This is a genomic window from Pseudomonas sp. JV414 (genome assembly GCF_032424305.1).
GTDB lineage: Bacteria > Pseudomonadota > Gammaproteobacteria > Pseudomonadales > Pseudomonadaceae > Aquipseudomonas > Aquipseudomonas lini.
Window position 1 is genome coordinate 230,687 of record NZ_VYKC01000007.1, and the last position, 57,671, is coordinate 288,357.

General features: G+C 57.8%; 44 protein-coding genes, 1 other RNA gene and 2 pseudogenes (2 of these 47 running past the window's edge). 25 read left to right on the plus strand and 22 right to left on the minus strand.

The window, feature by feature from the left end; all coding sequences use genetic code 11:
• On the minus strand, positions 1-351 hold the 5' portion of the coding sequence (locus F6R97_RS10740; RefSeq protein ID WP_038978894.1) for a sodium-dependent transporter. Its footprint begins 1,053 nt before the window's first position; the window shows 351 of its 1,404 coding nt (coding positions 1-351); its start codon is at positions 349-351; its stop codon lies off the left edge, out of view.
• A gap of 118 nt (positions 352-469) precedes the next feature.
• Here F6R97_RS10740 and smpB point away from each other — a divergent pair, with 118 nt between their 5' ends.
• On the plus strand, positions 470-952 hold the full coding sequence (gene smpB / locus F6R97_RS10745; RefSeq protein ID WP_007900551.1) for an SsrA-binding protein SmpB: 483 nt from the start codon (positions 470-472) through the stop codon (positions 950-952).
• A gap of 127 nt (positions 953-1,079) precedes the next feature.
• On the opposite strand, the gene F6R97_RS10750 is transcribed toward smpB, so the two are convergent.
• Positions 1,080-1,847, minus strand: a complete 768-nt coding sequence (locus F6R97_RS10750; RefSeq protein WP_030128095.1) for a GntR family transcriptional regulator — start codon at positions 1,845-1,847, stop codon at positions 1,080-1,082.
• Positions 1,848-2,109: 262 nt separating this feature from the next.
• Between F6R97_RS10750 and F6R97_RS10755 the strand changes: the two genes are divergently transcribed.
• The 9 genes and pseudogenes from F6R97_RS10755 to F6R97_RS10795 all read left to right on the plus strand — a co-directional run bounded on the left by F6R97_RS10755 (position 2,110) and on the right by F6R97_RS10795 (position 11,725).
• Entirely contained in the window at positions 2,110-3,801 is a 1,692-nt protein-coding gene (locus tag F6R97_RS10755) for a lactate permease LctP family transporter (protein WP_038978892.1), read from the plus strand.
• A 151-nt stretch (positions 3,802-3,952) separates the two neighbouring features.
• Positions 3,953-4,777 carry a (Fe-S)-binding protein gene (locus F6R97_RS10760; protein WP_038978891.1) on the plus strand — a complete coding sequence of 275 codons (825 nt, stop codon included), beginning with the start codon at positions 3,953-3,955 and terminating at the stop codon, positions 4,775-4,777.
• The gene (locus tag F6R97_RS10765) at positions 4,774-6,228 is read left to right on the plus strand and encodes a LutB/LldF family L-lactate oxidation iron-sulfur protein (protein WP_038978890.1); all 1,455 of its coding nucleotides are present in this window, start codon (positions 4,774-4,776) and stop codon (positions 6,226-6,228) included. The genes F6R97_RS10760 and F6R97_RS10765 overlap by 4 nt, the downstream gene beginning before the upstream one ends.
• Positions 6,228-6,899: a lactate utilization protein gene (locus tag F6R97_RS10770; protein ID WP_315866503.1), complete on the plus strand. Its 672-nt coding sequence runs from the start codon at positions 6,228-6,230 to the stop codon at positions 6,897-6,899. Before F6R97_RS10765 ends, F6R97_RS10770 begins: the two co-directional genes overlap by 1 nt.
• Positions 6,896-9,706, plus strand: coding sequence for an FAD-binding and (Fe-S)-binding domain-containing protein (locus F6R97_RS10775; RefSeq protein WP_315866504.1), 2,811 nt, complete (start codon positions 6,896-6,898; stop codon positions 9,704-9,706). Before F6R97_RS10770 ends, F6R97_RS10775 begins: the two co-directional genes overlap by 4 nt.
• A gap of 129 nt (positions 9,707-9,835) precedes the next feature.
• Positions 9,836-10,108 (plus strand): hypothetical protein, encoded by a 273-nt coding sequence (locus F6R97_RS10780; protein WP_038978887.1) that lies wholly within the window; start codon positions 9,836-9,838, stop codon positions 10,106-10,108.
• A 306-nt stretch (positions 10,109-10,414) separates the two neighbouring features.
• Positions 10,415-10,690 (plus strand): hypothetical protein, encoded by a 276-nt coding sequence (locus F6R97_RS10785; RefSeq protein WP_048396647.1) that lies wholly within the window; start codon positions 10,415-10,417, stop codon positions 10,688-10,690.
• A 97-nt stretch (positions 10,691-10,787) separates the two neighbouring features.
• Positions 10,788-11,181, plus strand: a transfer-messenger RNA (tmRNA) gene (gene ssrA, locus F6R97_RS10790).
• 227 nt (positions 11,182-11,408) lie between these two features.
• Positions 11,409-11,725: pseudogene (locus F6R97_RS10795) on the plus strand (hypothetical protein).
• Between the two features lie 163 nt (positions 11,726-11,888).
• Here F6R97_RS10795 and F6R97_RS10800 read toward each other — a convergent pair.
• Together F6R97_RS10800 and F6R97_RS10805 are read right to left on the minus strand one after the other, a co-directional pair.
• Positions 11,889-12,080, minus strand: a complete 192-nt coding sequence (locus tag F6R97_RS10800; RefSeq protein WP_315866505.1) for a hypothetical protein — start codon at positions 12,078-12,080, stop codon at positions 11,889-11,891.
• An 11-nt stretch (positions 12,081-12,091) separates the two neighbouring features.
• On the minus strand, positions 12,092-13,375 hold the full coding sequence (locus tag F6R97_RS10805; RefSeq protein WP_315866506.1) for a hypothetical protein: 1,284 nt from the start codon (positions 13,373-13,375) through the stop codon (positions 12,092-12,094).
• Positions 13,376-13,981: 606 nt separating this feature from the next.
• Between F6R97_RS10805 and F6R97_RS10810 the strand changes: the two genes are divergently transcribed.
• The 3 genes from F6R97_RS10810 to F6R97_RS10820 all read left to right on the plus strand — a co-directional run bounded on the left by F6R97_RS10810 (position 13,982) and on the right by F6R97_RS10820 (position 15,388).
• Entirely contained in the window at positions 13,982-14,356 is a 375-nt protein-coding gene (locus F6R97_RS10810; protein ID WP_315866507.1) for a DUF6124 family protein, read from the plus strand.
• A 36-nt stretch (positions 14,357-14,392) separates the two neighbouring features.
• Positions 14,393-14,650, plus strand: coding sequence for a hypothetical protein (locus F6R97_RS10815; protein WP_038978867.1), 258 nt, complete (start codon positions 14,393-14,395; stop codon positions 14,648-14,650).
• Between the two features lie 369 nt (positions 14,651-15,019).
• The gene (locus F6R97_RS10820) at positions 15,020-15,388 is read left to right on the plus strand and encodes a DUF6124 family protein (RefSeq protein WP_038978866.1); all 369 of its coding nucleotides are present in this window, start codon (positions 15,020-15,022) and stop codon (positions 15,386-15,388) included.
• Positions 15,389-15,892: 504 nt separating this feature from the next.
• Here the strand turns inward: F6R97_RS10820 and F6R97_RS10830 are convergent.
• From F6R97_RS10830 to F6R97_RS10840, 3 genes are all read right to left on the minus strand, one after another.
• Positions 15,893-16,276 (minus strand): nucleotidyl transferase AbiEii/AbiGii toxin family protein, encoded by a 384-nt coding sequence (locus tag F6R97_RS10830; RefSeq protein WP_315866508.1) that lies wholly within the window; start codon positions 16,274-16,276, stop codon positions 15,893-15,895.
• Between the two features lie 160 nt (positions 16,277-16,436).
• Positions 16,437-16,967, minus strand: a complete 531-nt coding sequence (locus F6R97_RS10835) for a GNAT family N-acetyltransferase (protein ID WP_038978865.1) — start codon at positions 16,965-16,967, stop codon at positions 16,437-16,439.
• Positions 16,968-17,103: 136 nt separating this feature from the next.
• A complete protein-coding gene (locus tag F6R97_RS10840) occupies positions 17,104-17,775 on the minus strand; it encodes a histidine phosphatase family protein (protein WP_038980203.1) in 672 nt (223 codons plus the stop codon).
• A gap of 390 nt (positions 17,776-18,165) precedes the next feature.
• On the opposite strand from F6R97_RS10840, the pseudogene F6R97_RS29570 reads away from it, so the two are divergent.
• The 6 genes and pseudogenes from F6R97_RS29570 to F6R97_RS10865 all read left to right on the plus strand — a co-directional run.
• Positions 18,166-19,044: pseudogene (locus F6R97_RS29570) on the plus strand (methyl-accepting chemotaxis protein); the annotation flags it as partial.
• 201 nt (positions 19,045-19,245) lie between these two features.
• Entirely contained in the window at positions 19,246-19,950 is a 705-nt protein-coding gene (locus tag F6R97_RS29575; RefSeq protein WP_408003886.1) for a methyl-accepting chemotaxis protein, read from the plus strand.
• A gap of 216 nt (positions 19,951-20,166) precedes the next feature.
• Positions 20,167-23,553: a Tc toxin subunit A gene (locus F6R97_RS10850; RefSeq protein ID WP_315866509.1), complete on the plus strand. Its 3,387-nt coding sequence runs from the start codon at positions 20,167-20,169 to the stop codon at positions 23,551-23,553.
• A gap of 26 nt (positions 23,554-23,579) precedes the next feature.
• Positions 23,580-27,422, plus strand: a complete 3,843-nt coding sequence (locus F6R97_RS10855; RefSeq protein WP_048396658.1) for a neuraminidase-like domain-containing protein — start codon at positions 23,580-23,582, stop codon at positions 27,420-27,422.
• Positions 27,419-31,843: a SpvB/TcaC N-terminal domain-containing protein gene (locus tag F6R97_RS10860; protein WP_048396660.1), complete on the plus strand. Its 4,425-nt coding sequence runs from the start codon at positions 27,419-27,421 to the stop codon at positions 31,841-31,843. Before F6R97_RS10855 ends, F6R97_RS10860 begins: the two co-directional genes overlap by 4 nt.
• A complete protein-coding gene (locus F6R97_RS10865) occupies positions 31,840-34,641 on the plus strand; it encodes an RHS repeat-associated core domain-containing protein (protein WP_315866510.1) in 2,802 nt (933 codons plus the stop codon). Before F6R97_RS10860 ends, F6R97_RS10865 begins: the two co-directional genes overlap by 4 nt.
• A gap of 44 nt (positions 34,642-34,685) precedes the next feature.
• Here the strand turns inward: F6R97_RS10865 and F6R97_RS10870 are convergent, their stop codons facing one another.
• From F6R97_RS10870 to F6R97_RS10900, 7 genes are all read right to left on the minus strand, one after another.
• Positions 34,686-35,054, minus strand: a complete 369-nt coding sequence (locus tag F6R97_RS10870; RefSeq protein ID WP_315866511.1) for a glyoxalase superfamily protein — start codon at positions 35,052-35,054, stop codon at positions 34,686-34,688.
• A gap of 168 nt (positions 35,055-35,222) precedes the next feature.
• The gene (locus F6R97_RS10875) at positions 35,223-36,680 is read right to left on the minus strand and encodes a D-aminoacylase (protein ID WP_315866512.1); all 1,458 of its coding nucleotides are present in this window, start codon (positions 36,678-36,680) and stop codon (positions 35,223-35,225) included.
• A gap of 1 nt (position 36,681) precedes the next feature.
• The gene (locus tag F6R97_RS10880) at positions 36,682-37,542 is read right to left on the minus strand and encodes a MurR/RpiR family transcriptional regulator (protein ID WP_315866513.1); all 861 of its coding nucleotides are present in this window, start codon (positions 37,540-37,542) and stop codon (positions 36,682-36,684) included.
• Between the two features lie 15 nt (positions 37,543-37,557).
• Positions 37,558-38,907 carry a gluconate:H+ symporter gene (locus F6R97_RS10885; RefSeq protein WP_315866514.1) on the minus strand — a complete coding sequence of 450 codons (1,350 nt, stop codon included), beginning with the start codon at positions 38,905-38,907 and terminating at the stop codon, positions 37,558-37,560.
• Positions 38,908-39,203: 296 nt separating this feature from the next.
• On the minus strand, positions 39,204-40,649 hold the full coding sequence (locus F6R97_RS10890; protein ID WP_038978855.1) for a SulP family inorganic anion transporter: 1,446 nt from the start codon (positions 40,647-40,649) through the stop codon (positions 39,204-39,206).
• 204 nt (positions 40,650-40,853) lie between these two features.
• A complete protein-coding gene (locus tag F6R97_RS10895) occupies positions 40,854-41,765 on the minus strand; it encodes a LysR family transcriptional regulator (RefSeq protein WP_315866515.1) in 912 nt (303 codons plus the stop codon).
• 166 nt (positions 41,766-41,931) lie between these two features.
• The gene (locus F6R97_RS10900) at positions 41,932-42,522 is read right to left on the minus strand and encodes an NAD(P)H-dependent oxidoreductase (RefSeq protein ID WP_038978853.1); all 591 of its coding nucleotides are present in this window, start codon (positions 42,520-42,522) and stop codon (positions 41,932-41,934) included.
• A gap of 160 nt (positions 42,523-42,682) precedes the next feature.
• On the opposite strand from F6R97_RS10900, the gene F6R97_RS10905 reads away from it, so the two are divergent.
• Complete coding sequence (locus F6R97_RS10905; protein WP_038978852.1) at positions 42,683-42,997, plus strand: putative quinol monooxygenase; 315 nt, start codon at positions 42,683-42,685, stop codon at positions 42,995-42,997.
• On the opposite strand, the gene F6R97_RS10910 is transcribed toward F6R97_RS10905, so the two are convergent.
• Positions 42,987-43,751: a sulfite exporter TauE/SafE family protein gene (locus F6R97_RS10910; RefSeq protein WP_315866516.1), complete on the minus strand. Its 765-nt coding sequence runs from the start codon at positions 43,749-43,751 to the stop codon at positions 42,987-42,989. The genes F6R97_RS10905 and F6R97_RS10910 overlap by 11 nt on opposite strands.
• 225 nt (positions 43,752-43,976) lie before the next feature.
• Here F6R97_RS10910 and F6R97_RS10915 point away from each other — a divergent pair, with 225 nt between their 5' ends.
• The 4 genes from F6R97_RS10915 to F6R97_RS10930 all read left to right on the plus strand — a co-directional run bounded on the left by F6R97_RS10915 (position 43,977) and on the right by F6R97_RS10930 (position 46,354).
• A complete protein-coding gene (locus F6R97_RS10915) occupies positions 43,977-44,861 on the plus strand; it encodes a LysR substrate-binding domain-containing protein (protein WP_315866517.1) in 885 nt (294 codons plus the stop codon).
• A 45-nt stretch (positions 44,862-44,906) separates the two neighbouring features.
• Positions 44,907-45,482 carry an NAD(P)H-dependent oxidoreductase gene (locus F6R97_RS10920; protein WP_315866518.1) on the plus strand — a complete coding sequence of 192 codons (576 nt, stop codon included), beginning with the start codon at positions 44,907-44,909 and terminating at the stop codon, positions 45,480-45,482.
• A 48-nt stretch (positions 45,483-45,530) separates the two neighbouring features.
• On the plus strand, positions 45,531-45,902 hold the full coding sequence (locus F6R97_RS10925) for a MerR family transcriptional regulator (RefSeq protein WP_048396681.1): 372 nt from the start codon (positions 45,531-45,533) through the stop codon (positions 45,900-45,902).
• A gap of 107 nt (positions 45,903-46,009) precedes the next feature.
• Positions 46,010-46,354, plus strand: coding sequence for a cupin domain-containing protein (locus F6R97_RS10930; RefSeq protein ID WP_007900627.1), 345 nt, complete (start codon positions 46,010-46,012; stop codon positions 46,352-46,354).
• A 137-nt stretch (positions 46,355-46,491) separates the two neighbouring features.
• Here the strand turns inward: F6R97_RS10930 and mmsB are convergent, their stop codons facing one another.
• Positions 46,492-47,379 carry a 3-hydroxyisobutyrate dehydrogenase gene (mmsB, locus tag F6R97_RS10935; protein WP_038978847.1) on the minus strand — a complete coding sequence of 296 codons (888 nt, stop codon included), beginning with the start codon at positions 47,377-47,379 and terminating at the stop codon, positions 46,492-46,494.
• A gap of 10 nt (positions 47,380-47,389) precedes the next feature.
• On the minus strand, positions 47,390-48,907 hold the full coding sequence (locus tag F6R97_RS10940; protein ID WP_038978846.1) for a CoA-acylating methylmalonate-semialdehyde dehydrogenase: 1,518 nt from the start codon (positions 48,905-48,907) through the stop codon (positions 47,390-47,392).
• Between the two features lie 161 nt (positions 48,908-49,068).
• Between F6R97_RS10940 and F6R97_RS10945 the strand changes: the two genes are divergently transcribed.
• Positions 49,069-50,016, plus strand: a complete 948-nt coding sequence (locus tag F6R97_RS10945) for a LysR family transcriptional regulator (RefSeq protein ID WP_315866519.1) — start codon at positions 49,069-49,071, stop codon at positions 50,014-50,016.
• On the opposite strand, the gene F6R97_RS10950 is transcribed toward F6R97_RS10945, so the two are convergent.
• The 5 genes from F6R97_RS10950 to recB all read right to left on the minus strand — a co-directional run.
• Entirely contained in the window at positions 50,013-50,516 is a 504-nt protein-coding gene (locus tag F6R97_RS10950; RefSeq protein WP_038978841.1) for an OmpA family protein, read from the minus strand. The two genes, F6R97_RS10945 and F6R97_RS10950, sit on opposite strands and share 4 nt — an antisense overlap.
• 5 nt (positions 50,517-50,521) lie before the next feature.
• Positions 50,522-51,790, minus strand: coding sequence for a diguanylate cyclase domain-containing protein (locus tag F6R97_RS10955; protein WP_315866520.1), 1,269 nt, complete (start codon positions 51,788-51,790; stop codon positions 50,522-50,524).
• Positions 51,787-52,362 carry a YfiR family protein gene (locus tag F6R97_RS10960; RefSeq protein ID WP_038978839.1) on the minus strand — a complete coding sequence of 192 codons (576 nt, stop codon included), beginning with the start codon at positions 52,360-52,362 and terminating at the stop codon, positions 51,787-51,789. The genes F6R97_RS10955 and F6R97_RS10960 overlap by 4 nt, the downstream gene beginning before the upstream one ends.
• Positions 52,363-52,466: 104 nt before the next feature.
• Positions 52,467-54,575: an exodeoxyribonuclease V subunit alpha gene (recD, locus tag F6R97_RS10965; protein ID WP_050681270.1), complete on the minus strand. Its 2,109-nt coding sequence runs from the start codon at positions 54,573-54,575 to the stop codon at positions 52,467-52,469.
• A protein-coding gene (gene recB, locus F6R97_RS10970) for an exodeoxyribonuclease V subunit beta (protein ID WP_050681269.1) crosses the window boundary here: on the minus strand, positions 54,572-57,671 show its 3' portion. Its footprint extends 590 nt past the window's final position; the window shows 3,100 of its 3,690 coding nt (coding positions 591-3,690); its start codon lies off the right edge, out of view; it ends in the stop codon at positions 54,572-54,574. Before recB ends, recD begins: the two co-directional genes overlap by 4 nt.

Genomic DNA, 57,671 nt, shown 5'->3' on the forward strand with positions numbered 1-57,671 from the left:
ACCGCCGACCACGCTATAGAAGGAGAGGATCAGCAGCGCCGTGATCATCCCGGCAAATGCGCCCCAGGACCATTTCGCCGAATGCCCCGCCTCCAGCGCCAAAACCTTCAAGGCATTCGCCGGGCTCTGCCGCGCGCGGCGACCGATCAGGGTTTCGGCCAGCATGACGGGCATACCGATCAGCGCGATACAGGCGAGGAACATCAGCACGAAGGCTCCACCACCGTAGACGCCGACCATGTACGGGAATTTCCAGATACTACCCAGCCCCACGGCCGAACCGGTCGCGGCGAGTATGAAGACCCAGCGGCTAGCCCAACTGCCGTGGACAGAAACCTTGTCTGTCGACATCGTTATCACGCCCAAGCGTTCAAAAAAGAGGCCGCATTGTCCGGGATTCAATCAACCTGCTCAAGCACGTAGCGATACCGTAGCCGACTCGCTTGCAACTCCCTATAATGCCGCCCCTATGGCTAAACAGAAGAAACACCCAACAGGGACCATCGCGCAGAACAAAAAGGCGCGACACGATTACTTCATCGAGCATAAGTTCGAGGCTGGTCTGGTCCTGGCCGGCTGGGAAGTAAAAAGTTTGCGGGCAAGCAAGCTGCAACTGGTTGACAGTTACGTACTGCTCAAGGATGGCGAAGCCTGGCTGCTCGGTAGCCACATTACGCCGCTGATGACTGCCAGCACCCACGTCATCGCTGATCCGACCCGCACCCGGAAATTGCTGCTCAACCGGCGCGAGCTGGAAAAGCTGGCCGCTGCCGTACAGCAGAAAGGCTACGCCTGCGTATGCCTTTCCTGGTACTGGAGCAAGCACATGGTCAAGTGCGAGATCGCTCTGGGCAAGGGCAAGAAGGAATACGACAAGCGTGATACCGAACGCGAGCGCGACGCCGGTCGTGAATTGCAGCGCGCGGTGCGCAACAAGGGTAAGGAAGATTAATTTTCCACCCTGATCGTGATCGTTCCCACGCTCTGCGTGGGAATGCAGCAATGGACGCTCTGCGTCCGCTTTGTGCCGCGGAGCGTCACGGGATGCATTCCCACGCGGAGCGTGGGAACGATCATGACTACATCCCCTTGCGCCGCTCCGCCCGAGCCACGCGCTGCACTTCCTGACGCACCTCTTCCAGCACTTCCTGCACATACAAAATGTGCCGACTGGAAACCTCCCGCGCCTGCTCTGCCCGACCTTCGATAATCGCCAGATACAATTCTCTGTGCTGCGCGATCAACATGTCGCGGGTTTCAGCGCGCTGTTTGTACATGCCGCCAATGTTGGTCACCACGTTGCGCTTGAGCAGGTCGAACAGACCTCGAATGGTGTGTAGCAACACCGCGTTATGACTGGCCTCGGCGATCGCCAAATGAAATTTTGCATCTGCCGCGCCCTCTTCCGCCCGACCTACTTCGTCATGACGCGAATAGCAGTCCTGCAACTCATCGAAGGCTGCAGTCAGCCGTTCGCGATCCACGTCCGTGGCGCGCAATGCCGCGTAGTAAGCACAGGATGCTTCCAGCGTATGACGAAACTCCAGTAAATCACGCTGGGCCTCGGGGTTGCTTTCCAGCAGATGCAACAGTGGATCGCTGAACGTCGAGCCCAGGGATTCCACCACGTAGTTACCGCCGCCCTGACGGCTGACCAGCAAACCTTTGGCCGCCAGTTTCTGGATCGCTTCGCGCAACGAAGGGCGCGACACGCCGAACTGCTCGGCCAACGCACGCTCGGCTGGCAGACGCTCGCCGGCCTTTAACGTGCCCTCGAGAATCATCCCTTCGAGTTGCTCGACAATATCGTCAGACAAACGGCGCTGCCGAATCTGATCAAACCCCATCACTCAATTCTCCACGATCCCGGCGGCTCGCCGGGCTCTCTATTCTGGCCTATCGGCGCTGCGCCAGCACCTACCAGACGACGTTTGATCGAACAGATCAGATGCGTTCTGCACTGCTCATTCGACAAAAGTTTTAGGGCGGCAAATTGACACACCGCATACAAGGCTTTTACCCTAGCCAACAGCGATTGTAAATTGGTATTACCAATTATCCAAGAACGCTGACCAGTGCCTGACCAACAACAATTAGGGGCCACCCCATATGCAAACCTGGCAACAGCTCTACAGCCCGCTCGGCAGTCTCGGCGTGTCCGCACTCGCGGCCGTCATCCCCATCGTATTTTTCTTCCTGGCTTTGGCCGTATTCCGCCTCAAAGGCCACGTGGCCGGCAGCATTACCCTCGCGCTGTCGATTGCCGTGGCAATCTTCGCGTTCCAGATGCCGGTGGACATGGCCTTTGCGGCGGCCGGATATGGCTTCGCCTACGGCTTGTGGCCGATTGCGTGGATCATCGTGGCAGCGGTGTTCCTGTACAAACTGACGGTGAAAAGCGGCCAGTTCGAAGTGATCCGCAGCTCAGTGTTGTCGATCACCGACGACCAACGCCTGCAAGTGTTGCTGATCGGATTCTGCTTCGGCGCGTTCCTGGAAGGTGCCGCCGGTTTCGGCGCACCGGTAGCGATTACCGCCGCGCTGCTGGTAGGACTGGGCTTCAACCCGCTGTATGCCGCCGGCCTGTGCCTGATCGCCAACACCGCACCAGTCGCGTTCGGCGCCTTGGGGATTCCGATCATCGTCGCCGGGCAAGTCACCGGCATCGACGCATTCAAGATCGGCGCCATGACCGGCCGCCAGCTGCCATTGCTGTCGCTGTTCGTGCCGTTCTGGCTGGTGTTCATGATGGATGGCTTGCGCGGCGTTCGGGAAACCTGGCCGGCGGCACTGGTGGCCGGTTTGAGTTTCGCCGTCACCCAATACTTCACCTCGAACTTCATCGGCCCGGAACTGCCGGACATCACCTCGGCGCTGGCCAGCCTGGTTTCCCTGACGCTATTCCTGAAAATCTGGCAGCCAAAACGCGCCGCTGGCGCCCACATCGTCGGCGCAGTCTCGGCTTCCGTGGTGGCCAGCACCGGTGGTTTCGGCCAACCGCGCACCACCGTGGCTTCGCCCTACAGCTTGGGGGAAATTTTCAAAGCCTGGTCGCCGTTCCTGATCCTCACCGTACTGGTCACTATCTGGACGCTGAAACCGTTCAAGGCGATGTTCGCTGCGGGCGGCTCGATGTATAGCTGGGTGTTCAACTTCGCGATTCCGCACCTGGATCAAATGGTGATCAAGGTCGCCCCGATCGTGACCGCCCCGACGGCAATCCCGGCGGTGTTCAAACTCGATCCGATTTCTGCAACCGGCACGGCGATTTTCTTCTCTGCACTGATCTCAATGCTGGTGCTGAAGATCAATTTAAAAACTGGTCTTACCACTTTCAAAGAGACTGTCTACGAACTGCGCTGGCCGATTCTGTCCATCGGCATGGTGCTGGCCTTCGCCTTCGTCACCAACTATTCGGGCATGTCGTCGACCATGGCTCTGGTCCTGGCAGGCACGGGGGCGGCATTCCCGTTCTTCTCGCCGTTCCTCGGCTGGCTCGGCGTGTTCCTGACCGGTTCCGATACTTCGTCCAACGCACTGTTCAGTTCGCTGCAAGCAACCACTGCGCACCAGATCGGCGTCAATGACACCTTGCTGGTGGCGGCGAATACCAGCGGCGGAGTGACCGGCAAGATGATTTCGCCGCAATCGATCGCCGTGGCCTGCGCCGCGACCGGGCTGGTGGGCAAAGAATCGGATCTGTTCCGCTTCACCCTCAAGCACAGCCTATTCTTTGCAACGATCGTCGGCCTGATCACTTTGGCTCAGGCCTACTGGTTCACCGGCATGCTGGTGCACTAAGAACTACACGCGACACGGAAAAAACCGACGCTGGGTTACGCTCCCGGCGTCAGCTATTCACAACCGGGTCTGCAAGGCTGCTGAAAGCTTCCCTCTCTATATTCAGCAGCCTCAGCGGACGGATAACCGGGACCACCCGGAGACACGCCTGATGAGCGAGCTTTTTTACAACGCTGTGCCGAACGCGACCCGTGTCGCCCCGCCACTGCCCGAGCCTCGGCAATACCCCAGCGAGAAACCGTCACGGGTCTACCTGTTCGGGACTTGCGTGGTGGATCTGTTCTACCCGGAAGCCGGGATGGACGCGATACACCTGCTGGAACGCGAAGGCATTCGTGTCGAATACCCGCAAGGGCAAAGCTGCTGCGGGCAACCGGCCTACACCTCGGGTTACACCGAACAGGCCCGGACCGTGGCGCGCTCGCAACTGGCGCTGTTTGCCGGCGACTATCCGGTGGTGGTGCCATCGGGGTCTTGCGCGGGCATGTTGCGCGAACATTACGCCGACTTGTTCAAGGATGAGCCGCAAACGCTGATACAGGTTCAGGCCCTCGCGGCACGGACTTATGAACTGGCGGAGTTTCTGCTGTTTGTCTGCAAGGTGCAGCTCAAGGACAGCGGCGAGCCGCTTAAAGTGGCGTTGCACACGTCGTGCTCGGCACGTCGAGAAATGAACACCCACCTGCACGGCCGTGAGTTGTTGGCGCAGCTGAGCAACGTGGAGCGAGTCGACCACAGCCACGAAAGTGAATGCTGTGGCTTTGGTGGGACTTTCAGCGTCCGTATGCCAGATATTTCCGGCGCGATGGTGGCTGACAAGACCCGCGCGCTGAAGGAATCCGGCGCGCACAAGGTCCTCAGTGCCGACTGCGGTTGCCTGATGAACATCAATGGCTCGTTGGAGAAACAGCAGGAAGCGTTACGCGGTCAGCATCTGGCCAGTTTCCTGTGGCAGCGTACCGGAGGTGCCCGATGAGCACTTCCACGATTATTCCTACGGTTGCCGTAGAAGAAGATTTTCGCGCCCGGGCTCACAAGGCTTTGGCTGACACGCAACTGCGAAACAACTTTCGTAGCGCGATGGATTCACTGATGAGCAAACGGGCAGCGTCCTTCAGCGATGCCTTTGAGCGAGAACATTTGCGAGTGCTGGGCAATGCTGTCCGCGCCCGTGCTTTATCCAAGTTGCCCGACCTGCTCGAGCAGCTTGAACAGAACCTGACCCGCAACGGTGTGACAGTGCACTGGGCGGAAACGGTGGACGAAGCCAATGGCATCGTCTTATCGATCATCCGCGCTCACGAGGCGCGGCAAGTGATCAAGGGCAAATCGATGGTCAGCGAAGAGATGGAGATGAACCATGTCCTCGCGGCTCAAGGCATTGAATGCCTGGAGTCGGACATGGGCGAATTTATCGTCCAGCTCGACCACGAGAAACCTTCACACATCATTATGCCGGCGATCCACAAGAATGCCGGTCAGGTCGCGTCCTTGTTCCACGACAAACTTGGCGTGGAGTACACCAAGGACGTAGACCAACTCATTCAGATCGGTCGCAAAGTCTTGCGACAGAAATTCTTCGAAGCAGACATCGGCGTCTCCGGCGTCAACTTCGCCGTGGCCGAAACCGGTACCCTGCTACTGGTGGAAAACGAAGGCAACGGGCGCATGTCGACCACCGTGCCGCCCGTACACATTGCCGTCACGGGCATCGAGAAAGTCGTCGAAAACCTGCGCGACGTTGTACCGCTGTTGTCGCTGCTGACCCGATCGGCCCTCGGCCAGCCGATCACCACCTACGTCAACATGATTTCCGGCCCGCGCAAGGAACATGAGCTCGACGGCCCGCAGGAAGTGCACCTGGTATTGCTCGACAACGGTCGCAGCCAAGCCTTTGCCGACAGTGAACTGCGCCAGACCCTGAACTGCATCCGCTGCGGCGCCTGTATGAATCATTGCCCGGTCTACACCCGAATCGGCGGCCATGCCTATGGGGAGGTTTACCCTGGGCCTATCGGAAAAATCATCACCCCGCACATGGTCGGCCTGGCGAAAGTCCCCGACCACCCAAGCGCATCTTCGTTATGCGGCGCTTGCGGTGAAGTCTGCCCGGTAAAAATTCCGATCCCCGCCTTGCTGCGTCGCCTACGGGAAGAGAACGTCAAAGCGCCGGACAGCCCGCATCAAGTCATGCGCGGCCAGGGCAGCAAGTACTCGCGCAAAGAACGGTTTATCTGGAATGCCTGGGCGAAGCTCAACAGCTCGCCAACGCTCTATCGCTTGTTCGGCTTTTTCGCTACCCGCCTGCGGGCGCTGACGCCGAGCAATGTCGGCCCGTGGACCCAGAACCACAGCGCACCGAAACCCGCCGCCCGCTCACTGCATGACATGGCCCGCGAGCATCTGGCCAAACAGGGAGACCGCTGATGAGCGCCAAGCAAAATATCCTCGCCAAATTGCGCAACAGTCTGACGGGTACCACGCCGGTGCCTGACAACTTCGATGTCGACCTGGTGACCGAGCCCTACACCTACACGCCAGAGCAACGCATCCCGCAACTGCGCAAACTGATGGAAGCGGTGCACACCGAAATTCATCTGACGTCCGGAGAAGGCTGGCCCGAATTGCTGGCGCAACTGCTGCAAGATCGCCAGTTGCCGAGCCTATTGATTGCGCCGACGACACCTCACGGTCAATGCATCACTCAGCATTGGGCGAAAAATCCTGGCCTGCCAGCGCTCAAAGCCTACGACCGTCCAGTCGAGGAATGGAAAGCCGAGTTGTTCAACGACACCCCGGCTAGCCTGACCACTACCCTCGGCGCAATCGCCGCAACAGGCAGCCTGATTCTCTGGCCGACGCGGGAAGAACCGCGCCTGATGAGCCTGGTGCCTCCGGTGCATTTCGCCCTGCTCAAGGCCAGTGAAATCCGCGACAACTTCTATCAGGTGCAACAGGAGTTCGAATGGGCCCAAGGCATGCCGACCAACGCCTTGTTGGTGTCCGGCCCGTCGAAGACTGCCGACATCGAACAAATTCTGGCCTACGGCGCCCACGGGCCGAAAGACCTGGTGGTTCTGATCCTGGAGGACCAATGAGTCTACCGGCGGCTTTCCTGCGAGATGTGCAGCAACTGATTCCTCAGGCACGACGTTTCGACGATCCGCTGTCGACCTTGGCCTTCGGCACCGACGCCAGTTTCTACCGGCTGATTCCGAAACTGGTGATCCGCGTCGAGTCCGAAGACGAAGTGGTGGCACTGCTCAAACTGGCGCAACGGAATCAGGTCCCAGTGACTTTCCGCGCCGCCGGTACCAGTCTGTCTGGCCAGGCCATCAGCGATTCAGTGCTGATCGTGCTGGGGGATAACTGGAACGGTCGCGAGATTCGTGGCCAAGGTATGCAGATCCGTCTGCAACCGGGCGTGATTGGCGCCCAGGCCAACGCCTGGCTGGCACCGTTCGGACGCAAGATCGGCCCAGACCCGGCGTCGATCAACGCCTGCAAAATCGGCGGCATTGTCGCCAACAATGCGAGTGGAATGTGCTGCGGCACGGCGCAGAACACCTATCACACATTGGCCGGAATTCGTCTGGTGCTGGCCGATGGCAGCCGTCTCGATACTGAAGACGCCGCCAGTGTGGCGGCCTTCCGTAAAAGCCACGCCGAGCTGCTGGAACGTCTGGCGACATTGGGCCGCGAGACCCGCGCCAATGCAGAACTGGCTGCGAAAATTCGCCACAAATATCGTCTGAAAAATACCACCGGGCTGTCACTCAATGCGCTGGTGGATTTCGACGAGCCAGTGGTTATCTTGAGCCACTTGCTGGTGGGCTCCGAAGGCACACTCGGGTTTATCAGCGCGGTGACTTACGACACGGTGATCGACCACCCGAACAAGGCGTCGGCGCTGATCGTGTTCCCGGATGTAGAAACCTGCTGCAACGCCGTCACTGTGCTGAAAAGCCAACCCGTATCGGCGGTGGAACTGCTGGACCGTCGCAGCCTGCGCTCGGTGCAGAACAAGCCCGGCATGCCGGCTTTCGTACAACAACTGTCGACCAATGCCTGCGCCCTGCTGATCGAATCCCGCGCCGCCTCTTCCACTTTGCTCCAGGAACAACTGACGCAAATCATGGCGTCACTGACGGGCTTCCCGGTGGAGAAGCAAGTCGACTTCACCGAAGACCCGGTGGAAAACGCCCGGCTCTGGGCGATCCGCAAGGACACCTTCCCTGCCGTCGGTGCGGTGCGCAAAACCGGCACCACGGTGATTATTGAAGACGTAACTTTCCCAGTGGAACAGCTGGCCAGCGGCGTCAACCGCTTGATCGAGCTGTTCGACAAACATCACTACGACGAAGCGATCCTTTTCGGACACGCCCTGGAAGGTAATCTGCACTTCGTCTTCACCCAAGGCTTCAATAGCGCGGAAGAAGTCGCACGCTACCAGGCGTTCATGGACGACGTCGCGCAGTTGGTGGCCGTTGAATTCGGCGGCTCGCTGAAGGCTGAACACGGTACCGGTCGCAACATGGCGCCTTTCGTCGAGCTGGAATGGGGCAGCGACGCTTACCAGTTGATGTGGCAGCTCAAACGCCTGCTCGACCCTAACGGCATTCTCAACCCGGACGTGGTGCTCAGCGACGATCCGCAGATCCACCTCAAGCATCTGAAACCGTTGCCGGCCGCCGATGAGATTGTGGATAAGTGCATCGAGTGCGGCTTCTGCGAACCGGTGTGCCCATCGAAAGGCCTGACGCTGACCCCGCGCCAACGCATCGTGATCTGGCGTGACATCCAGGCGAAGAAACGCACCGGCACAGACACCGCCGAACTGGAACAGGCCTACGAATACCAAGGCATCGATACGTGCGCCGCCACAGGCCTGTGTGCACAACGTTGCCCTGTAGGCATCAACACCGGCGAGCTGGTGAAAAAGCTCCGCGGCCGCAAAGCAACGCATACGAAAACCGCCAACTGGATTGAAGGAAATTTCGCCACCACATTGCAAGGCGCACGCTTCACCCTGCATGTCGCCAACGGTGCGCGGATGCTGTTGGGAGCGCCACGCTTGGCAAAGCTGTCAGCAACGTTGACGCGCTTATCCAAAGGCCAGGTCCCACAATGGACCAACGCCATGCCACAGCCGGAAAGAGCCATCCGTTTCAGCCCGACCGTGTCGGACGAGCGGCCTCGGGTGGTGTACCTGGCGGCCTGCGTGTCGCGAGTCATGGGCCCGGCAGCGGGCGATAAAGAGCAAATGTCGCTGTACGAAAAAACCCGTGGCCTGTTGGAAAAAGCCGGTTACCAGGTAGTTTTTCCGAACAACCTGGACAACCTCTGCTGCGGGCAACCGTTCGCCTCCAAGGGTTACGCCGAACAGGCTGAACACAAACGCCAGGAACTGATCGGCGCACTGCTACACGCCAGTCGCGGCGGGCTCGACCCGATCTACTGCGACACCAGCCCTTGTACCTTGCGGCTGGTTCAGGACTTGGGCGAGGTGCGGCTGGACCTGTACGACCCGGTGCGTTTCATCCGCACTCACTTGATGGATCGTCTCGATTTCACCCCCCAGGAAGCGCCGATCGCGGTGCATGTCACGTGTAGCACTCAGCATCTCGGTGAGAGCCAGGCGCTGATCGATCTTGCGCGCAAATGCAGTAAAAACGTAGTCATCCCGGAAGGCATTCATTGCTGCGGTTTTGCCGGTGACAAGGGCTTCACCACCCCGCAATTGAATGCCCATTCGTTACGCACGCTCAAGGACGCGGTACAGCAATGCAGTGAGGGGATTTCCACCAGCCGTACCTGTGAGATTGGTCTGACGCAACACGGCGGAATTGACTACCACGGGCTGGTCTATCTGGTGGATCGAGTGACACAGGCCAGGGCGACCTGAAGAAAAATAGAACCCTGACGCATCGTCGCAGTCCACCGATCAAGTCCCGCAAACGTGGGACCTTTCCCAAAATTGGCAGCCCGTCCTGATGGCCAGCGATGCCTGGACCCTCAGTTCAAGGAGATACACATGAAACGCTCTGTACTGTTAGGTCTGTTCGTTACTGCCTCAATGCTGGCGTCTCCCTCGTTTGCCGCCGAAGACCTCTGTGCGGTCAACTTGAAAACCATCGAAAATGCCAAGTCACAGACTCCCCCAGAGATGACTGATCAGGTAATGGAAAGCGTCACGAAAGCCAAAGCCGATCAGGCAAAAGGCACCAAGGAAGGGACCGATGATTGCATAGCCGAGACCGAACAAACTATCCAGCAACTCAAGAACGCGAACAAAGGCGGGAAGTAATCCAGCACAAGGCCAACCTTCGGGTTGGCCTTCTGAGCCATGTAAACCCTAAGCTTGCGGAGCATCAGGCAGACTCACGACTGCTTCGCGGCCGAACGCAGCCTCGCGAGCTCGGCAGCTGCAACAGATTGCATTTCGTCTTAACTGACTGGCATCAGGCGTTTCTTGTCCCTTTTTCACACCCGCATCCCGGAAAAATCTTTCACCCCATCGCCAGCAAAAACAGAACCCTTGCCCACCCCCACAGTCCATTTGTTAAGCCCCAATCAGCGTGGCCCATCCCTACCCCCGTTCCAGGAGATACCCATGAAGCGTTCCGCCCTGGCTGGACTGCTCATCGCTGCAACAATGCTGGCCTCCTCCGCATACGCCTCAAACGATAGCGATCAATGCGTAATGAAGCTCCAGGAAGTCAACAGCAAGCTGTCCAGCGCAGCCACGCTGGACGCCGCCACCAAAGGTGTCGTCATCACCAAAGTCGAACAAGCCAAGGCCGCCCACGCTGCCAACAATGACAAAGAGTGTGTTTCCCTGACGCAGCAGGCGCTTCAGGACATTCAAAGCCACTTGAATAGCCATTAGCGCCGGGCCAGATAACACGCAGGTAAGGACAGAAGGTCGACTCGCCGCGCGCATTGGCGTACACTGCGCTTGCCTGCTGGTTACACACAGCAGGTTCGGGGCCGTTTAGGATTCGACGCCGGTTGCGAAACTTTAGGTGCATGCCGAGTTGGTAACAGAACTCGTAAATCCACTGTTGCAACTTTCTATAGTTGCCAATGACGAAACCTACGGGGAATACGCTCTCGCTGCGTAAGCAGCCTTAGCCCTTCCCTCCTGGTACCTTCGGGTCCAGCAATCATCAGGGGATGTCTGTAAACCCAAAGTGATTGTCATATAGAACAGAATCGCCGTGCAGTACGTTGTGGACGAAGCGGCTAAAACTTACACAACTCGCCCAAAGCACCCTGCCCGTCGGGTCGCTGAGGGTTAACTTAATAGACACGGCTACGCATGTAGTACCGACAGCGGAGTACTGGCGGACGGGGGTTCAAATCCCCCCGGCTCCACCAATCCGAAAACAACAAAGCCCGCCAAGTGCGGGCTTTGTTGCATCTGGGGTTTGGTAAATTGCCGCCCACCCCGCATCCCCTGTAGGAGCGAAGCTTGCCCGCGAAGAGGCCAACCAGACCAGCACAAATCGCCCGCGGCCAAAGATGCAACCGTCGCCGCGACCGCCCTCGGAAATGCCCCGCGCCAAGCCCTCCTGATCATCGACGTGCAGCCAGGTTTCGCCCCAATGGCTTAACGATGGATCGGCACCCTGCCCCGGACGATGACAACCTCATCCAGACCGACCGTATCTTCATCAAGCACGTTTATGCGCCTTCCCCGGAAACCATCGATTATTTGAAATACCCTGAAGGTGGATCGTGGTGTGCAGCTGTCAGACGGAGACCTGCTGCCTGGCGGCTGAGTTTGCGCTGTTTGATGCGGGATGCAGCCGACGTTGATACCGATCTAACGGTGGGTTCGTCGCTGGATCGGACGGGAGGGTTGGGAATTAGGCTTTGGCAGCATCACTTCAATCGCACGGTGGAGATGAGTGAGGTGTGACGGGAACTGCCGTAGAGTGATCAGGAGGAGGAGGAGGAGGAGGAGGAGGACACGATTGGATGACTATGCCGGTACTGAATTAATCATGGTCTGGCCCCTTTTTTCCACGGGCTCCAAAGCATAAAAAACCCGCGCTGAGCGCGGGTTTAGAAAATTTCTCAGGTTACTTTTGAGAGAAGGCGACCAAGATCTCATGCACGCTGGGCTTACTATCCAGCTTACGCAACATCAGATCGTACTGGCTTGCATCCTTTAGCTGACGAGCGGGACGGATCTGTTGATTCTCAAAGCTCAACGCATCTCTTGCGACAGCAGATGCTGAAGGTTTCGATGGTTGTGGCAATGAGAAAATCATATCTGGCTCCATTATTCTGCTCGCTTAAAGAATCGAGGGTTCAATTCGGGTTTGAAATAGTGCTTCCTGTCGATCCATACAAATCCGTCATGTTTGCTAATGACAGCGACGTCAATCGGACCGGAAACCGACTCGCTTGGCCGAGTCACCCTTTCTTTCAGTGACTCTAGCTCAATTAAGCTCTTTGCCAAGCCTGCCATATCTGGCAGCGGAAGCGAATGTATAATATTGGATAGTGGAAATACATGCTGGTTTCGTATCTGCTGGTACCATCGGTCGGTGTGCTCGATATGCGCCTCCTGCACAAGGGTACCCAAACGCTCCTCGGTTAGCGGCTCTTGAGCACCACATTCAGCCATCACTCTTGCGCCTAGGTCCGTCAACGCTTGATTGGTCGAACCGTAGATGGAGCCGAGTACATCCGGCGCCACCCCCATGCGAAATGTGTCGATCATGTGGGTAGTAGCGAAGGGTTGGATCACTGCAGGCGAATTGGCATCCATCACCCTTGGCTCATTGCGAGAAAGAATCAGCCTGTCACCGAGAAACCCGTAGCAATCGTAGACCTCGAGCGCCGGAAAATAATCCTCCTTCCCGTAACCAGCAATCACCACACCGGTTTGATCTGCATATTGGATGAATTGTTTCACTGCGAGTTTGACTAGGGTGCCGATGAATCGCGGTATTAGGAACACGCGCGACTCTGACTGTATAAATAGAGAAATGGCGGTAGGCGCTTCCTTCGTTAGCTCCTCTGTCGTCTTAGCCGTCGCATTTGCAATGTCTGCTTCTGTGAGCAGTTGAGGAAGCTCCATTGCTTCAACCTGCGCCTCTGCCAGCGTCAGCGCAGCCTCGATTTCTTCATCAGATTTATCCGCAAGCGCTTCAAGCGTATCCACTTCTGCCTGTCCGGCGATTAGCATCTGAAGACGGAATAGAGCCGCACCTACCAGATTTAAAAGCGCTTTATTTTTGGTTTCTTCTGAAAAGAGCTTGTCGTTGTGCTGCAGAAACTCAAAAAAACGCTCCGGGTACGTTTCCAAGCGGTCAAACTGATCGTGGTTAAGGGTTTCTCGAAATGCTTTTATAGGTAGCTCCCAAGGAACACCTTGCAACCCGGCCGATCCATAAATCATCAGTCCTACCGGGCCTCCTCGGGAAAGCTCGTACAGTTTGTTAGCGCCTTTGAAATACCTACGCTCTTGATTCCCGTCCTTCCAAGATGTGACGGTAACGGCGCTATCGGCAGCCAACACAACGGCCGTACGGCTCATAATTGCGATCTCAGCTGTCATTCCTAGCTCTCTGATAATTGTTTTTAGTGAACGGCCCTGACGTCTTGGTGCCCTTAATGAACATTTTGAAAATTTGTTGCTAGCCATTGAATAGCTGGGAAATCTAACCATTGACTGCACGCTATACAGGGCTGATGGACAAACTTTGGTCCCCACCCTTCCTAACCGTCAACCGACAAAATGCGTAGGAATTACATCCCGGTAACTGTAGCTCGGTTCCGAGAGATCGATTTTCCGTGTGCCGCTCTCGGCAAAGCCGAATCCATTAATCTCTTGATAAGCGCGTACTCACCGTCCTAGGAAATTTCCCGCAAAACGCATCGACTTCCATGAACTGGCGGGCGCCGCTCATCGAGGATAGCCTTCAAGTGTCGCTGCAAATCAGCGATTGGGCTTTGACAGGCCGAAAAGTGTAACCTTTCACTCCTCCTGATCAGGCAGCATGCTCACGCGCATGCAGTCTCGTTTATGGCGGCTGTGCGTGGGGCATCTTCGGGTGCACCGGGTTCCTACACTACCGGTCTGTCAACCCGCGCACAGCTGCCACCCAATTCTGTTTGACAGCAGAGGGGTGGCCGCCTCCAAAACTAGTGTAGGAGCATCAACATGAAGAAGATCACCCCCAACCCTCCAGAAACCGATACCTCTTCGGAACCCGAAACCCTCGACCTGACCCAACTCTCCAAAGCCACCCAACGCGCCGTCAGCGCCCGCTTGCGCGACCCGAAACAGCCCGATCCCGTGAGCCATGTTTTCACCATTCTCCCCGACGTCGACACACCCACCCTGCTCGCTCACGCCAGTGAAACCCTTGCCTCCATGAATGTCATGACCACCGACTTGGCCGACCAGCTCGAAGGCTCGCATCGCAACGTGGCGTTGGCGACCCAGCAACTGGCCGTGTTGGCCGAGATGTTGATCTATCGAGCGCTGGATAACCTCGATTCGCCCACGCCGGCGGTCACGCCCGTCTGCCACTGAGTGATCACGCTCGTTGATCGAAATGGAGGTTTTGTCATGGATCGATACATGCCGGTCACCGGCATCGACTGCACCATTGCGTCGCTGCTGATCGACACCGAAGCACCGCTGGATGTGCTGCATGAAACGGCGGCCTACCGCATCCGCACCGCGACTCAATTGCTGGAGAGCTTCGCCGCGAACGAAGGCGTTTACAGTGAACTTGCGCGGGTGTTGGTGACTTCGTTGCGCGATGGCTGCGATTTGCTGGATGTGGTTGGGCGAAGGTTACAGATGCAGGTTTCGGCGTCGTAACGAACCCGGCATAGGAAATCGTTGCCGCTCCCCAACACAAAAAGGCACCTGACGAGCATATCGCAGGTGCCTTTTTTGGATTTGAGCGGGTAGGGATATTCCGAATACGTGACATCGGGAGCTGAATGTTACGTATGCGGGAGCACCTCAATGAACGCAGAGCAGCCACGCTTCGCCCAAGTGTGAAAAGGATTTCTCTGACAGATTAGAGCCACGTCATCCTGGGAAATTTCCCGCAACCCGTAGCGACTTCCATGAACTGGCGAACAAGGTTTCCGGAAGATAGTCTTCATTCTTCGCTACAAACCCTGCGGACGGTTTTGACAAGCCGAAACAGCGTAAGGATCCCTAACCCCATGGAACGCCCTTATGAAAAAAATCACCCTGCATTTAGTTGAAAATCCGGCCACTTCAGAGCCTGAAGCCCTCGACCCAACCCAAGTTCCCCAAGCCACCGAACGCGCCGTCAGCGCCCGCCGGCGCAACCTGAACAGGAACATCTTCAGCGTCCGCCCCGACGTCGACACGACCACCCTGCTCGCTCATGCCAGCGAAACCCTGGCGTCCCTCAACGTCATGACTTTGGACTTTGCCAACCAACTCGAAGGCTCGCAGCACAATGTGGCGCTGGCTCTTCATCAGTTGACGGTGTTGACCGAACTTTTGGTCAACCGAGCGCGGGATAACATCGATCCGAACGGGTCGGTGGCCGTGGGCAAGCCTCCCGTTTTTCACTGAGTGATCGCGCTCGTTGATCAAATGAAGATTTTGTCATGGATCGATACATGCGACGGTCACAGACACAGGTTTCGGCGTAGAAAAACAAAATGGGCGACCTCATTGAGGTCGCCCATTTTTGCGACTGCTACCGCGTATCCTTCGGTTCCACATCTTGAAGCCAAAACTCTGAACACTCTCATGGCCGCTCAGCGCTTTATCTGTAGCCACATACAAATCACGTATATGCCCAACCAAAAACGTCCAGAACGCCGGTTCATTAACGGTTTGATTTACCAACTCTCCCGGCAGGAACCACCCCAGGCCGCAGAGCGAAAGCTACGATTTTGTCCGCATAGATTTCTTCGTGGGTTTCAGCCTGCAAGATCAGACCGCTTGTGCCCATTTCGACGCCATAAGGATTAAGCAACTGCATTGGCTGTGGCTGATAGCTCGGGATGGAGCACACGTCGATGTTAATGCGCCGTGCCGGCAGATCTTTGCGCCCTGGTCTGGTTTGAACCTTCAGTTTCCAGGTGTCGACATTCCCTTCCTCACGAACAGGCTCACCGACTTCAAAACTTCAAGGCCATATTTGGTTTTCAGTGTGGTGACCAATACATGGGCAAGCTCGGTCAGGCTCTCGCGATTGAAATCTGCACCACCGGTAAAATCCAGGTCCTCACTTAAACGGTTAGAACCGTAGCAAGCACGCAAACAGGTATCGCCAATAAAGGTCAGTTTGGCGAGCATGCCAGCAGAACTCAGCGCCAACATGATGTCGTGGTGCAGCAATTCCTTTTCTACCACGACCCGCAATGGCGCCAGATCCTGCTTGTTTTTTAGCGCCTCAGCAAAGCAATGATTTTCGTGTCTCTTCGTGGCAATACCGAGAAGGCTTCCATCCACATGAATTTTTCTTCACCCAACCACCTCTCTCCAACCTGTACATTCCCCTCGCTCATTCAAGAAACTACGGTTTGCCCGCTCTCCCGCGGGCTTTTTTTTGCCTGCCGTTTTGTTAGCGGTCAACTCAAGTGACCGGTGCACCAACAACCTCTGGCAATTCCTACAGGCATTTCAACCGGTACAAATACGTATCCTGCTCCCCATGCGGCTCCGAATACCGCGCCCGATAACACATCCTGATCAAACCAAAACCAGCCGCTTCAGCCAGGCGCTGACTCGCCCTGTTGGCCGAGGCCGTGGTCAGATAAAACGTGAAACCAGGCATGCTTTTGATCAGTGCTTCGAGCGCCGTGCGCATATAACCTTGGCCCGAATACTCGGAGTTGACCCAGTAACCGACGACATATCGGTTGCGCCGCCGGGGCTTCAAGCCAATGCAGCCGATGATCGCGTGCGCTGCATCGTCGACGATAAACAACCGCCGCTCACCTGTTTCGCTCTTGAATTCATCGACCGCACGCGCGAGGAACGATCGGGCTTCGTCCTCAGTGGTATAGGGTTTTGCCCAGGGCAGAAATTCGGAATGGGTCGTAAAACTGGCGTTCAGCGCATGCTGCAACGCTTTACACCATTCGGGGTCGGGGGCACTCAATCTCAATCTGTGAGCGCCAACCGTCAGCGCAAGCTCCATTGCATCGTCCTTAAATACAAACTCCCTGACGTCAGACAATAACAGCGCCAGGAAGGACGCTGCTACTCAGGAGTTCAACTGGATCGCAACCTCACCGCTCCAGTTCGGGATGAGGAATGAGGAATGATGGTGAAGCTCATTCAGTGGTCACCGAGCGCCAGTCAGAGGCTTCGATGAAACCGAGCATGCGCGGCGGCTGAGACTTTTTGGCGGAGATAAACAGAGAAGCGCCGTAACCAAGGGTCGCGGTCGGTAACTTGAGGTCTTTTTCGAGTTGCGCCATGCATTCACTGTGGGTCACCAGAATCAGGTTGCGCCCGGCCACCTTGTGCGCCAGGGCATCGCGCAGCATGCTGCCCCTGCAACGGATCAACCAGTCTTCACCGACGCCGACCTTGTTGAACATGTAACCGGCGGTTTGCGCCGTACGCATCATCGGGCTGTTATAGATGTCGGCTTGATCCAGACCCAAATGCTCGAACTGCGCGCCGACACTCACCGCCACGCTACGGGAGCGATCGGTGATGCCATCATTGCCGCTCAGGCAGGCAGCCGTGGAGTGATCGCAGCGCTCGACGTGACGCATCAGCACGATCATGTCGCCCTTGGCCCAACCGGTCGCCAACGCACGGGCACCCGCCACGTTGCCATGGGCCAGGTCAGGGACGGCGGCGGGCCGCAACAGCCAAACCGTCAGCGGAATAACCAACAAGGCAGATGCCAGCACGACTGCGGCGTTTCGATAACGAGCCAAAGGGCTCAGATCGATCGAGCGTTTTATCCCGAACAGACTCAGTCTCAATTCCACATCAGGCCGCCTCGCCGGCATGCACCACTTTCATTTGATGCGCGAGGGTAAAGAGGCGCACGTCGGCAGCCAGTGAAACTCATGTGAAAAAAAGCTTAAGCCCCCAAAAACCTTGTTACAGAATCGATGCAGCAAAACCTTTCAGATCTCGGAATTGCTGCCGATACACACCTGCTACCCCCTTGCTGGCTCTTAAAACAACAATCTTCCAGCCAACCGACGATCAAGAAGCACAACGTTCCTGGAGGAATATTGATGAATAGCTGGTTCGGTAATATCAGCGTGAACCTGAAACTGGGCTTGGGATTCGGCCTGGTCCTGGCACTGACCTGCGTCCTCGCCCTGACCGGCTGGAAGAGCCTGGGCGGGTTGATTGACCGCAGCAACTGGATGAGCGATATCACTCAGCTCAACGCCGGCCTGACCAAACTGCGCGTGGTTCGCCTGCAATACATGCTGACCAACGGCGACGAAACCGCCGCACAGAATGTGCAGACCACCCTCGACGGTTTCATCGCTCAGCAACAATCGTTGCTGTCGACATTCAAAAGCCCGGAAAACGTCAAGCTGCTCAAAGAGCAGAGCGCGACCATCAGCGCTTACCAGATATCCCTGAACAAAATGCGCAGCGCCTACCGCACCGGTAACAGCGCCCGCGACGCCATGGGCGCCAATGCTGAAACCGCCAGCAAGTTGATCGAAGCAATCAGCACCCGCGTGCAGCAAATGCCCCTGAGCGACCAACGCTTCGAACAGTTCCAGGCCATCACCGCCGCCAAGGAAGCGTTCATCCTGGCTCGCTACGAAGTGCGTGGTTACACGGCCAGCACCAACGCCGAGACAGAGCAAAAAGCCGTCGCCCAACTGGACACGGCCATCGCCAGCCTGAAACCGCTCAACGTACATTTCGCCGAGACCCAGCAAGACGCTCTGCGTCAGCTGGAAGCCGCGCTGAGCAATTACCGCAGCGCCTTGCAAGCGTATAAAGCCGCCAACACCGATGCGGTGCAGGCGCGCAAGGAAATGACCGAACAGGGCGCCACCATCGTGACCCTGAGCGACCACCTGTATCAGATCCAACTCGACCGCCGCGACGCCGAAAGCGCCCAGGCCCGCACACTGCAACTGATCAGCACCTTGCTGGCATTGCTGGTGGGCGTCATTGCCGCCGTGATCATCACCCGTCAGATCACCGGCCCGTTGCGCGAGACCCTGGCCGTGGTCGAGCGCATCGCCAGCGGCGATCTGTCCCAAGACGTCAAAGTGACTCGCCGCGACGAACTCGGCGTGTTGCAACAAGGCATCGCACGCATGGGCGTGACCCTGCGCGATTTGATCAGCGGTATCCGCGATGGCGTCACCCAGATCGCCAGCGCCGCTGAAGAACTGTCGGCCGTGACCGAGCAAACCAGCGCCGGGGTCAACAGCCAGAAGATCGAGACCGATCAAGTGGCCACCGCCATGCACGAGATGACTGCCACGGTGCAGGAAGTCGCGCGCAACGCTGAAGAAGCGTCCCAGGCCGCAGCCGCCGCTGATGGCCAAGCGCGAGAAGGCGATAAAGTGGTCAACGAAGCCATCGCCCAGATCGAGCGCCTGGCCAGCGAAGTGGCGCGCTCCACCGAAGCCATGAGCGTGCTGCAGCAGGAAAGCGACAAGATCGGCAGCGTCATGGACGTAATCAAGGCCGTGGCCGAACAGACCAACCTGCTGGCCCTCAACGCCGCCATCGAAGCGGCCCGTGCCGGTGAAGCCGGTCGTGGTTTTGCCGTGGTGGCCGACGAAGTTCGCGGCCTGGCCCAGCGCACGCAGAAATCCACCGAGGAAATCGAAGGCCTGGTGGCCGGTCTGCAGAACGGCACCCAACAAGTGTCGGCCGTGATGAACAACAGCCGCGCCCTGACCGACAGCAGCGTGGCGCTGACCCGCAAGGCTGGCGTGTCACTGGAAAACATCACCCGAACGGTGTCCAACATCCAGTCGATGAACCAGCAGATCGCTGCCGCCGCCGAGCAACAAAGCGCCGTGGCCGAAGAGATCAGCCGCAGCATCATCAACGTACGCGACGTGTCCGAACAGACCGCCGCCGCCAGCGACGAAACCGCTGCGTCCAGTGTTGAACTGGCGCGGTTGGGTAATCAGTTGCAGATGATGGTGAGTCACTTCCGGGTGTAACAGCGTGCCCCAGACCCGCCAGTATCGTTACTGGTGAGTCTGGGGTTTACTGGCAAACCTCCCGACTATTCGCCGTTCAAAATCCTACAACCTTCCCACCCCATTCCTCCCGCCAAGTAGCGAAGTTTCCCGTTCCCACTGAACGAAGAAGCTGACAGCGCTCCCGCCTGCCACACCGTAATGTCGATCTCTCCACCTCCTCAGAGACGCATCGGCATGGTCGACACCCCCTCAACCGAGAGCAACGCAAAATCCTTACTCGATACATTGATCAAGGCCTACGCCCCCGAAGACAAAACAGCAGAATTTGAAAAGCGCTTTAAAGAAAAGCTCGGGCTTACCTCGGTGTTCGATATCACCGGGATGACCGAAGCCGGTTTCAAGGATCATTTAGTTAGCGCGTTCGATAACGACGAGATGTTCAAGGTCCATGCTGGCAGCATCGCCGGTTCGCTCTACAACGACGCCAGATGTTACGCGGCCCAGATCAGCCACCTCTATCGAGAGCAGCGGACGTCAGACGGAACAGCACAGCATCAATGGCATCCCCTGGGCATTCGTGCGATCGAGAAACAGGGCCCCACCTATACTCATCTGTTCAAAGAGAATTGGGACGACGCCTGTAAAAATGATTCGATCGCCGCCATCGATTCACCGGTCGCCTACCTTAGAGCGCTGTACCGGTTTGCCCTGCAACTGGAATCCAGCGTCTCGCAATTACCGGATGAAAAAACCAACCGAATCCCATTGGCAAAACGTCGCCCGGATCTCGCCGATCTGTCGATTGATCAGCAAAGCACCTTCACTGCGCAACCGATGCTCGGAATCGTCAATGCGATTCTGGACAAAAACATTCAGAAGGCGCTGCAGACCACCGATGACGAAGGCAAGTCGACCTATGAGGTTCTAGCGCATAGGTATTACCCCTTTGCCCTTCCGTATGAGTTTTTCCACCATCAGTGCCTACTGGGGCTGAGCGCGAACAAACCGACGCTCGGAGAGCTGAACTATCTCATCAGCGATTCCCTCCCTATCACGCCTTCCAGAAATTCTTCGTACGGCAAGGTGCTGGAGACTGCGTCTCATGAAGCTCAGATGCTGATGTCCGGGCTTGGTCCGAAACAGCAAGCGCTGCTGACAGCTTGGGCCGAAAAAATCCTGACAGATGAGGTACACGAACGGCCCACCCCCGAGGAACGCAAGCGCAAAGACAGCTACTGGGAAAAAATCTATGGCTTCACGTCGATTTCCGACCTGAAAAAAATACCGACCTTTCTGGAGCGAACCGAACTTGAAGCCGAGCAAATGGAAGCATTGCTGGCACAAGGTAAATCTGCGCCTCGCACATCTCCTCATTACTCCTTGGGGGCACCTTTTTCCCGGCCCTATGGCGCCCGTTATGTAAACGGCCCTGTCGCTGCCGATGATAAAAGCATGACGTTGGACAACGAAAACAGGCCCGGCGAAATAGCCAATGCGACCGAGGATAAACTCGAACGCCTGCATCGAATGATCCGCCTCCAGCGCTGGCTCACAATTCCGTTCAACGAGCTGGACACCCTGATGTGCAGCGCATTGGAATCTCAGTTGCGAGCCAATGCAAAGATGCAACTCGACAGCTATGTCATTCGAGCTCTCGGTGTTTATCGTTTTTTTAACCGGCGGTACTCGATCACGGCTGAAGACTTTGCAGCGCTGCTACACCAGATATCCCCATGCGCTACCGGCGACAATACGTCCCTATTCGATAAGGTATTCAATAAAGCCCGGCTGTTCGAAAAGCCACTGAAGCTCGATGGTCGAGCCTTCCAGGCGAACGATTCGGACCCGGTCTCTCACACCATTCTCCAGCACTTGAGCGTCAGCCTGGGCCTGCCTCTGACAGAGGACTCACTTTTTCGGGTCGTCAAAAACACGCAGAAATACCTGGGTTCGCTCAAGTGTGACTTGCTCACGCTGTCGTCCATTTATCGCCAGGCACGGACCGCGCGGATGTTCGGCCTTTCGATTGCCGAACTGTCGACGCTGGAAAATTTTCTGGGAGGGGAAAGTATTTCAAGGTGTCTGGTAACCGGTAACACCGGCAGACGGACCTTTCAGATCAGGGGCCAAAAAGCAGATCAGTATTTCGAGCTGGTCGCGCATTTTCAGCTACCGGAGGGCGGCGATCCGGGTGAAGCTACCCTGCTTGCCGGGTCAACCCTGCGAACCAATACTTCATGGTTTGCCGACACCACGACAATCAAAAAACTTGATGTCAGTTTAATCCCTGAGTCAGGCGACGAGGAACGACCGTGGATCACCATTGACCAGATTCAAACCACCGACTCGACCAGTGCCACATCACTGGAGGGCCAAAACATCAAGTGGCATGGTGCCGGTTTCGATGAGCTTACCCACCGCAAATGTACGAACATGATCCTGCAATCAATCCGTGGAGAAGGGTCTTTAACTTCGATTGGCACCTTTTCTGGCGAGATCGATAAAGTCGTTCTGAGTGTCCCCCCTCAGGAAGCTTCTGCACTCAACATTCTCGATATCCTGATGCAGTTGGACTGGATAACCCGCTGGATCAAAGAGTCCGCCTATGACATCCCCATGCTGCAACGTGTTCTTGAACTGCATCCCAATGACGACTATCTCTTGGGGGATTTGCAGCATCACCTCACCAAACTTGTCGCCGAAACGCGCCAGTGCGCGGTAACCGCTCAAGAATTGGCGACGTTGGCACTGCCGGAAAACATTGATTGGCAGGCGAAGCTGGCGAGTACCCTACTCGATGATAAAGGTCTGGTAAAAAATTTCGCCCCCTCGATCAAAGACGATGTACCGCAGAAGCTGACAAATGCGCTGGATAAAATCTTTGTTGAGTTGACGCTGGATGCGGATCCCGACAAAGACCTCAGGCTCAAGAACGACTGCACACAAAAACTTAAAAACCTTCTGCTGCTCGCCCATGATCGTCAGCAGCACCTGATCGAAGCGTTTCTGCAGGAAACCTTTCTGCTGCCCATGAATTGTGCAAAGGATGTAGTGATATGGGCGAGAACCTCGGTCCATAAAGTTCTCACCAAAGCCCTGGACATTGAAGACCCATACAAACTTGCGCACAAACTGCACCCGCTTCTGCGTCACACCGAAGCCGCAGTTCGGTTGCAGCTGAGCAACAAGGCCTTGCGCGCGCTCCTGAACACTGCCCACTGGCTGGACACACCGGATGGACAGCTGAGGCTGTCGTTCAAAACCTTGTATCTGTTCGATCGCTTCAACCACTTCATGAATACTTACCAGCAGCCGGAAGAAAGCCTGCTGAGTTACCTGGAGTTCGCGAACGCTTCCGGTAGCGAGGGAAGTGTCGTCAACGACCGTCTGGCCCAATTAATGAAATGGACCACGGCTGAAGTCACCATGCTCACCTCGAAGCTGATGTTCAAGCAGGCCAGAACCATGAGAGACATCGATTGGGTCATGCGCTGCCACAACGCTTGCAAAGCCACCGGGCTTAACGCGACCGCCCTGCTAAATGCAGCATCCCTCGACAACAACAGTCCAGTCGTTCAATGGAAAACCGTCGGTGAAGCCGTCATGGTGGCCAGTCGCTAATCCCACTACATGCTCAAGGAATGAACATGTCTGTCGCTATTGAAAAACAGCTGAATGAAAGCCTGCGTGATGCGCAGCTCGGGCTCTATCTGTCAGCGATCGCCCCGAAAGACGAAACCCTGAAATCCCTGAAAATCGCAGAGCACCTCAAAACGGCCAATGACCTTTACCAGTATTGGTTACTTGATGTGCTGGTCAGTCAAGACGTGCCAACCAGCCCGGTTGCCTGTGCCATTGCCAGTCTTCAGCAATACATCAACAGTATTCTGGCCAACATGGAACCGGGGTATCACACCGCACAGATTCCAACCGATCACGTCGACACCTGGCGCAGCGTCATACATCACTACCAGGCCTGGGCGGCCAATCAGCGCCTGTACTATTTCCCTGCGACATACCTTGATCCGACGCTTCGCAAAACCAGAACCGAAAGCTTCGAACAACTGGAAAACGACCTCAACCGCAACCAGCTCACTGCCGAGTCCGTGCAAACGGCTGTGCTGGCCTATCTGACCAGGCTGGAAGAAGTGGCCAACCTGGAAATCGTCAACGGTTACATTGACGGAAGCGATTTCGCCAACAGCACTTATTACTTCATTGCCAAGTCCCGTGCAGCCAATACCTGGTACTGGCGTTCGCTGGACATGGCTTGTCGCCCCTTTGTGCCCGGCTCCCGGTCGGCCAAATATGATGCACCGGAACCACAAGCGTGGTCTGACTGGCACCGCATCAATCTACCTGTTTGCGACAGCACCCTCGAACACACTATCCGTCCGGTCATGTTCAACAATCGCTTATATGTGATCTGGGCTGAATGCATCTTTCAGGATCAGGCGGCCAACGAAGAAAACAAGGACAACACCAAGCCTTTGTTTCGTCTGAACATGTGTTTCAAGAAATATGACGGGAGCTGGAGTACGCCGCAAACATGCGTGCAAGGTTACGCGTCCAAGGAAGTTCTTAATGAACGGGATTTGACAGTGTTGCTGGAAAGCACACAGACCATTGCCATCCACGATCAATCATCTGATGTGGCGTCATTGCTTCTTGCCCTGTTTATCAATAGTCCTGCACACGTTAAGACAGGGGCTTCTCACCAGTTCTGGATTTCGGTCAGCATTGACAAGGATTGCGTTATCGCCCCGACACTAAAACTCGATGGATTGAATAGTGAAAAGGACATTTTGCTAACAGCGTTCGCCGAAACGTGGCCATCGACCAGTAAAAGATCGCTCCAGTTCAACATTTCTTCCTCTAAGTCGCTTGAGAACGTCGCCCCCCGGATCGATTCCTATCAGGACGATAAATCAGGTACGACAGAATTCATCAACTTCCAAGGCTCAAAAATAGAAAACGGCGATGCCCGGACAAACCAGCCTCGCCACCCCATCCGAATGAACATTACCTTCGCCAGGCACCTGATCGCGCGCGCGGAACAAAGCATGGACAAGTTGCTGACCTGGTCCTCTCAGCACTTGGAAGAACCACCATTCGAAAGTGGCAAACCGCTTGAAAAACTGGATTTCTACGGTGCCTACGGCCGCTACTTCGTCGAGCTGTTTCTCTACCTTCCCTGGCTGGTGGCACACCGCTTCATTCAGGAGCGCCAATACGGCGAAGCCGAGCGTTGGTTGCAGTACCTGTTCAATCCCGCCCGAAAAGCAGTCAGTGACAATAACCCTGACTACTGGAACGCGGTGCCACTGATTACCGGCACTGCTCCGAAGCCCGGTCAATCCAGCTACGCCATCCAGGGGCCACAGGATCCGCACCAGATTGCACTGAGTCATCCCGTGCACTTTCGCAAAGCCTTGTACATGCTCTATATCGATATTCTGCTCAACCGCGGCGACACCGCTTACCGCGAATTGACCCCCGACAGCCTGACAGACGCGAAGCTCTGGTATCTGCGCGCACAGAACCTTTTGGGCCCACGACCGGATATCAGGCAAACCGATCCATGGGCAGCGCTCACGTTGAAAGAATTCAGCGAGGAGCCCAATAAAAAGCTGCGTGAATTTGAAAAAAAACTGGGTAAAGACGGTAAACACCAACCGACAACTGCCGAACCAGGGTTGGCCCCTGAAGTGTGTATTCGCCCATACGTCCATTCACATTCCGCGCATGCGATTGACGCCCCGCATTCGCGCTTACCCTTCAATCCCATGCTGCTCCCTCGCTGGGAGAAGCTCGAAAGCCGCCTGCACAACCTCCGGCATAATCTCGACATTGTGGGTCGCCCATTGAGGCTTGCGCTCTTCGCGGCTCCAGCCGTTTCAGACAATCGCCTCGGCGCCAATACCCCACGCGCTGCGGAGCCCGGTATGGCCCCGCGTCTTGGCACAGAGATCCCGCCTTACCGTTTCAATGCTCTGCACGCCCAAGCCATGAGTGCGGTAGACACAGTGATTCAGTTCGGCACAACACTACTGTCGTTCATCGAACGCAGCGAACAGGCCAGTTATCAAGAGCTTCAGCAACAGCACATCTGGGATATGGCCAACTATGCGGTAGACCTGCAGACCCAGGCCCTGAAAATCAACCAGAAATCCCGGGAAGCACTACTGGCCAGTAAAGCCATCGTCGAATGCCGCCAGGATTACTACAGTCAGCTGGTCAACGAGATCGTCAATCAAGAAGAAGTAACGGCTGCGGAACTCCATTTGTCGGGGCGCATCGCTGAAGTCGGCGCCCATGTGGCTAATGCAGTCGGCCAGGGTCTGAAAGTGTTGCCCAACATATTTGGCCTGGCAGATGGCGGGACCCGCCTGGAGGGTGGCCCGCACGCCATGATGGCCATGGCTCAAGGTGTGGCAACCGCAGCCTATGGCGCTGGAGAGGCCCTGGAACGCGCCGCGCAGTATCGACGCCGCCATCAGGATTGGACGCTCGCACGTGACCAGGCAACGCTCGAAATTGCCCAGATTGATGCACAACTGGCGCTGGAAGCCGAACGAGAGACCGCCTCACAACTGCTGTTACGACAAACTCAAACCTCTTTGGCTCAAGCCCGGAGCTCCTACGACTTTCTCAGTCAGCGCTTTACCAACTCTCAGCTTTACCAGTGGTTCACCCACCAACTCTCCAGTTTCTACTATCAGGTGTATGACTCAACGTTCTCTCTGTGCCAATTCACCGAACGGAGTTGGCGCTACGAGACAGCCGACAACACCACTCAAACGTTCTTCCAGCACCAGACATGGAACAGCACCTACCGTGGGCTCGGCCCCGGCGAGCGTATGAAGTTAGGCTTGGTGAAGATGCAGAACGCTTATCTGCTGGGCAACGAGCGCGAGCTGGAAATTCGCAAGACCGTGTCGTTACGCCAACTTCACGCGAAGGAAAAGACCGAGGACAAGTCTGCGCCATCGATCAACAAACCCTGGGACGATACGCTCGCAGCAGACAAAACGTCGATCAAAGGTATTAAGTCCACCCTGGTCGATACAGGCTCGTGCGAGTTCGAATTGATGGAGTCCCTGTTTGAAAACGACTATCCGGGGCACCGTTTGCGCCGGATCAAAAGCATCAGTATTTCCCTGCCGGCTGTCCTTGGCCCTTATGAAGATATCCGTGCCACGCTGACCCAGACCGGCAGCGAAGTGGTCATGCCCGGCCCCGACAAGACGGTTATGAAAGGTCTGCGGGCCAATCAACACATCGCCCTGTCGACAGGTATCGACGATAACGGTCTTTTCACCCTGAGTTTTCAGGACGAGCGCTACCTGCCGTTTGAATACACCGGCGCGATTTCTAAATGGAAGCTGTCGTTTCCCAATCATGCCGCCCAGAAGACCACGCTTGAGTCGCTCACCGATGTCATCGTGCACGTTTGTTATACGGCCCGGGCAGGCGGGGGGGCGCAATGAGTGAGCAGACAGCATTACCTGTCCACGCCCCGTCATTGCCCAAAGGAGGGGGGGCCATTCAGAGCATTGGCAAAGGATTGGGCACCGTCGGTGCCCATGGCGCGGCGTCCTATGAGATTGCCTTGCCGATTTCACCGGGACGCGGCTTCGCCCCGTCCCTCTCTCTCAGCTATTCAAGCTCTGCGGGCAACGGCGTATTTGGCATCGGCTGGGGAATCTCATTGCCAGTTGTGGCACGACGCACCAGCACGGGGGTGCCGGCCTATACCGAAGAGGATGAGATTATCGGTCCGGGCGGGGTGGTGTGGATGCCGGAGCGCGATGCAGACGGCACCATCATTCAATCGCGCATCAGCAAATACAACGACCTGCAACTGGATACGATCTACGCGGTAGTACGTCACTTTCCCAGAGTCGAAAGCTCTTTCGAGCGCATTGAACATTGGTCCTCGGAGAGCGACAAGCCGGGTTTCTGGCTGGTGCACGGTGCGGATGGCAGCCTTCATTTGTACGGAAAACGTCAGTTATCGCGGCGCTCCGATCCACTCAATGCGAGCCGGGTCGGCGAGTGGTTGCTGGAGGAGAGTATGAACGCGCACGGCGAACACATCCTCTACCGGTACAAAGCCGAAACAAACGAACAGGGCACCACTGCCCAGCGCTATTTGAGTCATGTCTGCTACGGCAACTTCGCGGCGGATGCTCACCTTTACCTATGGACAGCAGACCGCCTCGCTACGGTGAAATGGCACTTCGAATTGCTGTTTGACTACGGCGAGCGCAGTACCGGCTACGATCAGAAACCGTCCTACACTGAGCAACAATGGCTAACCCGCGACGACCGCTTTTCCAGTTTCGCTTATGGCTTTGAACTACGTACCGAACGCCTGTGCCGCCAGGTTCTGATGTTTCACCGTTTCCCTGACGAATTGGGTGCCGACCCGGCTCTGGTTCGTCGCCTTTTGCTGGATTACCGCCAAACGCCTTTGGGGTACTGCCACTTGAGCGCAGCTCATGATCAGGCGTTTACCGATTTGGCAACCGCCGAAAATCGTCCCCCACTCGAATTCAACTACAGCGAGTTCAATCTACCTTCCGTCAGCCAATGGAAGCGGTTTGAAAACATGCCAGGCCTCAATGACGGGCAGCATTACCAGCTCGTTGACCTGTACGGCGAAGGACTGCCGGGAGTGCTTTATTCCAGTGGAAATGCCTGGTACTACCGCGAGCCCATGCGAGCCGAGGGCAAAAAAGATAGCGTGGCTTATGATCAGTGGAGCGCATTACCCGCTATCCCTGCTGCCAATGCTGCAAAACCGATGCATCAGTCACTGAGCGACCTCACCGGCAACGGACGTCTGGACTGGGTGATTACTCGACCCGGATTGTACGGTTTCTTCTCCCTCAAGCCTGATCGCAACTGGTCGGATTTCGCCACGTTCAGCCAATTCCCCCTGGAGTTTTTCAGCCCTGAAGGGCAACTGGCCGATCTGATGGGCCAGGGACTCAGTGATCTGACGCTAATCGGCCCTCGCAGCGTGCGCCTGTACGCCAATCATCGAGAAAAAGGGTTTACGGCGGCTCGCGAAGTGCCCCACGACACGCATGACGACTCCCTGCCAGTGCTCAGGCCGTCATCCACCGAGCTGGTAGCGTTCAGTGATGTTTTGGGCAGTGGCCAACAGCATCTGGTGCGCATTCGTCACAACGAAGTGAAGTGCTGGCCAAACCTGGGTCGTGGACGCTTCGGCAAAGGAGTCGTGTTGGGCTCGCCGAATATTGCCTACGAGGCATTTGACGCTTCACGTGTTCGCCTGGCAGATCTGGACGGCTCCGGTGCAACCGATTTGATCTACCTGAACGCGGGCCACGCATTGATCTTCATGAACCGTGGCGGCAATAGCTTCGACGCGCCCGTTACCCTCCCCTGGCCGGCGGGTGTGAGCTATGACCGTTTATGTCAGGTCAGCATCGCCGATCTACAGGGGCTCGGCTGTTCCAGCCTGATTCTGACCGTGCCGCACAGGACACCCCGGCATTGGCGTTACGACTTCGTCAGTGCAAAACCCTATTTGCTCACCGGCACCAACAACAATATGGGGGCTGCCGGCAGCATCAGCTACCGCAGCTCAGCGCAGGAGTGGCTGGATGAAAAAAAGAACGAGGTCAACGCCGACCGTGCGCCCGTCTGCCATGTGCCATTTGCCCTGCATCTGGTCTCGAAGCTGACCCGGCTCGATGAGATTACCGGCAACCGGCAGAGCCAGAGTTTTTCCTATAGCAGAGGCTATTACGATGGCATTGAACGCGAATTCCGCGGTTTCGGTCTGCTCTTGCAAACCGATAGCGAAACGACCGGGGGCGATACCGAGTCCCCAGGTTTCACCCTGCCATGCCTGCAAAAGCGCTGGTTCCATACCGGGCAAGCCGTTGACGCGTCACGTGGCCGTTATCACCGCGCAGACAAGCAAGCAGTAAAACTGGGCAAGACACTGCTGTGTCAGTACTCCCCTGACACGGGCAACGACACGCTCATCCTGCCACGGGATGAACTGACTAGCCGTGAAATGGCCCGCGCCCTTTGCGGACGCCCACTACGTACCGAGCTCTTCGGAGTCGATAAGCGCCAGAAAACCAGAACACTGTATTCGATTCAAGAAAACCGTTTCCTGGTTCGGCAACTACACCCCCCCGGGAAAAATCAGCGCTACGCAAGGATGTTGCCACTGCCATTGGAGTCCATCAGCTACCAGTACGAAAACATCACTGATGATCCTCAATGCCAGCACACACTGAATTTGCAGCACGATGCTTATGGCACCCTTACTCATAGTGTGAACGTCCATTACGCCCGACGCAAAACCGTCGGTGACGCAGCACCGTTCAGTGATACTGACCAACAACAATGGTGGCGCGACGCTCATGACCCGGCGCAACAGTTCTACTACCTGAACGAAACCCGTGCCGAATTCATTCATCTTGACCGCGATCAGGAATGGCGGTTGGGGCTGCCTTACCGTCAGCGCGTCAATGCCTTGAAATTTCCCAAAGCCCCCGAAGCCTTGGGCTTGACCATAAAGGACATTACTTACGAAAAGTTCGTCGAGTTCGTCAAGGGAACCGTGTGGACGACCCAATGCCTTCTGACTGCATTGAGCGTGCAACGCTACCGGCACTCTACAGATGCCCAAACCCTGCCGGACGGCGTCACTCATTTCGAGGCACTGCCCGATCATGTAGAAACAGCCGAACTGGACGAGATGGCCTTAAAGGCCTTCGATGTTTTGCCAAAAGCCTCTCGACCAAAAGGAAGACTGTTCGAACGCAGCGGCTATCAGCGCATGACCGAATTTCTCCCGCTTTCTACCGCTGTAGCAAAACTCTGGTCCGTCAAACACGGGTTCGTGACTTATGCCAGGCTGGAAGGTTTCTACCGGCCACTGAACTTGCAAGCGAACCCAAGTTTGGGTGTGACCAAGGTCCGCTACGACAACTATCACTGTCTCATCACCGAGTTCGAACAGCCAGATGGCTGCATCACCAAGGCCACCCATGATTACCGATCATTCCAGCCCCTGAGCATCAGTGATCCCAACGGCAACGTACAAGAGGGCCTCTACAACGGTTTCGGGCAAGTGTTGGCCAGCAGCTTCCACCGCAACTCCGGCAACAAACACGTCGGTTTCAAACCTGTCGCCGAATACAAACGGCCAGCATTCGACAATCCGACAGACGCCATCAAGTGGGAAAAAGACGCGCTACAGGACGCTGCCAGCACCCTCTTTTACGCGCCATTCAGCTGGATGGGCTGCATATCGGACGTAGCGTTGGCGGACAAAGACTGGCTAAACCGTTGCGTGACCCATCATGACTTGCTACCGACCGGACATATCCGTGCGTCTGCTCGAACCAGGTTGTCGGACCCTGCCCCCCTTTCTGTCGACGACGTAAAACTGAAAAGCGAACTAACCGCCTCGACACGTGAACCGGTGCACATGGCCGTCCTGATCGCCGATCGTTTTCCAGATGACGATCAGAAGCAAATTCGCATCACCGTCACTGACCTCGACGGTTTCGGTCGCACGCTCCAATACAAACAAAAGGTTGCCGAACAGCGCTGGCGTGTCAGTGAACGGGTCGAATACAACAACAAGGGATTGCCGATCCGCATTTACCGCCCCTGGTTCTCCGATAAGCACCGTTATATCGATGATGCGTCCCTGCGCACTTCCAGCCACCACGACAAACAGTTTTACGATCCGTTGGGCCGCCTTGCTTGTACGCGTCAAGCCGAACAAAACGGCGTTTCCTGCATGCGAAGGTATACCCGCCACCCTTGGTACACCGTGTACGAAGACGAAAACGACACGCTGGAAGAGGTCTTGCCCAAACCCACCGCCACTACCGGAGGTGAAGCATGAACGCACGTCTGCACAACAAGACACCGACGATCAACGCCCTCGACAGCCGCGGGCTACCTGTACGGCAAGTCGCTTACTGGCGATGCAACGCAGATGACAGCGCCCAGGCACGCATTACCAGCCAGGACCATGACCTTGCCGGACGCGTAATAGCGCAGCGGGATCCGCGACTGTTTGGAAAATTTGCGAAGGCCAATCTGACGACCCTCTACAGCCTGTCCGGCAAACCACTGCTGGTAGACAGCGTTGACGCCGGGTGGCGACTGAACCTGCCGGGGGACGCCGGACAGACACTTCGCAACTGGGACCAGCGAGGCAATCATTGGCAAACGACCTTCGATAATCAATTGCGGCCGATCACTATCAAGGAAGAGTCACCGGGGCAGCCGGCACGTATCATCGAACGCTTCAGTTACGGCGACAGCTCGAAAGATTCGGCCGCACTCAATCGATGTGGCGTGTTGATTCGCCACGACGACGAAGCAGGCACCCTGCTCATCGACGAATACTCCCCTGGCGGTAAACCCTCGCGTCAGACACGCCACTTTCTGTTGAATGCCGAATCTTTAGACTGGCCGGCAGAGGAACACAGCCGAAACCTCTTGCGAGAAACGGGCGATGGCTACAAAACGCAATGGCACTACGACGCAACGGGAGAGGTCATCCGGCAGGTGGATGCCGGTCAACACCTGCAGCGATTTTCCTTTGATGTTGCAGGCCGACTCAACACCGTGAGCCTGAAACTCAAAGATGCCGAAATCGAAAATACCCTGGTGAAGGATCTCGTTTACAACGCCTTTGGCCAGGTTGAATCGCAGACGGCCGGCAACAACGTCATCAGCCGCGCGGTATTCGATCCGGCCAGCGGTCGATTGACCTCGCTGACTGCCTCCGAATCGGACCGCACCTTGCAGTCGCTGCACTACAGCCATGACGCGGTGGGCAATGTGACGCACATCGAGGACAAGGCCCAACCAGTTCAATTTGGTAGCAATCAAAAGGTCGAAGCCGTCAGCACATTCACCTATGACAGCCTCTATCAATTGACCAGTGCAACGGGACGAGAAACGGCAGGAACAACCACTGCGCCATATGTTCCCGCGCTCGGTATTACACCCATCGATACCCGGCAACTGTTCAATTTCACCCAACACTACACATACGACGCTGGCGGTAACCTGACCGAGCTGCGCCATGTGCGGGATCGCAACAATTACACCCGAACTTTTAACGTGGCAAATCTCAATAATCGTCTGGTGTCCTGGCGCCAGGGCTCTGAATTGCCAGGCACTGCTACGACCTTTGATGACAACGGCAATCTGCAAGACTTGCAATCCGGTCAGTCGCTGCAATGGAATGCACTCAATCAACTTACCCGCGTGATGTTGCTCAAGCGTGAGGATGGCCCTGACGACCATGAACGTTACGACTATGACGGCAGTGGTCAGCGTCTTCGCAAAACTACAACCACCCAGGGTGCATCGATCACTCACACCCGAGAGGTCCGTTATTTACCGGGCATCGAAATCCGTACTCGAGGGAAGGAACGGCTGGAAGTCATAACGGTGCAGGCCGGTCGTGGCAGCGTTCGTTGCCTGCACTGGACCGAAGGCCAGCCCAAAGGTATTCCCGCAGATCAACTGCGCTATAGCCTTGATGACCATTTGGGTTCCAGCTCACTGGAACTTGATGGCAAGGCCGACTTGATCAGTCAGGAGAGCTACTTCCCATTTGGCGGAACGGCATGGACAGCGTCTCGCTCGAAGGTGGAAGCCGATTACCGGACCATTCGATATTCCGGAAAAGAACGCGATGCCAGTGGCCTCTACTACTACGGGCACCGGTATTACGCACCGTGGTTGCAACGTTGGATCAGCCCTGATCCGGCGGGGACGGTCGACGGGCTGAACCTGTATTGCATGGTGGGGAACAACCCGTTGAGATTCGTCGACCATAAGGGCCTGATGAGAGATGAAGATCTTAAAGAGTTCGAAGATTGGGGTAGAGCCCGCTCTCAGGAAATCATGGATAAGGCTAAAGGTGACTTTACCTATCGCTTGATGCCCGATGACTTCGATAAAAGATCAGATTATTTTTTAGATGAAAATTTGTTGAAAAAGGAATTCCTTGCTCACTCGTATGGCCACATCAAGTCTAGCGAAATTGGGCTCAGCGACTTTTTTAACATCCCGAAACCTCAAGGCAGCATGAGGGGGTATCGAGGGGTAGATACTCGTTACCCAGGCGACGCCCAGACTGCCGAGCACTACTTGCAATTCGGAACCTACAAGATCAGTAACACGGCTGAATATTTGACCGATGTGTCCCATCGGTACGCCGCGGCACGCAATAACATGTTCCATAATGTAATTACAGATGAAGACGTATTAAAAGATTCACCTACATTAAGCAGGCTGGCCGATAGCGCCCATGAACTGCAACAACCAACCCGGGATTGGATCGAGACCCATATCGATAAAATGGGGGGGATCATGCCGATGCTCGCTGGTGGACCCGGGACTCATGCAGAGGTCCGACTGGTGAATTCAATTGTTGCGCTCTATCCGGATAGAGCGGAAAGGATACTTTCAGAAACCACTGTATTCACAGACACATTGTCTCGGGGAGACGCCCCTCAGCCGTTCCCTGCCTGTATTAACTGTAGTGGCATTCTTCCGGAAGGAATCAGTATTCCGACCGGACGAAATGCCCCCGACTATGCGGGGTACAACGCTCGGGTACAGCAAATAAACCAGGCGCCACTTTCGCGTCGGACAACGGGACGAAACAGAAGATGACGGGATTGCCATGACTAACTTGTTCGCTCCAGACGTTGCTCGGTTCAAACACTAATCGCATTGGTAAACACCAACCGATTGCCGAACGGATCACTGATGGTCATGTCCTGGCTCCCCCAGGGCATGGCCTGAATTTGCGGGAGGGAGAACTGATACTCCTTGGCCAATAGTTGCTGCTGGAACACCTCCAGTTCATCGGTCTCGATCCGCAACGCCGAGCCCGGTGTGCTGTCGCCGTGGTGTTCGGACAGGTGCAGCACGCATTCGCCACGGGAGATCTGCAGGTACAGCGGGAAGTTTGTTTCGAAGCGATGCTGCCAGTCGATCTTGAACCCCAGGAAGTCGACGTAGAACTCCAATGCCTTGGTTTCATCGAAAATCCGCAGGATCGGGGTGGTTTTGCCGAAGCTCATGGAGTTGCTCCCAGACTGAAAAGACCCAGAGTGTAGCTGGGCTGGATGTCAGCGCTTCGGCTTGGTGACGGCTTTCTTTAAACGCGATGTGCCACTATGAGACGTAGATCAAAAGATCGCTGCCTTCGGCAGCTCCTACAGGGGCTGTGATCCTTTCGATATCACCGATCAATGAAATCCTTTCCGCAAATCCCCTTCCCGCGCCAGAAACCGTCCTTCCCTTCTTCCATTCGCCTGTCCTTCGCTGTAACTCAAGACTCCATTTACCCAAACCCCATCAATCCCTTCCGCCGCCCGTTGCGGGTCATTGAAGTCCGCCACATCGCGAATCGTCGCAGGATCGAACAACACCAGATCCGCCCAATACCCTTCGCGAATCTCGCCGCGTTCCTTCAAACCGAATCGCGCCGCCGACAGCCCGGTCATTTTGTGCACGGCGGTGTGCAACGGAAACAGCCCCACGTCGCGACTGAAATGTCCGAGCACTCGTGGGAACGCGCCCCACAACCGTGGATGGGGAAACGGGTCTTCCGGCAAACCGTCAGAGCCGACCATCGACAACGGATGCGCGAGGATTCTTCGTACGTCGGCTTCGTCCATGCCGTAATACACCGCCCCGGCCGGTTGCAGTCGGCGGGCGGCCTCGAGTATCGGCACGTCCCACTCGGCGGCGATGTCGATCAAATCCCGGCCACCCATTTGTGGATGCGGCGTGGACCATGTGATGGTGATGCGATGGGCGTCGGTGACTTGCTTGAGGTCCAGCGTCGAAGAACTCGCCGCATAGGGATAACAATCGCAGCCCACCGGGTGGGTCTTCGCGGCGTGTTCGAGGGACGCCAGCAGTTGCGGACTGCGCCCCCAGTTACCGGCGCCGGCACATTTGAGGTGGGAAATGATCACGGGTGTTTTCGCGTGGCGACCGATCTGGAACGCCTCGTCCATGGCCTCCAGCACCGGTTCGAACTCACTGCGCAAATGGGTGGTGTAGACCGCGCCGAATGCGCTCAGCTCTTCGGTCAGTTGCATCACTTCGTCGGTGGAAGCGCAGAAGGCGTTGGCATACGCCAGGCCTGTGGATAAACCCAAGGCACCGGCTTCAAGGCTTTCGCGCAGTTGATCGCGCATTGCGCTGATTTCATCGGCTGTGGCCGTGCGAAACAGGTCGTCCAGGTGATTGCTGCGCAATGCGGTGTGCCCTACCAATGCGGCCACGTTCAGCGTGGTATTCGCCGCTTCCACAGCCGCGCGATAGTCGCTGAAGCGCGGATAAACGAACGCCGCTGCTGTGCCGAGGAGGTTCATCGGGTCCGGCGGCTCGTCACGTAAACTCACTGGCGATGCGCTGATCCCGCAGTTGCCGACGATCACCGTGGTCACGCCTTGGCTGAGCTTGGGCAGCATCTGCGGCTGACGGATCACCACTGTGTCGTCATGGGTGTGCACGTCGATGAAACCTGGGGCCAACACCCTCCCGGCCGCGTCGATTTCTTCGGTGGCGCGAGCGTCGTGCAAGTCGCCGATACGCTCGATGCGGCCGTCCAGAATCGCCACATCAGCGGGGTAACCGGGGGCGTTGCTGCCATCGATAATCAACGCGTTGCGGATCAGCGTGTCGTACGTCATGTCAGTCTCCCAGCGGCAAGTGATCGTCGCCGCCGCGGTAGTCGTCCAGGGCCAGTTTGATCCGCCGCAGACGCTCTTGATTGTCTTCAGGACTGGCCAGCGCCAACTCGGTAGCGAGTACGTCGATGCCCAGCAGCATGCCGTAGCGCGCCGCCGTGGGTTTGTAGATGAAGGACGTCTCGGCGCTTTGCAGCGGCAACAGCACATCGGCCAGTTGCGCCAGCGGCGAGTCAGCCCGGGTGATCGCGAGAATTCGTGCGCCGTAGCTGCGAGCCAGGTCCACTGCTTCGAGCAGCTCGGGCGTGATGCCGGTCAGCGAGCAGGCGATAACCGCGTGTTCGGCACCAAGACTGGCGGCGGTGACGCGCATCATCACCGGGTCGTGACACACCGCAATCGGGTAGCCGAGGCGCACCAGACGCACTTGCAGTTCATCACTGCACAAGGTCGAGCAGCCACCCATGCCGAAGGCGTGAATCATCCGCGCCTTGCCGAGCAGTTTCACTGCATCGGCGAAACGCGACTCATCGAACGCCGACAGGTGCTGACGCAAGGTCGACTCGATATCGCCGACGATCTGCCCATAGAACGCCGACTGTTCAGGCGTCCCCGCCGGGTCGAGAAAGCGACTGCCGACGCCGCTGGCCTGGGCCAGTTGCAGGCGTAAATCGCGCAGATCACGGCAACCGACGGTGCGCGCAAAACGCGACAGGGTGGCGGTGCTGACTTCCGCCCGCTGCGCCAGTTCGTCGAGGCTGGCGGAGGCGGAAAATCCTACATCGTCGAGCATCAGCCGGGCGATGCGTCCTTCGCCGGCGCTGAAGGAATCCTGACGGGCGCGGATCTGATAGAGGATGTCCATGGCGGATGGCTCCGACTAAAGCAGGTAAGAAAGACCTACGGTTAAACCGAAGGCGACCACCGAGATGATGGTCTCGAGCACCGTCCAGGTCTTGAAGGTCTGGGTGACGGTCATGTTGAAGTATTCCTTGATCAACCAGAAGCCGCCGTCGTTGACGTGGGAAAAGATAACCGACCCCGCCCCCGTCGCCAGCACCAACAACTCCGGGTGGGGATAACCCAGACCAACGGCCACCGGCGCAACAATCCCTGAAGCAGTGGTCATGGCCACCGTGGCGGAACCGGTGGCGATGCGCATCAACGCGGCGAACAGCCAGCCCATCAACAGCGGCGACAGCTGAAATTCATCGGCCAGGCTGACGATCTGATCAGTGACGCCAGCGTCCACCAGAATCCGGTTCAAGCCACCGCCGGCGCCAACCAGCAAAGTGATGCTGGCGGTCGGTGCCAGGCATTCATTGGTGAACTTGAGGATCGATTCGCGGTTGAAGCCCTGGGCCAGGCCGAGAGTCCAGAAGCTCAGCAAGGTCGCCAGCAGCAAGGCGATCACCGAGTTGCCGATGAACAATAGAAACTGATTGAAACCACTACCCGGGGTAGAAATCAGATTGGCCCAGCCACCGATCAGCATCAACACCACCGGCAATAGAATGGTCGCCATGGTGATGCCAAAACCCGGCAGGCTATCGCGTGGTTCGCGCTCAATAAACTGGCGCTCCAGCGGGTTTTCCGCCGGTAGCTGAATGCGCGGCACGATGAATTTGGCGTACAGGGGACCTGCGATGATCGCGGTCGGAATGCCGATCAGAATCGCGTAAAGCAACGTCTGCCCCACCGACGCCTGATAGACCTGCACCGCCAGCATCGCCGCCGGGTGCGGCGGTACCAGCGCATGGACCACCGAGAGCCCCGCGACCATCGGCAAGCCGACCATCAGAATCGACACGCCCACCCGCCGCGCCACGGTGAACGCGATGGGTACCAGCAAGACAAAACCGACCTCGAAGAACAGCGGCAGTCCTACAAGAAAAGCGATACAGACCATCGCCCAATGCGCGTTTCTCTCACCGAAACGGTCGATCAACGTGCGCGCCACCTGCTCGGCGCCGCCAGACTCGGCCATCATCTTGCCGAGCATCGTGCCCAGCGCCACCACCAGCGCAATGTGCCCCAGCGTCTTGCCAACCCCGGCCTCATACGCGCCCACCACACCCGATGGCGGCATCCCGGCCAGCAGTGCCAAACCAATGGATACCAGCGTGATGACGATGAAGGGATTGATCCGGTAACGGGCGATCAGAACGATCAGCGCAATGATGGCGATGGCGGCGTAAACCAGCAGCCAATAGCCGAAGGAAAGCGTCATGCGGTACTCCTCGAAAGGGTCACGTCGAATGGGTTGTGAAACTCATAAATCATTTCGACGAGCTACTTTCAAACGAAGTGAAAGTAATTTTCGTGGAGGGATAAGGGATGTCGTGCAGAGGTATGAGAGGTCGTGAGTTATGAAAATTCGATAGTGGAATTTTCATCCGCCTACGATCGTTCCCACGCTCTGCGTGGGAATGCAGCCCGTGACGCTCCGCGTCAGATGCCGAAGCGGACGCAGAGCGTCCAGTGAGGCATTCCCACGCAGAGCATGGGAACGATAACTCAAGGATTTCAGTCGTGATGCTCGCTGGCGCGTTTGAGCAGTTTCTTGCAGCGTTCGGACAAATGCAGCACGCGTAGCTGCTTGCCAGCCTTGGCGTAGCGCTCGCGCAATGTCTTCAGCGCGGCAATGGCCGAGTAGTCGACGAAGCTCAGGTGGCGACAATCAAGGGTCACCTGGGCCGGATCATTGGCGGGGTCGAACTGATTGAGGAATGGCGTGGTAGAGGCGAAAAACAGTGTGCCGTGCAGACGGTAGAGTTTGCTGCCGTCGCTTTCCTGATAACTGTCGGCATACAACTCGCGAGCCTGTTGCCAGGCAAAGTTGAGCGCCGCAATGATGATCCCGCACAACACGGCGAAGGCCAAATCGGTGAACACCGTAATTACCGTCACCGCGATAATCACCAAAACATCGTTGAACGGCACCTTGTTCAGCACCCGCAGCGAGGCCCAGGCAAAGGTTTGCTGCGCCACCACGAACATCACCCCGACCAATGCGGCCAGTGGAATACGCTCGATAAGCGGCGACAGAAACAGGATGAACAGCAGAATCATTACTCCGGCCACGGCGCCGGAAAGCCGACCGCGACCACCGGAGCTGAGGTTGATCACGGTTTGCCCGATCATTGCGCAGCCGCCCATGCCACCGAACACGCCAGAAACTATGTTGGCGGCTCCGAGCGCCACGCACTCGCGATCCGGGTAGCCGCGGCTCTCGGTGATCTCGTCGGTGAGATTCAGGGTCAACAGGGTTTCCAGCAGGCCGACCAACGCCATCAATATCGCGTAAGGGGCAACAATACTCAGGGTTTCCAGGCTCCATGGGATATCTGGCAGCGCGAAGCTCGGCAAACCGCCGGCAATGTTCGCCATGTCGCCCAAGGTGCGGGTCGGCAGGCCGAGCAGGTAAACCGCCAACCCAACGCCCAGAATCGCCACCAATGCCGGCGGTACGGTACGTGTCAGGCGCGGCATCAGGTAGACGATGGCCATCGTCAGCGCCACCAGCCCGATCATCAGGTACAGCGGCGAGCCACTCAACCACCCTTCACCACTTTTGAAGTGCTCGAGTTGGGACAGGGCGATGACGATTGCCAGGCCGTTGACGAAGCCGAGCATCACCGGGTGCGGCACCATGCGCACCAGTTTGCCCAGCCTCAACAGACCGAACGCCAGCATGATCAACCCACCCAGCAACACAGTCGCCAGCAAGTACTGCACGCCGTGCTGCACCACCAGCGCGACGATCACCACGGCCATCGATCCGGCGGCACCGGACACCATCCCCGGCCGCCCACCAAACAGCGCAGTCAGGGTGCAGATGATGAAAGCGCCGTAAAGCCCCATCAATGGATTGAGGTGGGCCACCAGCGCGAAGGCAATGCATTCGGGCAGCAGGGCGAAAGAGGTCGTGAGTCCGGCCAGGACATCGGCGCGCAGACGTTTGGGTTTCATGGCTTACCTAAAAATACAGGCGGGAGAAGAGAGGGCGGATGTTACGGAATTGAGGGCGGGCAGGCCAGTGAATGGGCCGCAGAAACGCTTTCGCGAGCAAGCCCGCTCCCACATTGGTCCTGTGTCGTTCCCATCATCGTGAATCGACGCAAGTCCACTGTGGGAGCGGGCTTGCTCGCGAAGAACGATGACGCGGTCTACGAATCAGCCCTTGAAATCCGCAATCGCATAAGCCGCCAATTTGCCCTGGATGAAGTCCAAAAAGCACTGAATCCGTAGGGCAAGTTGCGAGTTGCGGTAGTACACCGCGTTGATCGGTTGGCGATATCCGCTGTTGAACTCCGCCAGCAGCACCTGCAAGCGACCGGCGCGGATGTCGTCGATGGTCATGAAGTGCGACAGGCAGGCGATGCCCTGCCCTGCCAGTGCCAGGTGCCTGATTGTCTCGCCGCTGGACGCACTGATCGACGCCTGGATCGGCCAGCGATCACCATGGACATAGCGCAATGGCCATTGGTTGAGGCCCTCGTTCTGAGTAAACCCAAGCAGCGTATGTTCGGCCAGATCGGCAACGGCGGCCGGTACGCCGTGTTGTTCCAGATACGCTGGACTGGCGACGATGTGCAGCGGGCTGCAACCCAGTGAGCGGGCGTGCAGGGTCGAGTCGGTCAGCGTGCCGATGCGGATGGCGATGTCAGTGCTTTGTTCGAGCAGGTCGATGATCAGGTCATTACTGTTGAGTTCGAGCTGGATGTCCGGGTAGAGACGGCGGAACTCATCGATGTACGGCACGATGGCGTGCAGCATGAACGGCGAGGCGGCGTTGATTCGCAGACGCCCGGAGGGGGTTTGCTGGCGTGAGGACAAGCGTTCTTCGAGTTCGTCCATCTGATCGAGAATCAGCTTGGCGTGCTCGAAGAAGTACTTGCCCTCCTCGGTCAGGTCCATGCGCCGCGTGGTGCGGTTGATCAGCGTGGTGTCGAGCTTGGCCTCCAGTCGCGACAGCGTGCGGCTGACCGCCGACGGCGTTTGCCCGACCTGTTCGGCGGCAGCTGAAATCGACCCGCATTCAATCACGCAGACAAAAATCTGCAACTCATCGGATCTGGCTTTCACGGGTGTCCTCGTTTGCGAATCGGCGTTGCATGAATCGCCAAGATCGCAGCCTTCGGCAGCTCCTACAAGGACTGCGAGCACCCCGAACCTTCGGGCGTACGCCATCTGTAGGAGCTGCCGCAGGCTGCGATCTTTCCCGCCTTTGCGACGGATACTAGCCGGAAATTCAGGCCGGTAAGCCAAACACCTCGCTCAAGTGCTGCTCATACCGCGCCACATCGGCGTCGACGTTCGGGCGTTTCATCACATCCACGCACAGAAAGGTCGGCAAACCGGTCATGCCGAGGAAGGTGTTGGCCTTGTGGAACGGGAAGTACACCGCGTCCACGCCTTTGGCTTCGAAGAAATCGGTCGGGTCGTCGAAGGCTTGTTGCGGTGCGTTCCAGGTCAGCGACAGCATGTATTTTTTACCGTGCAGCAAACCGCCGCTGCCGTACTTCTGCGACGCGTCGGAGCGCGTGCGGCCATCGCTGGCGTAGAGGCTGCCGTGGCCTTCGGTGAAGACTTCATCGACGTACTTCTTGACGGTCCAGGGCGCGCCCATCCACCAACCGGGCATCTGATAAATGATCACATCGGCCCAGAGGAATTTGGCGACTTCCTCCGCGACGTCGTAGCCCTCGTCGATGAACGTGGCTTTCACATCCACACCGCCGCGATCCAGCACGCTCAACGCGGCTTCGTGCAGCGTCGTGTTGTAGCGACCATCGGAGTGGGCAAACTTTTTGCCGCCATTGAGCAACAGGACTTTTTTCATGAGAAGTCTCGCAAGGTTGAAATTCGATGGCGGCAGAGTAGCGAGTCGACTCGCGCGGAATAAGCGCTTAATCAGCAAAATTCATTTGACCAATACGCACGAATCGATAGGGGATTGTTGCCATAAACTTGCGCCGATTCTGACTTTCAAGGACAACCTGATGAGCGAACTGCAAGGCTTCATCCTGCACGCCAAGACCCGCCCGGAAAAAGCCGAGGCCTTCGAAGCGTTCTTCCATGCCTATGTCGAACCGAGTCGCGCCGAACCCGGTTGCATCGAGTACCACATGCTGCGAGATAAACAGGACCCGACGCTGTTTATTTTCTACGAGATCTGGCAATCCCAGGCCCACTTGGACGAGCACTCGAACCTGCCGCACATGAAGCAGTTCCTCGACATGCGCATGGAGTATCTGGAACGGGATTTCGATATCCGCCCGATCGAGATGCTCAGCGCTTCGTCCGCTAGCCGCTGATCAGCAAGTGGCCGCCGAGCACGCCGAGGCCGATGAAGAACACACGCTTGAACAACACGGCGCTGATCCGCTGGCGCAGCCATTGCCCCAACAGCATGCCGAGTACCGCCGGAATCAGCGTCAACAGCGACGCGCTCAACTCGCCACCGCCGAGGGCGCCGCGCCATAACAGGCCGGCGGCCAACGCGAGGGTCGAGACGGTGAACGACAGGCCCAGCGCCTGCACCAGTTCATCCTTGCTCAAGCCCAGCGCTTGCAGATAAGGCACCGCCGGAATCACGAAGACACCGGTGGCCGAGGTGATGATGCCTGTCAGCACACCGCACAGCGGACCGAGCCAACGCTCTGTGCGACCTGCGACGCGCAAGGTCGGCAGGAGCAACCCGCTCAAGGCGTATATCAACAACGCCGCCCCCAGCCCCCGCACGACCCACTGCCCACCGGCCATGCCGATCCACAAAGTACCGGCACCCGTGCCGATGAAAATCGCCAGCAGCATCGGCCACAAGCGGTTCATCAGCCCGCGCAAATGACCACCGAATGCCAGTTGCCAGACGTTGGTCAGGGTGGCGGGAATGATTAGCAGCGCCGCAGCCTGCGACGGTGCCATAGCCAGACCGAGCAAGCCCATGGCAATGGTTGGCAGTCCGAGACCGATCACGCCTTTGATCATCCCGGCCAGCAGGAAGGTGGCAATGACCAATAAGGAAAGGGTGAAACCCAGATGCTGGTAGAACGCGGCGAGTGTATTCATGGGGCTATGGTGAGCGCTGATGGTTGCCTTTAAAATCTGCCATATACTGAGGCTGCCTCTTGATTTGGTGGAGGCTAGAATTTTCGTTGCGGCTGCTGACGCTTTCGCGGGCAAGCCTCGCTCCTACAGGGGATCTGTGATCTCCAGAACGACATGAATCCTGTAGGAGCGAGGCTTGCCCGCGAAGACGTCCGCCCAGCCAACAAACCTCCTGAGGCTGTCACCATGCACTTCGACCTGACCGACCTGCGCCTCTACCTGCACATCCTCGACACCGGCAACATCACCGCCGGCGCCGCTCGCAGTCATCTGTCCCTGGCAGCGGCGAGCGCACGAATCCGCGCGATGGAATCTTCACTCGGCACTGATTTTCTGGAGCGCGGCCGTCGCGGCATAACGCCAACGCCCGCCGGCAAAGCCTTGGCGCAGCACGCCCGAGTTCTTTTGCAACAGGCCGAGCGTATGCAGCAAGACCTGGCCGAATACGCCAAAGGGGTCAAAGGCCAGGTGCGGTTGTTGTGCAACACCACAGCGATCACCGAGTACTTGCCAGAGTTGTTGGCAGACTTTCTGCGCGACCATCCGAACCTCGACATCGACCTGCAAGAGCTGCCCAGCGCGCGCATTACCCATGCCTTGCGCCAAGGTGCGGCGGACCTGGGCATCGTGTCTGACGCTGTGGATACCGACGGCCTTGAGACTCGCTATTTCCGCGACGACCCGCTGGTACTGATCCTTCCGCGCGATCACCCCTTGGCCGACACCGGACCGTTAAATTTCAGCGCCACCTTGCATCATGATTACGTCGGCCTGAACGCCAACAGCGCCTTGGCCGTGTACCTGGAAGAACAAGCCCTGCACAGCGGCTTACGGATGCAGATCCGCATCCGTGCCGATGGCTTCGATGGCGTGATGCGCATGGTCGCCCGAGGTGCCGGGCTGGCGATCGTGCCCTTGGCGGCGGTCGAACGCTGGTCAGCTGAAACGCCGTTCAAAAGCATCGCACTGAAAGAGCCATGGGCCCGACGCAAACTGTTGCTTTGCGCCCGGGACTTCGCCGTGCTGCCCGGTTATGCCCAGGCCTTGCTGAACGTCTTGACTCTCCCCTGAGGGGCAGACTTTACCCTTGAGGTTTCATCTTCAGGGACCGTTACGATGAGCAAACGAATACTGGTGATTCTCGGTCATCCTTCGAGCAACAGTTTTTGCGGCGCACTTGCCGAACGCTACGCACAATCGGCGTTGCGTGCTGGGCATGAGGTGCGCCAGTTGTTTCTAGGAAGAATGGACTTCGACCCGGTGCTGCGCGAAGGCTATCAACAGGTGCAGCCGCTGGAAGCCGACTTGCGCCGTGCTCAGGCAGACATTTTGTGGGCCGAACACCTGACCCTGATCTACCCGATCTGGTGGGGCGGCGTACCGGCCTTACTCAAGGGTTTTCTTGATCGGGTGTTGCTTCCGGGCTTCGCCTTCAAGTATCGCGAAGGCAAAGCCTTTCCCGACAAATTGCTGCATGGCCGCAGTGCGCATCTGCTCGTGACCATGGACACGCCACCCTGGTACTACCGCTGGATCTACCGCATGCCCGGCCTGCATCAAATGCGCAAAACTACCTTGGCGTTTTGCGGCATCCAACCTCAGCGCACGCTCACCTTCGGGCCGGTCCTGGGGTCCAGCGCCGGTCAACGCGAAACCTGGCTGCTGCAAGCCCAGGCTATCGCCAGCCGATGAGTCTGCCGATAATGGGGCTGGCTTACCCTCGGCAAAAAAGGACTTTTCATGTACATCGGCCAAGCCGCGCATCGCTCGGGCACGACGATCAAGAGTATTCGCCATTACGAGTCGATCGGCTTGCTGCCTGCCGCTCGGCGACAAGGAAAATACCGTGTCTATGATCAGCACAGCATCGATCTGCTGATCTTCATCAAGTGCGCTCAACACTTAGGTTTCAGGCTCAAGGAGTTGCAGGCGATCTTTACCGGGCATCAAGGCCTGGCGATGCCCTGGTCATTGGCGCAGCAAGCCATCGATGCCAAGAAGTGCGAAATCAGCGAGAGGATTGCCGCACTCACGCATCAACACGAGCAATTGGTCGAGTTTGAAGCCAGCCTCACACAGGCCAGAGCCGATTGCCCGCTGGAAAGTCTTTGAGCCTCTGCGCGTTTCTGGACAGCTCAATGTCGAATACAGACAACTGAACGGTGTATGGGCGCTATAGGGTGCGACTTCAGTTCTTGAACCCACTGCCCGGAGTCATCATGACCGCACCGATTACCGTCCTTCGCGATACCCATCCGCTGCCAGTACTCGACGCCTGCAAATGGGAAAAACTCGAAGGCGACCCGCACACCGTCAACCTCAACGCGTACACCAGCGAAGATGGCAGCAAGATCATGGGCACCTGGATCTGCACGCCGGGCAAGTGGTACGTGGAATACGTGAAGTGGGAATACTGCCACTTCCAGGAAGGCTACTGCATCATCACCCCGGAAGGCATGGCGCCAATCCACCTGCGCGCCGGTGACATTTTCGTCATCGAGCCAGGGATGAAAGGCACGTGGGAAGTGGTTGAGACCGTGCGTAAGTATTTCGTATTTGCCTGATAAAGCAAAAGATCGCAGCCTTCGGCAGCTCCTACAGGGTGTACACATTCCCATGTAGGAGCTGCCGAAGGCTGCGATCTTTTTTCAGCCAATAAAAAACCGGGGATCTGCCCGACGCAGATCCGCGGAAAAACCTCTTACTGCGGTTTGCGATAGCTGTTGATAATCGCCGAGAAGTCCTTACCCCCTTCCCCACGCTGACTCATCGCCTGATACAACTGTTGCGCCACCGCGCCGAGCACCACCGGTTGGTGCGCCTGACGTGCCGCCTCAGTGGCCAGCCCCAGATCCTTGAGCATCAGTTCGGCACCGAAACCGCCGGTGTATCCGCGTGAAGCTGGCGCCGTTTCGACGATGCCCGGCCATGGGTTGTACATCTCCGAACTCCAGCAGCGCCCGGTGGAACTGTTGATGATTCCCGCCAGCACCGTCGTGTCGATTCCCAGCGCATCGCCCAAAGCCATGGCCTCGCTGACGCCGACCATGGAAATCGCCAGCAGCAGGTTATTGCAGATTTTGGCGATTTGCCCGGTGCCGACTTCGCCACAGTGGACGATGTTACGGCCCATCTGCGCCAGCACCGGTTGCAGGGTTGCGAACAACTCAGGCGTGGCGCCGACCATGAAAGTCAGCGTCCCGGCCGCTGCACCGCCAGTACCGCCGGAGACCGGTGCATCGGCCATCGTCACGCCTTGTTTGGCAGCCGCCGCGGCAACATCGCGCGCCGTCTGCGGATCGATGGTGCTGCAATCCACTGCGGGCACGCCCTTGGCGATCCCCGCCAGCACGCCGTCTTCGCCCAGCCAGACGCTGCGCACATGCACAGCGGCTGGCAGCATGGTGATCACCAGCTCTGCATCTTGAGCCGCTTCACGTGCCGAAGCGCTGATGCTGCCGCCCAGTTGCTCGAGCTCTGCCAGCACAGCTTTGTTCAGGTCGACCAGGCGCAGTGAATGGCCGGCCTTGATCAGGTTGCGCGCCATTGGCGCACCCATGTTGCCGAGACCGATAAAAGCGATTTTCATGTCCGGCTCCTTAACGCAAGTGGATGGTGGTGTTCACACCGTCGTTGACGCTGTCATCGTCGAACCAGCGCGCAGTGACGGTCTTGGTTTGAGTGTAGAACTGCACCACTTGCTTGCCATACGGACCGAGGTCGCCGAGCTTCGAACCGCGGGAACCGGTGAAGCTGAAGAACGGTACTGGCACCGGAATCGGGATGTTGATGCCGACCTGACCGACGTCGATTTCCGTCTGGAATTTGCGCGCCGCCGCACCGCTCTGGGTGAACAAACCCGTGCCGTTGCCGAATGGGTTGGCGTTGACCAGTGCGATGGCTTCATCGAGGGTATCGACTTCCAGCACCACCAGCACGGGGCCGAAGATTTCCTGGGTGTAGATCTGCATATCGGGTTTCACACCGGAGAACAGGGTCGGGCCGACAAAGTTGCCTTTTTCGAAGCCTGGAACGGTAACGTCGCGACCATCCAGTTCAAGCTTGGCGCCTTCCTTGATGCCGCTTTCGATCAGATCGAGAATCCGTGCCTTGGCACGTTTGGAAATCACCGGACCAACATCAGTGCCCGGCTCGCTGCCGGCATTCACTTTAAGTTTCTGTGCCAGTGCTTTCAGGTCTGGCAGCCATTGCTTGGCCGCGCCCACCAGCACCACCACGGACGTGGCCATGCAGCGTTGCCCGGCGGCACCGAAACCAGCCCCCACCAGCGCATTGAGCGCTTGTACGCGATTGGCATCCGGCAGCACCACGGCGTGGTTCTTGGCGCCCATCATCGATTGCACACGCTTGCCGTGTTTGCCGGCCAGGTCGTAGACGTGAGTACCGACTGCGGTCGAACCGACGAACGAAACAGCCTTGATGTCCTTGTGGGTGCAAAGCGCATCCACCACATCCTTGCCGCCATGAACGACGTTGAGCACACCCGGCGGAATGCCGGCTTCGATGGCCAGTTCCACCAGCAGCATGGTCGACATCGGGTCCTGCTCGGAGGGCTTGAGCACGAAGGTGTTGCCGCAGGCGATGGCCATCGGGAACATCCACAGCGGAATCATCGCCGGGAAGTTGAATGGGGTAATGCCGGCACAGACGCCGATTGGCTGACGCAGGGTATAGGTGTCGACACCGCCAGCGACGTTCTCGGCGAACTCGCCCATTTGCAGGCTGCCAATGGAGCAAGCGTGTTCGACCACTTCCAGGCCCCGGAAGATATCGCCTTCAGCGTCGGCGATGGTTTTGCCCTGCTCGTTGCTGAGCACCACGGCAATACGCTTGGAGTGTTCGCGAATCAGCGCCTGAAGCTTGAGCATGATGCGCATCCGCGCGCCGATCGGCGTCAGCTTCCAGGTCTGGAAGGCGCGATGGGCGGCGCTAATGGCGGCATCCACTTCGGCGGCCGTGGCGAATGGGACTTTAGCCAATACTTGTTGGGTCGCCGGGTTGACGATGTCGTGCCATTCGGTGGTCTGGGATTCGACCCACTCGCCATCGATCAACAACTTGACCTTTTGCACGGTGGTTTCTAGCGATGCGTTCATATTGGTCTCCGGACGTTGTTCTTATGTAGAGAGCTATCTTTGGAGCCAAGGCGAGAAAGTCGCCTTGCGATGAGGCGTGTGTCGCGAATTGGTTGTCGGACTGTTTTTGGAGTATAGATGTGCAAACTTCTAATAAGAACGCACATAAAAGCCGGTCCATCATGCAAAAAAACATCACATCTTTAGGCTCATTGAACTGGGATGACCTCAAGTTTTTCCTCGAGGTTGCCCGCACCCGCAAGGCCAGCACCGCAGCCAAGCGCCTGGCGGTGGACTACACCACCGTGTCGCGACGCATCAGTTCGCTGGAAGCGGCGCTGGGCACTTTGCTGTTCGAGAAATCCCGGACCAGCGGCTTCGTCCTGACTGCCGAGGGCCAGCGGCTGCTGGGTTACGCCGAATCGATCGAAAGCACTCTGCACATGGCCTGCGAACAAGTTTCAGGCTCCGGCGTGGCGTTGTCCGGGCATGTGCGCATGGGTTGCACCGAAGGGTTCGGCAGCTTTTTCATCACCCCACAGCTGAGCCATTTCGTCGACGCCTACCCGGCGATCTCGGTGGACATCCTGCCGCTGCCGCACTTCATCAGCCTGTCCAAGCGCGAGGCAGACATCGTCATCGCGCTGGAGCGGCCGGAACACGGCCCGTATGTCTGCTGCAAACTCTGCGACTACCGACTGCAGCTGTATGCGACCCAGGATTATCTGGACAAGCACCCACCGATCCGCCGCCCGGCAGACTTGGGCAAGCATCAATTCATCAGTTATGTGGACGATCTGGCGTTCAGCTCGGAGCTGCTGTACCTGGCGAATGTGTTGCCCGGCGCCAGTGCCAATCTGCGCAGCACCAGTGTGATCGCGCAGTTCGTGGCGGCTCAGCAGGGACGGTCACTGGCGATTCTGCCGTGCTTCCTGGCGGCTCAGGACCCGCGATTGCTGCCGGTGTTGCCGCAAGAGATCACCATTACCCGGCAGTTCTGGATGTACTGTCGGGAGGACCTGCGCAAGCTCAAGCGGATCACATTGCTGTGGGATTACATCCGTAGCGTCACCGAGCAGAATCAAGCGCTGTTGATGGGGGAAAATCGGGAGATGTTGTTCGCCGACTAATCCGCGCTCACCACGATCGACACCCGACGGTTCTCGGTGCGTCCGACCGTGGTGTCGTTGGAAGCGACGGGCTTGCTGCTGCCCAGGCCGCGCAATTGGATGTTTTCTTCTTTCATGCCGACGGCGGCCAAAACCTTGCCAACGCTTTTCGCGCGACGCAGGGAAAGCTGTTCGTTATAGGACTCTTGGCCCGAAGCATCGGTGTGGCCGTCGACCCTCACCCGTTCGATTTCCACACTCAATAACGCCTTGCCAATGCGCTCGACGATCTCGGTACTGGCTGGGTTTAAGCTCTCGACGTCACTGCTGAACAGCACTTTGTCCGACAGACCATAGGCCCAACCGTCGTCAGTCATTTCGAAACCTTGCTGTTTGAGTACGGCGATCTGCGCCGGGGTCAGGCCTTTTTGCGGTGCCGTCTGGCAACCGGTCAATGCCAGCAAGGCCAGGAACAGGGTGATGGTGAAAAGTCGTAGAGAACGCTGATTGAAGGTGAACACAGAAATTAGTTCCTGGTTTGAACATGGGCGACAGGGAGCCCCGCTCCTGCCGTTTGCTGCGCGCCTCGAGAAAGGCGTTTGGCCTGGTACATCGCGGCGTCGGCAGCATGGAGCAACTCACCCGGTGTGACCCCATGATCGGGGTACACGGCGATGCCGATACTGAGTGAAGTCAACACCTGGGTACTGCCCGGCAACTGGATGGGTATTTCCATGCTGGCGATGATTTTGTCGGCAATCCGCTCGGCGTCTTCGGTCCTGTGCAGCGGTGTCAGCAGGATTGCAAACTCGTCGCCGCCCAGACGCGCGACCAGGTCCTCTTCACGAAGCTGTGCACGAACCCGGGTTGCCACGGTCATCAGCACCGCATCGCCGGCGGCGTGGCCGAAGTTGTCGTTGATCTCCTTGAACCGGTCGCTATCAAGAAACAGCACCGCCACTCGCTCATTCAACTTGCTGGCATTGCGCAAGGCACGCATCAGGCGGCCTTCGAAAAACGCTCGATTCGGCAGTCCAGTCAGGCTGTCATGGCTGGCTTGGTGGGCCAGGGTTTCGTTTTCGTTTTGCAGGTGGGTCTGCCAGGATTCGAGTTCATCGAGCAAGGCATTGAAGTCGTTGCCCAGGTTGTCGAGTTCGGCAATATCGGCGGGCGGCACGCGCTGGTCGAAGGCTCGCTCGCTGCGGGCGGCGTGAGCCACGGCAGCCAGGCTGCGCAAAGGGCCGGTGATCCCCTGCAATTGCCGCCGCGCCAGATAAAGCGCAACCCAGGCACTGACGGCGGTACACAAGACGATCCCCATCAGACCGCTGAGCAAAAAGCGCATCAAGCTGCCACCGTGACCGGTGAGCAAGATGCTGCCGATTACCTGACCTTGATGGACGATCGGCATGCTGATGGGTTTTTCCAGAATCGCCCGGGCGATCTGCACTTCAAGATCGGAGAGCAGCCCCGTTTCCGGTCGCTGCCAACGTGCAAGTAACTCGCCTTGCTCGTCCATCACCTGTGCATCGGCCACTTCTTCGGTGGACGCGATCAATGCCAGCGCCTCAGTGGCGGCGGCCTTATCGTTGAACACCACCGCGGCTTCCACGGTGTAATTGATTGAACGGGCGATCAGATGCAGGTTGTGATCAGCATAAACCCGCAAGGCCAGAACCCCCAGCAGGGTCAACGAAACACTGGCCATGGCCACGCCCACCAGGGCGACGATCAAATGTCCACGGCCGATAACCGAACCCAGGGTCGGACGGGTACCTGATTTGAATAGATTCATGGTGCCGCCGGCTTGCGACGCGACAGTTGCAGCACACTGGGATGAATGCGCACACCGCTGCGGGCGACCGAGTCGAGGTTGACCTCGAAGGACACCTGTTCATCGCCGACCCGCAGACAGAACAGACTGCCGACGGTGCATTGATCGCCGCCTTCGCTGATGCTCACCACCGGGCGTCCTGTCAGCGAGGCGAACAATCGACTGCGTTCGTCGCTGGTCAGCTTGCCGATGTACGCCGCGTCGCATTCACCGGCAATGGCCGGGTTGTCGGCCAAAAGCCGTCGCACGGTAACCGGCCGACCAGTGGCCTGGGTAGTGCCCTTGACCAGGTCGTCGGTGTACTCGGTAGGGCCGACCACGCACAGACGCAACTGTTGAGGCTCAACAGGCCACCGCGCATAACTGAGAATCCCGAGCACAACCTGAGTGACCGATCTCGCGCGCTGGTCGGCCTTGTTCACGTCGGATTCCGGCTGAGCGAAGGCAACGCCCGTCAACAAACAGAGAAGACCGACAAGCAGCACTTGCTTGCAGCCAACAACGCGTTCTGTCGCCCAGACAGCCACCTTCATGCAGGGATTCTCTTCGATCGCAACGAAATGATGCCGCAACGATAGCACAGCACCGAAACACCAGCGAGGCCACGTACCACGGCACTTCGGACAGATTCCGCCGTTCAGTGACCCGGCTCGATACCCTCTTCCAGCTCCAGCATCAACCCGCTCAAGCGCTTGACCTTGCGCCGCACGGCCTCTTCGAATACGCCGGCGCGAGGCTCAATCAGGGTGAACCAGTGTTTGGCCCGGGTTATTCCGGTATAGATCAGTTCCTTGGTGAGCACAGGGTTCAGGGCATCCGGCAGAATCAATGCCGTATGGGCAAATTCCGAGCCCTGGGATTTGTGTACGGTCATGGCGTACACGGTGTCGACATCGTTGAGTCGACTTGGCAGGACAAAGCGCACACCGCCCTGACCATCGTTGCGCGGGAAGGCCACACGCAACACTTGCCGTCCAGCATCGGGACCCTCACGCTCCGGCAGTTTGAGGGCGATGCCAATATCGCCGTTCATCAAACCCAGGCCATAGTCGTTGCGGGTCATCAGCACGGGCCGACCTTCGTACCACTGGTGGTCGCTGTCGATCAGCCGAGCCTTGAGCAGCGCGTCGGTCACTCGCTGATTCAAGCCTTCCACCCCCCAAGGCCCTTTGCGTACCGCGCACAATAGCTGGAAGGCGTCGAACGCTTGCAGCACCACACGAGCCCAATCGGCCCAGCGTGAATCGTCGAGCGGGCTGTTGAGCGGTGGCCGCTGACTGCGCAAAAGACTCAGGTAATGCCGATAACCTTGCGGCCCCTCGCCATGCCCTTCGAGCAACAACCGCTCCAGCGCCCGGTCCTGCTCACCCTTGAGGGGCAGGGAAAATACGTCGCCATGGCTTCCTGCCGCCAGTAACTTGCGGGCTTCCTCAGGTTGCTGCTGGTTGACCCAACGGGCCAACTGGCCAATGCCGCTGCCCTCGCCGAAGCGCCGTGAGTGACGCAGCATCACGACTTGCTGAGCCAGGGGATGCGCTCCGTTGATGTCTTCGTGCAAGCCGCTGCTACGGAGGTTTTCACCGCTGACTGCCTCCAGCCACTGGCGTGTCTGCGGGCTGTACCAACCGGCTTCGGCATCGCGGCACAGATCGCCCAGGACGGCACCAGCCTCTACCGACGCCAGTTGATCCTTGTCACCGAGCAGCACCAGACGGGCATGGGCCGGCAATGCGTCGAGCAGATTGGCCATCATTTCCAGGTCGATCATCGAGGCTTCGTCCACCACCAATACATCCAGCGGCAAGCGATTGCCGGCGTGGTGCCGGAAATGCCGGGTGCCGGGACGACTGCCGAGCAAACGGTGCACGGTGGTCACATCCGACGGGATCTTCTCCCGCACCGTTTCAGCAACTTCCAGGGTTTGAACCTGTTGGCTGATGGACTCGGTCAATCGTGCGGCAGCTTTGCCAGTGGGTGCCGCGAGACGAATGCGCAGCGGTTTGCCAGCCTCAATCGCGGGTGCCTGGAGCAATGCGAGCAAGCGCACGACCGTGGTGGTTTTGCCAGTGCCCGGGCCGCCGGTGACGATGCTGAATGCGCTGCGGGTGGCCAGGGCGCAAGCGAGCTTCTGCCAGTCGATCACTTCATCAGGCCTGGCTGGACCGAACAGGCCAGTCAGGCGCTGGGGCAAATCACTCGGTGTTGTTTCGTGTGCAGCCAGGCGCTGACGCAGGGCGTTATCGATGCGCCGTTCGTAAGCCCAGTAGCGGCGCAAGTACAGGCGTTTACCCGACAGCACCAACGGCCGGTGCTGCGCGGCCTGACGCCCGTCGACGGCCAGAGCCACCAAGCGGCTGGACGCCAGGACCTTGCACCAATGAGCACCGTCCAGCGCCTCAAGCAGTTGTGACGGCAGCAACATCGCGCCACTTTGCAGATCACCTTCCGGCGGCAGCGACAAAGCGAAGTCCGGCTCTTTCAGCGTTTCGAACAGATCCAGGCAAACATGGCCGTGACCCAACTGGTGACTGGTCAACGCGGCGGCCAGCAACACCAATGGATCGTCGTCGGGGGCGAGTTCGTGGAGAAAGGCGACGAAGGCCTTGTCCAGCGCTCGCAGCCAACCGCGTTCGACCCAGCGGGTGAGCAGCAGCAACAAGTCATCTGCGCGACTCAGGGGGGCCAGATTCACCAGACTTTCGGCCGCCAACGGTGTGGGCAGCAAATCGGCGAAGGTGCGACTCATAGCAGTACTCCCTGTTCCCAGGCAGGTTCGACCTTGGGCTCTGGCTTGCCCTGGAACAACCGGTCCAGACGCTCGATCAGCTCCCGTGGCGGACGGGCGAAATACACGCCCTGGCTGGCCGCGCGAGTACCGCGAAGGAACAGGTACAACGCTCCTCCGACATGCTGGTCGTAATCGTAATCGACCAGCCGCGCCTTGAGCTGGCGATGCAAGGCGAGCAGGTACAACACATATTGCAGGTCGTAACGGTTATCCAGAATCGACTGCTCCATGGCCGGCTCGGTATAGGCCGCATCATCGATGCCCAGCCAGTTGGATTTGTAGTCGGCGACGTAATAACGACCGTCGTGCTCGAACGTCAGGTCGATGAAGCCTTTGAACATGCCATTGAGCAGCACCGGTTCGGCAGCCACCCTGGCCACGCCGTTGTGGGTGTATTGGCGCACCAGTTCATCGAGTTTGAGCACATCGACTTTGTGACTGGCGAACCAGAATTCCATCTCGACCCGGTATTGGGTCAGTTGCTCGAACACCACCGGTGCCTGCCCGCCGCCGATGTGCAGCGGGGATTTGAGCAAGTGCTGTAGCCAGTCGCTCAACGTCGTGATCCAGCCTTCCCAGCCTCGGCGATTGCAGCGACGGGCGATGGCGTCTTCCACAGCTTGTGGTGCAGCGGCAAAACCTTCGTCACCGGCCCACTCAAGCAATCCATGGAGAAAAGTGCCGGGGTTCGGCCCGCGAGGGAATCGATGGATATCAGCCCCGCCAGCATTCACTTCTCGCGGCGCTTGCGGATCGAGACGTTCGTCGTCAAAAAGCTTTTGTGCTTGCGGGCTCTCCGGCGCTTCGTCACTGCCCACGCTCAGACTGTCGCCAATGCGCAAGGCGCTGTAAGAGGCAATCCACCAGTTTTCGCTGGCCTTGCGCTTGGGTATCAGCGACGCAAGCAAGGTCGCTTCATTGCGCGGCGGATGGTAATGCTCGGCGCTCGCTTCAGGCATCTCACCGTAGTTCAGGGCCGGGCAGTCCTGTTGCAAATCTTCCAGCCAACGCCGCAACCCTGCCGACTCGGCCAATGGCGCACCGCCGCCCAGCAGATAACCCAACGCTGAAAGGTGCAACGTCGAGCCGTTGTTATTGCCGCGCTTGAGGTCAGTCACACCGAGCCAGCAGGCATGTTGTGCCCGGGTCAGGGCGACATAAAGCAGACGAAGATCCTCGGCCAAGCGCTCATCATCGGCCTGGGCGACCAACTCCGGCGTCGGCTTCAAACTCACTTGAGCCTTGCCCGTTGCGTCGTGGTAATACAACGGTAAACGGCTGCCATCCACCGGTTTTGCCGAGCAAATGAACGGCAGAAACACCAACGGATATTCAAGCCCTTTGGATTTGTGGATAGTCACAACCTTGACCAGTTGCTCGTCGCTTTCCAGGCGCAGGATTTGTTCTTCGCCTGCCTGACCGGACAATGCCAGATGCTCGGACAAGTGACGGATCAAGGCTTGCTCGCCATCAAGCTCAGCGGCTGCTTGCTGCAGCAGCTCGGACAGGTGCAGCAGGTTGGTCAGCACCCGCTCACCATCGTTGCGCGCGATCAACGCTTGGGGCAGTTGGAAGTCGTGCAGCAAACGTCGCAGCATTGGCAGCACACCCTGCTTGCGCCAGAGCTCGCGATAACCGCGGAACTGCATGACCCGTGCTTCCCAAGCCAGTTCGTCCTGATTCAGCCGCTCCAGCTCAGCCAGCGAAAGGTTCAGTGTGATGCAGGCAAGAGCGGCACGGAGGGGACGCTCGACATCCGGCTCGGCACACGCTTTGAGCCAGGTCAGCAGGTCATGGGCTTCCTGGGCGGCGAACACGGAGTCCTTGTCTGACAGGTAAACACTGCGCACGCCGCGGGCCGAAAGTTCGCCACGCACGGCCTGTGCCTCTTTGCCGTCGCGCACCAGAATCGCGATATCCGCCGGCAGCAAACCTCTGAAGTCCTTACCGTCCTGGATGAAACCCGCACAGCCTTGTTGACCACCATTGAGCAGCGCGGTGATTTCACTGGCGCAGGCGGCGGCCAATTGTTGTCGATACACCGCGCCAGACAGTGGCTGATCGGCGGACAGATGCCAAATGTTCAGGGCAGGTACAACCTGACCATCAATCTGCAGGACTTCTTTGCGCCCTTGGGATTCTACGGGCAGGAAAGGTACTGGATTCTCGCCATTTTTCTCACGAAACAGGAATGCTCCGCGCCCCTGCTCACGAGATTCGGCGCGCTCGAACACATGGTTCACCGCACTGACCATGCCATGACTGGAGCGGAAGTTGGTGCCCAGGGTATGCAGTCGGCCAGTGGTGGCCTGGCGAGCGCGCAGGTAGGTATAGATGTCGGCTCCGCGGAAGGCATAGATCGCCTGCTTCGGGTCACCGATCAGAAACAGACCGGTTTCAGGATTGTTGTCTTCGATGCGATAAATGCTCTCGAAGATTCGATACTGCACCGGGTCGGTGTCCTGGAATTCGTCGATCAACGCGACCGGGAACTGCTCGCGAATCAGTGTTGCCAGGCGCTCACCGCCTTCGGACTGCAAAGCTGCATCGAGGCGCAGCAGCATGTCATCGAAGCCCATTTCCGCGCGGCGCCGCTTTTCCTCCTCGAACCGTGCACCGACCCAGTGAGCGGCGTGTTGCAGCACGGCGGCATCGGGGGTCGGCAAACCATCGAGACTGGTCTTGAGACCGGGCATCGCATCGAGACCGGGATGACGGGGGGCTTCACCCTTCCAGGCTTCAGCCATGCCATCGGGAGTCAGGCGAGTGAAGCCGGTGCCAATATCCAACTGCTCAAGAGATTCGTCTTCGGCCCAGGCCCGGAGCTTTTCGAACCAGGGTTCGAAGTAGCGCGGCTGCATCTTGCGGCCATCGACGCTCTTGCTCGCGACGCCCTGGTGACAGATGGCAAGCAACTCATCCGCCCATTGGCGCCAGGGCATCTTGAGTTCGAGCAAAGCGGCCCGTCGCTCCTGCAGGCACTCGGCAATCAACTCGGCAGGCTCTTTACCTGCAACGCTGTCACGCTCGCTGGCGAACAACCCACGCACTCGC

Excerpts from the sequence above, each read along its gene's own strand:
- F6R97_RS10775 (WP_315866504.1), top strand. The coding sequence starts at position 6,896 with ATGAGTCTACCGGCGGCTTTCCTGCGAGATGTGCAGCAACTGATTCCT.
- F6R97_RS10930 (WP_007900627.1), top strand. The coding sequence starts at position 46,010 with ATGACCGCACCGATTACCGTCCTTCGCGATACCCATCCGCTGCCAGTA.
- F6R97_RS10805 (WP_315866506.1), bottom strand. The coding sequence starts at position 13,375 with ATGACAGCTGAGATCGCAATTATGAGCCGTACGGCCGTTGTGTTGGCT.
- F6R97_RS10785 (WP_048396647.1), top strand. The coding sequence starts at position 10,415 with ATGAAGCGTTCCGCCCTGGCTGGACTGCTCATCGCTGCAACAATGCTG.
- F6R97_RS10885 (WP_315866514.1), bottom strand. The coding sequence starts at position 38,907 with ATGACGCTTTCCTTCGGCTATTGGCTGCTGGTTTACGCCGCCATCGCC.
- F6R97_RS10820 (WP_038978866.1), top strand. The coding sequence starts at position 15,020 with ATGAAAAAAATCACCCTGCATTTAGTTGAAAATCCGGCCACTTCAGAG.
- F6R97_RS10960 (WP_038978839.1), bottom strand. The coding sequence starts at position 52,362 with ATGAAGGTGGCTGTCTGGGCGACAGAACGCGTTGTTGGCTGCAAGCAA.
- F6R97_RS10945 (WP_315866519.1), top strand. The coding sequence starts at position 49,069 with ATGCAAAAAAACATCACATCTTTAGGCTCATTGAACTGGGATGACCTC.
- F6R97_RS10760 (WP_038978891.1), top strand. The coding sequence starts at position 3,953 with ATGAGCGAGCTTTTTTACAACGCTGTGCCGAACGCGACCCGTGTCGCC.
- F6R97_RS10855 (WP_048396658.1), top strand. The coding sequence starts at position 23,580 with ATGTCTGTCGCTATTGAAAAACAGCTGAATGAAAGCCTGCGTGATGCG.
- F6R97_RS10770 (WP_315866503.1), top strand. The coding sequence starts at position 6,228 with ATGAGCGCCAAGCAAAATATCCTCGCCAAATTGCGCAACAGTCTGACG.
- F6R97_RS10860 (WP_048396660.1), top strand. The coding sequence starts at position 27,419 with ATGAGTGAGCAGACAGCATTACCTGTCCACGCCCCGTCATTGCCCAAA.
- F6R97_RS10900 (WP_038978853.1), bottom strand. The coding sequence starts at position 42,522 with ATGAAAAAAGTCCTGTTGCTCAATGGCGGCAAAAAGTTTGCCCACTCC.
- F6R97_RS10755 (WP_038978892.1), top strand. The coding sequence starts at position 2,110 with ATGCAAACCTGGCAACAGCTCTACAGCCCGCTCGGCAGTCTCGGCGTG.
- F6R97_RS10750 (WP_030128095.1), bottom strand. The coding sequence starts at position 1,847 with ATGGGGTTTGATCAGATTCGGCAGCGCCGTTTGTCTGACGATATTGTC.
- F6R97_RS10850 (WP_315866509.1), top strand. The coding sequence starts at position 20,167 with ATGGTCGACACCCCCTCAACCGAGAGCAACGCAAAATCCTTACTCGAT.
- F6R97_RS10865 (WP_315866510.1), top strand. The coding sequence starts at position 31,840 with ATGAACGCACGTCTGCACAACAAGACACCGACGATCAACGCCCTCGAC.
- F6R97_RS10810 (WP_315866507.1), top strand. The coding sequence starts at position 13,982 with ATGAAGAAGATCACCCCCAACCCTCCAGAAACCGATACCTCTTCGGAA.
- F6R97_RS10765 (WP_038978890.1), top strand. The coding sequence starts at position 4,774 with ATGAGCACTTCCACGATTATTCCTACGGTTGCCGTAGAAGAAGATTTT.
- F6R97_RS10920 (WP_315866518.1), top strand. The coding sequence starts at position 44,907 with ATGAGCAAACGAATACTGGTGATTCTCGGTCATCCTTCGAGCAACAGT.
- F6R97_RS10915 (WP_315866517.1), top strand. The coding sequence starts at position 43,977 with ATGCACTTCGACCTGACCGACCTGCGCCTCTACCTGCACATCCTCGAC.
- F6R97_RS29575 (WP_408003886.1), top strand. The coding sequence starts at position 19,246 with ATGACTGCCACGGTGCAGGAAGTCGCGCGCAACGCTGAAGAAGCGTCC.
- F6R97_RS10890 (WP_038978855.1), bottom strand. The coding sequence starts at position 40,649 with ATGAAACCCAAACGTCTGCGCGCCGATGTCCTGGCCGGACTCACGACC.
- F6R97_RS10815 (WP_038978867.1), top strand. The coding sequence starts at position 14,393 with ATGGATCGATACATGCCGGTCACCGGCATCGACTGCACCATTGCGTCG.
- recD (WP_050681270.1), bottom strand. The coding sequence starts at position 54,575 with ATGAGTCGCACCTTCGCCGATTTGCTGCCCACACCGTTGGCGGCCGAA.
- F6R97_RS10910 (WP_315866516.1), bottom strand. The coding sequence starts at position 43,751 with ATGAATACACTCGCCGCGTTCTACCAGCATCTGGGTTTCACCCTTTCC.
- F6R97_RS10925 (WP_048396681.1), top strand. The coding sequence starts at position 45,531 with ATGTACATCGGCCAAGCCGCGCATCGCTCGGGCACGACGATCAAGAGT.
- smpB (WP_007900551.1), top strand. The coding sequence starts at position 470 with ATGGCTAAACAGAAGAAACACCCAACAGGGACCATCGCGCAGAACAAA.
- F6R97_RS10905 (WP_038978852.1), top strand. The coding sequence starts at position 42,683 with ATGAGCGAACTGCAAGGCTTCATCCTGCACGCCAAGACCCGCCCGGAA.
- F6R97_RS10875 (WP_315866512.1), bottom strand. The coding sequence starts at position 36,680 with ATGACGTACGACACGCTGATCCGCAACGCGTTGATTATCGATGGCAGC.
- F6R97_RS10835 (WP_038978865.1), bottom strand. The coding sequence starts at position 16,967 with ATGGAGCTTGCGCTGACGGTTGGCGCTCACAGATTGAGATTGAGTGCC.
- F6R97_RS10870 (WP_315866511.1), bottom strand. The coding sequence starts at position 35,054 with ATGAGCTTCGGCAAAACCACCCCGATCCTGCGGATTTTCGATGAAACC.
- F6R97_RS10800 (WP_315866505.1), bottom strand. The coding sequence starts at position 12,080 with ATGATTTTCTCATTGCCACAACCATCGAAACCTTCAGCATCTGCTGTC.
- F6R97_RS10780 (WP_038978887.1), top strand. The coding sequence starts at position 9,836 with ATGAAACGCTCTGTACTGTTAGGTCTGTTCGTTACTGCCTCAATGCTG.
- F6R97_RS10880 (WP_315866513.1), bottom strand. The coding sequence starts at position 37,542 with ATGGACATCCTCTATCAGATCCGCGCCCGTCAGGATTCCTTCAGCGCC.
- F6R97_RS10955 (WP_315866520.1), bottom strand. The coding sequence starts at position 51,790 with ATGAATCTATTCAAATCAGGTACCCGTCCGACCCTGGGTTCGGTTATC.
- mmsB (WP_038978847.1), bottom strand. The coding sequence starts at position 47,379 with ATGAAAATCGCTTTTATCGGTCTCGGCAACATGGGTGCGCCAATGGCG.
- F6R97_RS10940 (WP_038978846.1), bottom strand. The coding sequence starts at position 48,907 with ATGAACGCATCGCTAGAAACCACCGTGCAAAAGGTCAAGTTGTTGATC.